Raw genomic sequence first — 54,709 nt, 5'->3', positions numbered from 1 at the left:
GATCGTGCGCACAGTGGCCCTGCCCGCGCCATCAGATCGCGAAAAAACCCAATGGTATTTTCAACGCTACGTGCCGCACTTGCCTGCTGCGGGCGAAATCGTTCTGTTTGACCGGTCTTGGTACAATCGTTCCGGCGTTGAGCGGGTGATGGGCTTTGCTGATGAAGATCAGGTTGAGCAGTTTTTCCAAGACGTTCCTGATTTCGAACGTATGTTAGTGCGTTCTGGCATCAAAGTGGTGAAATACTGGTTCTCGGTCTCTGACGAAGAACAGCAAATGCGGTTTTTGATGCGCATTCACGACCCGATGAAACAGTGGAAGCTCTCGCCGATGGATTTGCAATCGCGGGTGCGCTGGGAACAATACACCAAGGCCAAGGAAGAGGCGTTCGCGCGCACCAATATTCCTGAGGCCCCGTGGTATATTGTTGAGGGCAACGACAAAAAACGCGCGCGCTTGAATTGCATCGATCATTTGCTGTCGCTGTTCCCCTACGAGGACGTGCCCCACGAGGAAATCACCCTGCCCGAACGGGTGTACAACAAAGACTACGAGCGTGCTGTCTTGCCGCCCGAACTTTATGTGCCGTCAAAATATTGACGATCATGTGATGGGCTCCGGCTTTTCCTTTGGGCCTGTGGGGCTTATGGTGGTCTCATGTTTGCAGATTTTCTCAATCGGCTGATTCAGCCACAGCCACAGCGCCTGTCGGGCGCAGATTCCAATCTGGCCTTGGCGGCGCTTTTGGTGCGGGTCGCCCGTGCAGATGGCCATTATGATGCAGGTGAAGCGGCACGGATTTTGTCTGTGCTGCGTGACCGCTATAATCTGGACGAAGCGGCGGGATTGGCCTTGCGCGCAGAAGCCGAAGTGCTGGAGGCAGAGGCCCCCGACACCGTGCGCTTTACCCGTGCCATCAAAGATGCAGTGCCATATGAAGATCGTGCCGGCGTGATCGAGGGGCTTTGGTCCGTGGTTTTGACCGATGGGCACCGTGATCATGCTGAGGATACATTCTTGCGACTGGTGGCGAACCTGTTGGGGGTCAGCGATGTTGATAGCGCTTTGGCCCGTCAACGGGTTGCTCAAAATATAAGCTAAATCGCCAAAAGACACACTCAAGCTGCCCGCAAACGTATAGCATCCGCCGATTTCGGTCATTTTCGAAACATTCGCATGATTTTTAAGCGGTGACGCTGGGGAATTTCATCAAAGTCTGTTGCATCTGGCACAGAATCTCAGCTTACTCAGTTCCAATGTTGACCAAAGACTCAAAAACCTCGCCCGTGATCGAAATCCGTGATTTGCATAAATCCTACGGCGATCTTGATGTGCTCAAAGGCGTCTCGATGACGGCTGAACGCGGACAAGTGATTTCGCTGATCGGCTCATCGGGATCCGGAAAATCAACGCTTTTGCGGTGCGCCAATTTATTGGAAGACAGCCAAAGCGGCGAAATCCTGTTTGAGGGCGAACCGATCTCATGGAAAGGCAGCGGTCATATGCGCCGCCCACGTGATCGCAAACAGATCATGCGCATTCGCACCAATCTGTCGATGGTGTTTCAGCAATTCAATTTGTGGGCCCATATGACAATTCTTGAAAATGTCATGGAAGCCCCTGTTACGGTGTTGGGCCGCGATAAATCCGAGGTCGAAACCTCAGCCCGCGCCTATCTGGATCGCGTCGGCATCGGCGACAAATGTGATGTCTACCCAGCCCAAATGTCAGGCGGCCAACAGCAACGCGCAGCAATCGCTCGCGCGTTATGTATGGAACCCAAAGCCTTGTTGTTTGACGAACCCACCTCGGCGCTTGATCCTGAGTTGGAACAAGAAGTGGTCAAGGTGATCAAATCCTTAGCCACTGAGGGGCGCACGATGATGATCGTCACCCACGACATGCGCATGGCGGCCGACATTTCGGACCATGTTGTTTTTCTTCACCAAGGATTGATCGAAGAGCAAGGCCCGCCAGCCGCACTTTTCGGCAAACCAAAATCAAAACGTTTGCAGCAATTTCTAAGCTCAACTGTATCAGCCTAAAACAAGCACAATCAAAAAAAACCACCAGACTGGGAGACCAAAACTATGAAAAAACTCATTCTCTCCACCGCCCTAATGGCCCTCACTGCGACCGCGTCTTTTGCAGACACCGTACGCATGGGCACCGAGGGCGCCTACCCTCCCTACAACTTTATCAATGATGACGGCGAAGTTGCTGGTTTCGAACGTGAAGTCGGCGACAAACTTTGCGAAATCGCGGAACTGACCTGTGAATGGGTGACAAACGAATGGGACACCATCATCCCGAACCTGTTGTCCGGCAATTACGACACCATCATCGCGGGCATGTCCATCACAGAAGAACGTGAAGAAGTCATTGATTTCACACAAGACTACTACCCACCAACAGCATCGGCCTATGCCTCTGTGTCAGACAGCGTCGATTTGATGGGCGGTGTGATCGCAGCGCAAACATCCACAATCCAAGCGGGCCACGTGGCCGCGACAGGCGCCACCTTGGTTGAATTCGCCACATTGGACGACACGATTGCGGCCGTGAAAAATGGCGAAGTGGATGCCGTGTTTGCAGACAAAGATGCGCTTGTGCCCTTCGTGGAAGAACAAGACTTTATGTTCCTTGGCGATGACGTGCCACTGGGCAGCGGTATCGGCCTTGGCTTGCGTGAAAGCGATGCAGAGCTGAAAACAAAATTCAACGCGGCGATTGACGTGATGAAAGCTGACGGGTCTTTGAACGCTTTGCTGATCAAATACTTCGGCGAAGAAACAGCGACTTACTAAGCGTTTTTCGGGGCCGGTACGCTGGCCCCGATTTTCATTATGTTCGCATCTTGCACAGACCCATCCACGCTTGACGGCCTCAATTGGCTCGCCTGTTATTTGACAACGGGCAAGCATGTTTTGTTCTACAAAAGCTTTATCGTTGTGCTCACGCTTTTGGCCGTGACCGCCCCGATCGCACTTGGCGTGGGGTTTCTGGGGGCCATGGCTGCGCGGTCCAAAGTCGCGCCTCTGCGCTGGTTTGGGACGCTTTACACATCGATGGTGCGCGGTGTGCCGGATATCGTTTTCTTTCTTTTCGTCCCCTTGGCGATGGATCAAGGGTTTGAATGGACACGCCACAAAATTCTGTGCCCCGATTGGTCTGAACCGATCCGCCAAGGCAATGATTTTCTGGTCTGTTCTGCAGCCAAACTGCCCTTAGGGTCTGCCCCACAGGCTGTGCATGAGTTTTACGGGTTCATTTTGGCCGTGATCGCCTTTTCCATCGTCTTTGGGGCCTTTGCGGCCAATGTGCTATCAGGTGCAATGTCCGCCGTACCCCGCGCGCAAATGGAAACAGCCGAAGCCTATGGCATGTCTCCACGTCAAAGTTTCTGGCGCATTCTAGTGCCGCAAATGTGGATCTATGCCCTGCCCGGTCTGTCCAATCTTTGGATGATTCTGATCAAAGCCACGCCCTTGCTGTTCTTGCTTGGGGTCGAAGATATCGTCTATTGGGCCCGCGAACTTGGCGGCGCAAAAACCAGCCATTTCGACTATCCGCACCCTGACTGGCGCTTATGGTATTTTCTTGGGCTATTGGTGTTTTATCTCGCTTTTACAAAGGTTTCCGAAATCGTTTTGGACCGCCTCACCACCCGACTGTCGCGCGGCCAAGCCACCGTTGCGGGTGAGCAGATGAGGAAAGCCACATGAGCTGCCTGCAAACCATTTCAGATTATGCGTTTCGTTCCATCGGTTACGGCCCCCGCCTTTTGCCCAAATCCGACATCACCCTGTGCGAACAAGTGACGCTAATCGGCTCGGGCATGTTGTGGAACATCTATTTCGGCGTGCTGGCCTTGGGTTTTGGTTTTGTCTTTGCAACGCTGCTGGCCGTTGCGAAAAATACTCCAAACCCTTGGCTGCGCAAACCTGCGGAATGGTTTATGTTTTTGTTTCGCGGCTCTCCCTTGTTCATTCAATTTTTCTTGGCTTATGAGATGTTTGTTCAATTGCCAAAAGCAGGCATCGAGATCTTTGGCCTGACCTTGGAAACCGGCAATCTGACCCGCGCTTGGGCGGGGGCTTTGATCGTATTGTTCCTAAACACTTCGGCCTATTCCGCAGAAATTTTCTATGGTGCGCTGCGCTCTGTCCCCAAGGGCGATATGGAAGCAGCGGACGCCTATGGCATGGTTGGCTGGACGCGTTTCAGGCGGATCACTTGGCCGACGATGTTGCGTCTTGCTTGGCCGTCATACACCAACGAGGCGATTTTTCTGTTTCACGCCACCGCTTTGGTGTTTTTCTCAGGCTTTCCGGCGTGGCAGCAAAAGGGCGATGCCTTGTATTACGCGTCTTATTTTGCAGAAAAGACGTTCAACCCCTTTGTGCCCTATCCTATTGTCGCGGGATATTTTGTGGTGTTGATCGTGATTGTCATCGGCATCTTCAACATCATCAACACGCGGCTCAATCGTCATCTGCCCCTTGAAAGACGCCCGAAGCTTAGGTTCAAACCGCAGATCATTCGGTGATTTCGACACCATGCATGCGTGCTCTCTCGTGCTGCAGACGCGTCGTTTGTAATTGTTTTTTTTTGATATCTGGTCAGATCCAAAGCGCCGCCATATCACCGCCGGACCATCCCCATCCCACCTAAAACCTGTCTTCAACTGTAACGGTTATGCGAATTTTTTCTCCGACGCATTTACAGTGCTAGATTTTTACGCACCATACACATACAGTTATCGCGAAAAGACATTTTATAAATGGTGAAAGTCATGACTGCAGGTCCGAACGTATACGATTCAGAGCCCATTCCACAGGCTGCGCGCGCAGAAATAGAGCGTTTGCTCAGCTCAGGCGATCTCTTTCGCTACACGGCTTCTGAAAACGCACCCGTCACCCTGTTGGAACGCGAATTTGCCGAAATGCTCGGCGCAAAATATGCACTGGCCGTATCGTCGTGTTCAGCCGCATTGTTTTTGTCTTTGAAAGCACTTGACCTGCCCCGTGACGCGAAAGTTCTTATCCCTGCCTTTACCTTTGCGGCCGTGCCTTCAGCGGTTGTCCATGCAGATTGCATCCCTGTTTTGGTCGAATGCGGCGATAATTACCGGATCGATTTGGACGATTTGAAAGCGAAACTCGACGATGATATCAGCGCTGTTTTAATTTCTCATATGCGCGGTCACACCTCTGACATGGACGCGATTGTAACCCTGTGCGAAGCGCATAATGTGCCGCTGATTGAAGATGCTGCGCATTCTTTGGGCACGGTTTGGGATGGTCAAAACATTGGCACCATTGGCAAAATCGGCTGCTTCTCGTTCCAGTCTTACAAACTGTTGAACGCAGGTGAAGGTGGCATTTTGATCACGGATGACGACGATATTATCGCCCGTGCTGTGATCATGTCCGGCGCCTATGAGCACAATTGGAAAAAGCACAATGCCAGCCCAAGTGCTGAACTCGACGCGGCCTTTGATCGTGTGCAAAACCAGCTGCCGCTTTACAATCAGCGCTTGTCAAATTTGGCCGCTGCCGTTGTGCGTCCCCAATTGGCCGAAGTGCCACGCCGCGTACGAGATGGCCGTGCCAACCACGATTATGTCGCAGCTCAATTGCAATCCACGCCATTCCTGACGGTGCCAGACAAACTTGAAAAAGAAGTTCGCGCCCCTGACAGTCTACAATTTAACTTGGTCGATTTCTCGCCAGAAGAGGCTCTGAGCTTTCAATCTGCCGCCAAATCTCGCGGCGTGTCGGTTCAGGTGTTTGGCCTGTCCACGGATAACGCCCGCGCCTTTTGGAACTGGCAGTTCTTAGGCGACACGCCCGATTTGCCCAAGACCCGCGCGATGCTGTCCAAAGCCTGTGACACGCGATTGCCTGCGCGTCTGCAAAAAGAGGATTTGGACTTTATCGCGCAAGCTTTGATTGAGGCTGCATCAGACGCCAAGGGCATGGTGCAAGCGGCGGAATAATCCGTCGCTCAAACAATACACAGACGCCGTCCATACGCATGGGCGGCGTTTTAGTTGAGCACTTTAAAGTGTCCAGACAACCAAGAGTTTGCAGCCACGGCAGGTTGGACAAGCTGTGTTTCGATCAAGGGACGCAAACGTGCCGCGATATCGTCGGCCATGTCTTCCATCCCGTCTTTGCGCACGAAAACGGAAATACGGCGCGACATCGGGGCAAAGGGCAGCGGGTGAAGATCAATGCCTTCGGTATAGCGCCCTGCTTGTTGTGCGCCCATCGCGGTGAGAATTGTCCAGCCTGTCCCCCCCGCGACCATCGCCATCATCGCACGGTAACTGTCCAATTCAAATCGATGCACCAAATTGACGCCTTCGGCTGTCAAATGCTGGGCCAATTCGCGCCCCATAGCATGGCGGCGCGTGTATTCGATAAAGGAAACATCTTTTAGATCATCCAACGATGCCCCGCGCCCTTTGGCGGTGACAACAACAAAAGGATCATCCAGCAAGGGTAGGTTTTTCATCCAGTTCGACTTAGAAATATCGGCTGCAACAATGACATCCAGACTGCGGTGTTCCAAGTGATCCAGCAGCCGATGAGAGGGGCCCGTTTCCAACTCGAACCGCGTGTGCGTTAGAGCATCAGCCATACCAGAGAGCAAACTTGGCGTCACAGAGGCCTCAAAGTCTTCGATCATACCAAGGCGCAATGACCCCAATTGAGACAGATCAAGCCCTGCGATCTCTGAGCGTGCGTGGGAGGCTTCGCTAACAATTGTCAGCGCGCGCCGACGTAAAATGCGCCCCGCAGGCGTCAAGGTCATCGGGCGTTCGCGGCGATTCAACAGCTCGGTCCCCAAAGCCGTTTCCAAATTGGAAATCTGTTGAGACACCGACGAGGGCGAGGTTCCAAGTCGTTTGGCCGCGGCAGACACCGATCCATCTTCGGCGGCGGCCAAAAATACTTCGATCCCCCACAGACTGAACCGCCCAACCGTATCGTTCATCATGCCCCTCTTTACATTTCGAGTTAACGCTAGGGGGCAGACGCCAAAATGTCAGCCCTTTTTCAGTATAATATCACTATTGAACAACAGTATGATCATTCAGAAAGACAAAAGGCCCGCCAAGATGGCTAGGCCTTTTGTAATATATTCAGCAAAAACGACTAGAGCTTGGATAGTTTTTCTTGCAACTCGGCAAGCTGCCGTTTGATGTCACCTAGCTCTTCATTACCTTCTGTTTTGGACGACGATGATCTAGAGGGCCATGCGCCAGGCATGCCGCCCGTCATCGCTTTTAAAAAAGCTTCTTGCTGCGCTTGGATGGCTTCCAACCCAGGAATTGTTGGAATGCCTGTTCCCATATTTTCCATCATGCTCGCGGGTCCACCGCGTAGCATTTCGAAACTTTGCGCCAGAAACTGAGGCACCACGGAATTCACTTCGGTCGTGTAGCTGCGCACCAAATCTGTGAGCACACCCAAAGGCAAAACGCTTTCGCCGCGCCCCTCGTGTTCGGCAATGATTTGAAGAAGATACTGGCGGGTCAAATCATCACCGGATTTCAGGTCAATGATCTGAACGTCACGCCCAGCGCGGATAAATCCAGAGATGTCTTCAAGTGTCACATAGTCAGATGTCTCAGTGTTGTATAAACGCCGTGACGCATAGCGCTTGATCAAAAGCGTCCCGTTTTTTGAGTCAACCATGGGCGCCCCTCCCTAAATATTGCATTGCAGAAAGCCTATGCCCACGATTCGGGAAAAGCAAAAGAAAAGGCGGTTTTACGCGAAACAGATTGTTCATAGAAATATTGGCAGACAAAAACGGGCCCGCTCAAATGAGGGGCCCGTCTTGGTGCAATCTGTGCGAAGGGAGGAGGAGGAGCGCACAGTTTGCGAAAGAGTTTACTTAGCTGATGCAGTCGCTTTTTTTGCGGCTTTTGTAACTTCTTCAGTTGCTTTTTTAGCAGCTGCAGTCACGTCTTCGCCCATGTCTTTGCCAGCAGCAAGCATCAGTTCAACAGTTTCCATTTGAACTGATTTTGCAACTTCAGCAAAGGCAGCCATGTTTTCAGCGGCAAGCTCGGCTTGAGCAGATGCGAAATCTGTGAACGCTTTTGAGTAGTCAGCAGGCTCAGCTTTTGCGCCTGTGACGTCAGCCACTTTTGCGAGTGTTTCTTTTGTCCATTTGGAAGAAATCTCGGAAGATTTTTCAGCTGCAGCGATTGCAACTTTGGACATTTTATCGCTGAGCGATGCATTGGTTTTGAAACCATCTTGGAATGCAGTCATGTCAACGGGGAAAGCGCCCATCATGTCTTTCATGATTTTTGTGTAGTCTTCAGCCATGATCATATCTCCTGAACTTATGTTCTGTGCGGAGGTGCTAGCCTATGGCAGCAGATCCGCTTTGCTTCGTCTACAATCAATATGGATGCTGCACTGCAGCAAATCAAGTGAATTTTCTGCGACGCAGCACAAATTTTCAAAACCACGTGAAATCAGAGAGTTCCGCTCGCCTTAACATAAGCCCCCGGTGCTGGTGTCAACTCAACCGCACCCGAATCACCGATATTGCGCGCAGGGATCATGTCGCCGGAGCGCCCCTTGAGCCATGTTTCCCACCGCGGCCACCAACTGCCCTCGTTAAACTTGGCCCCATCTTTCCAATCTTGAGGGGGCAGACTCAGATCATCATTGGTGTAATGGCCATATTTCTTTTTGCAGGGCGGGTTCACGATGCCAGCGATATGGCCTGATTGGGACAGAATAAAGGTTTTGTCCTCAGCCCCCATCTGACGCACACCGTTATAGGAACTGGACCACGCCGCAATGTGATCGGTTTCGCAGCCAATCGCGCAAACAGGGACATCGACTTCGGACAGGTGCACGTGGGTGCCACAGATCGGAAAGCCCGTCGTCGCCAATTTATCGCCTTGGCAAAGGTGACGCAGGTATTCGACCGCCATCTTGCCCGGTAAATTGGTGCCATCCCCGTTCCAATATAGCAGGTCAAAGGCAGGTGGAGCCTCGCCCAACATATAGGATCGGATGGCAGGCTGATAAATCAGATCATTGGCCCGCAGGTACGAAAACGTGCGCGACATATAGAGAGAGCTCATAATGCCTGTGCGTTTGGCCTCGGCTTCGATCCCATCGACAAAGTCATCATCCAAGAACACGCCAACTTCACCTTGATCGGAAAAATCCGTCAATGTGGTAAAGAAAGTGGCTGAGTTGATAGAGGTATCTTTGCGCTGCTTGAGCAGACCCAGCGTGACCGACAGGGTGGTGCCAGCGATACAATACCCCGTGACGTTGATCTTTGGCGCGCCGGTGATCTCTTTGACCTTATCAATCGCGGTCAAGAACCCCTCTTCGACATATTGATCCATGCCAACATCTGCATAGCTTTCGTCAGGGTTCACCCAAGAGACCACAAACAAGGTATAGCCTTGATCCACGACCCATTTGATCAGTGAGTTTTTATCTTTGAGGTCGAGCACATAGAATTTGTTGATCCAAGGCGGGAACAACAACAACGGCACGTCATGCACTGTTTCGGTGCTTGGCGCATATTGGATCAGCTCGAACATCCGATTGCGAAAGACCACTGATCCTTTTGTGGTACCAAGATTGCGCCCCACTTCAAAGGCTTCTGTATCGGCCAAGCTGACAATCATTTGCCCGTCATGCGCTTCGATATCGCGCACGAGGTTTTCAAGACCCGTCACCAGACTTTCACCATTGGTGGCAACGGCTTGCTCAAGCGCATCAGGATTGGTGGCCAAGAAATTGGTGGGCGCCAGCATATCAACAATCTGGCGCGTGAAATAATCGATACGCTTGCGATCGCGCGCGTCCAAACCTTCGATGTCTTGCACTGCATCCGTCATCGCCTGTGCGTTGGCGACATATTGTTGTTTGATGAAATTGAAAAAGGGATGCGTGTCCCACAAGGGGTTCGCGAAGCGGCGGTCTTTTGGCGTGTCATCATTAGGAGGCGTCAGATCGCCCTTGGACAACCGGCTTTGCGCATCCGCGAAATGCGCCAGCGTTTTGCCCCAATAACCGATTTGATGCTCGATAATCTTTGCAGGATTGTTGATCATCTCGGCGGCATAGGCCGAAGCCGCCTTGACAAACAGGTCATCGCTTGGGCCTTGCAGCGCTTTGGGAATCGGTTTTGAGCGCGACATGGCGGCCGCAAGTCGTGTGGAAAGCTCTTCAATCTTGGCAATATTGGCGTTCATCACATCCAAATCACGGATTTCACTGTCTTCTTTCAGCGTCATCTCGTCACCTCCCTAAACACTTTGCACTTGCAGCATTTAAATATACTGTAAGACTATGAGATCACGATACCGCGACATTTCCAATAGGGAAGCACGGCAAGGCCGAAACTTCGGCAGAACGGAGACCAGATGCGATTCATGGCAAGCTATGACTTAATGGAAACCCTACGCACCACCAATCAGTGGTTCGGGGCGACTGCGCAGGCGCTCGGCTCTTACCCCGCAGCCTCAATGACGGTGAACCCTGCGTTGCAAATGATGGCAGCTTGGGGCGAAGTGACAGAACGATCTTTCGCGCGCATGGCGACCAAACCCGATTGGGGCATCGCCAGCGTTGTTGGTACGGACGGACGCGATCACATCGTTGATATCAATGTCGAGATGACCAAACCCTTTGGCGATTTGATCCACTTCAACGTGCAAGGTCGTGATGAAATGCCGCGCAAGGTGCTTATCGTTGCACCGATGTCGGGCCATTACGCCACTTTGCTGCGTTCCACCGTTGTATCCTTGCTCCCCGATTGCGAAGTCTACATCACCGATTGGCACAATGCCCGTGACATTCCAGTGTCCGAAGGCAAGTTTGACATCGAAGATTACACACTCTATCTCGTTGAATTCATGAAGTATATGGGGCCACAAACCCATGTGATTGCCGTGTGCCAACCCGCCCCATTGACCTTGGCGGCAACAGCCTATCTGGCCGAAGAAGATCCCGCCGCGCAACCCCGCACGCTGACATTGATCGGTGGCCCCATCGATCCAGATGCGACCCCCACAGACGTGACCGACTTTGGCAACCGCGTCACCATGGGTCAGCTTGAACAAAGCCTGATCCAGCGCGTTGGGTTCAAATACAAAGGCGTCGGGCGCAGGGTCTACCCCGGTCTTTTGCAGCTGTCATCGTTCATTTCCATGAACGTCGAGACCCACGCCAAAGCCTTTGCCGACCAAATCAGCCGCGTCGCCAAAGGCGAGGCCAGCGATCACGACAAGCATAACAAATTCTACGACGAATACCTGTCTGTCATGGATATGACGGCTGAGTTTTACCTCTCAACGGTGGACCGTATTTTCAAAGGGCTTGAAATCGCCAAGAATGAATTTGTGGTGAATGGCAAAAAAGTCGATATCGGCAAAATCACCGATGTTGCAGTCAAAACGGTTGAGGGCGAAAACGACGATATCTCTGCGCCCGGCCAATGCGTCGCGGCCTTGGACCTGTGTACAGGCCTGCCGGACAGCAAAAAAGCCTTTCACCTAGAACCAGGTGCAGGCCATTACGGCATTTTTGCAGGCAAAAGCTGGCGCAACAACATCCGGCCATTGGTCTTGGACTTTATTGATCAGAACTCTGGACCGCGCGTTGTCGCAGGCACCGAAACAGCCCCCAAAGCAAAGACCAAGGCCACTGCCAAAAAGGCGAGCTAGGTTTAACGTAAAACCAGCGGCGCTTCGATCTTAAGCCAAGATTGAAGCGCCCGAGACATCGCACGCGGTGCCTCAAGCATCGGCAAATGCCCAGCCCCCTCTATCTGCACATAGTCCGCGCGCGCCATCAATTCAGCCATGAATTGCTGACGGCGTGGCGGCACAAGCGTATTGGCAGCTCCCCCGATCACCATGCAGGGCAATCGCGCACGGCGCAGCACGTTTTGCATATCAGGACGACGTTGGATGATCTTGGATTGACGCAAATAAGTTTCCACTCCGATCTCCAGCGCCATATCGATCCAGTGATCTCGAATAGCATTGCGATACTCGGTGTCTGCCAAAGTCGTGCTTGGCATCTCTTCCATCAAAACCTCGCCCAGACGTCCCGCTTTTGCACGCACGATGCGCGGCTCGCGCGCAGCGGCCGCAGATGGAGTTTCCCCTTGGGCCGAGGCACAAATCAAAGCAAGCCGCGTCACGCGTTTTGGTGCACGGCGCAAAATTTCTGTGGCGACCGTTGCCCCAAGATCATGACCCGCAATTGCAAATGTTGGCGGGGCGGTGGCCAAGACAGACTCGGCCATTTCCTCAAGACTGTCACCAAGCAAAGGGGCCACCTGCACGGCATGCGCGCCGCTTAAATCGGCGACCTGATCAACGAACACACGTCCGTCGGACATAAACCCAGGCAGCAACACCACAGCTTCGTTCATTTTTCGCCCCGTTTTACAAACAACAACTCGCGCCCTCAGATTGCGAAGGAACGCCCCAGCGTCAAGCGCTCACCTGACATGAAAGCCGATATCCGCGCAGAATTGCAGTCACAAACGTGACAACACCTCTGAAATGGCCGTTTCAATGATGTCCATGCAGTCCGGCGTCGAAAAACTATGGTCCGCGCCTTTGACAAATTGCAGCCGCACATCATCACCATCAGCGTGATCCAGCAGATGAAGTGCAACAGAACGTTTCACCGAACCGTCATGCGTCCCTTGCAAAAAGCGCACCGGAAACGGCAGCGGCAATGGCTTACGTAGCACTAAGTTTTGCCGCCCATCTTCGATCAATTTGGCTGTGATCGGATAGGGTTCACCATAGCCAGAGGGCAAAAGCACAACACCGTTGTCACTCAGCTCGGCTTTTTGTGCAGGCGTAAACCCTGCCCACATACTGTCTTCAGTAAAATCAGGTGCTGCGGCGATGCCCACCAGCCCCGCGATCTTTTGCGGCATATTTTGCGTCAAGAGCAAGGCAATCCAACCGCCCATAGACGACCCGACCAAGACTTGCGGTCCAACTGTCAACGCCTCAATCGCAGCTTTCGCATCTTCGGCCCATTCACCAATAGAACCGTCGGTAATCGCCCCTTCGCTTTGGCCATGCCCCGAATAATCAAAGCGCAAAAACGGGCGACCTTGTGCTTTGGCCCAGGCTTCAAGCCCGACAGCTTTTGTGCCCTCCATGTCAGACATAAATCCGCCGAGGAAAACGATGCCGATTCCGTCGCCCGCGTTTTGATTATAGGCGATGCGTCGCCCCGAAGCTGTGTTCAAATACTCTGTCATAACGCCTCAAATCTGTTGTCCAGTCTGACCTATAGTCTGCGCCCCTATTCGGAAAGTCCAACCATGCGATTCCTCCACACTTTGTGCCAAAACGCGGTCGATCGAGATCAGGATTTGCTCCGACGGGTCTGGCGATGTGTTTGTCTGGCCATGTATTAAATGCGTCCCTGCACCGCGCATAAGGGTTTCCTCAATCGATCTATATCCTGCGTGTTTGCATCTGATGCTTCAAGCGGTTTTGCCACATCAATACCGCTTATGCCCCTCATCAAATTTATCCGCGTTGACAATGTCGCGACACAAAGCGAAAAAGCGCGCACATAAAACCCGCAACCGGGCGCTTAGTAGGCGCCAAAACGACGAGGAACGCCCAGATGGCCCCAGTCACAATCAAACTTACCCTCCCCGATGGCTCTGTTCGCGAATATGACGCAGGCATTACGCCTGGCGAAGTGGCGACAAGCATCGCGACCTCTTTGGGGAAAAAGGCGATCTCTGCCACTGTGAACGGCGCGCATTTCGACCTGCAATGGCCGATCCATGCTGACGCTGATATCGCGATCCACACCCTGCAAGACGACGATCAAGCGCTTGAGCTGATCCGCCACGATTTAGCGCATATCATGGCCCGCGCTGTGCAAAATATTTGGCCAGATGTTAAAGTCACCATCGGCCCTGTGCGTGACCACGGCTGGTTCTACGATTTCGATCGCAAAGAATCCTTCACCCCCGAAGATCTTGGCACGATTGAAGCCGAGATGAAAAAGATCATCAACGCGCGTGATGCGGTGAAAACCGAAACTTGGGACCGCGCCCGCGCGATCAAGTTCTATGAGGACGCAAATGAGCCCTTTAAAGTCGAGCTGATCAACAAAATTCCAGAGGGCGAAGACCTGCGCATGTACTGGCACGGCGACTGGCAAGATCTGTGCCGCGGCCCGCATTTGCAAAACACCGGTCAGGTGCCTGCGGATGGATTCAAATTGACCCATGTTGCTGGTGCTTACTGGCTGGGTGACAGCACGCGTCCGATGTTGCAGCGTATCTACGGCGTGGCGTTCAAAAACCGCAACGACCTAAAAGCCCACATGACTATGCTGGAAGAGGCCGCCAAACGCGACCACCGCAAACTGGGCCGCGAAATGGATCTGTTCCATATGCAAGAAGAAGCCCCTGGGCAAATCTTCTGGCACCCGAATGGTTGGAAAATCTACACACAATTGCAAGATTATATGCGCCGCATGCAAGACGCAGACGGCTATGTCGAGGTGAACACCCCGCAAGTGGTGAACCGCGTGCTGTGGGAAAAATCCGGCCATTGGGACAATTACCAAGAGAATATGTTCATCGTTGAAGTCGACGAAGATCATGCCCGCGAGAAAACAGTCAACGCGCTCAAACCAATGAACTGCCCCTGCCACGTGCAGGTCTATAACCAAGGCATGAAATCCTACCGCGATCTGCCTTTGCGCATGGCCGAGTTCGGATCGTGCAACCGCTATGAGCCTTCGGGCGCTTTGCACGGTATCATGCGTGTACGCGGGTTCACCCAAGATGACGCGCATATTTTCTGCACAGATGAACAAGTCGAAGAAGAGACCAAGAAATTCGTGATTTTCCTTGCGAAAGTTTACGCCGATCTTGGGTTTGATCAGTGGAAGGTGAAACTGTCCACGCGCCCTGAAAAGCGTGTCGGCACTGAGGAAAGCTGGGATGCGGCGGAGGAAGCCTTGGCCAACGGGATCAAGGCCGCAGGGTATGAGTATGAAATTCAAGAGGGCGAAGGTGCTTTCTATGGACCAAAGCTTGAATTCGTATTGACCGATGCGATTGGTCGCGACTGGCAATGTGGCACGCTGCAAATCGATCCGAACCTGCCTGAACGTCTTGACGCATCATATATCGGCGCTGACGGGAATAAACATCGCCCCTTGATGCTGCACCGCGCCGTTTTGGGATCGTTTGAGCGCTTCATTGGCATCTTGATCGAATCTCATGCTGGCAAGTTGCCATTCTGGTTGGCCCCCCGTCAGGTTGTTGTGGCGACGATTATTTCGGACGCCGACGACTATGTGCATGAGGTGGTCGCGCAACTGCGTGCCGCAGGTGTGCGTGCAGAGGCAGACACCCGTAATGAGAAGATCAACTACAAGGTTCGTGAGCACTCTTTAAGCAAAGTTCCTGTAATATTGGCCGTTGGTGCGCGTGAAGTCGAAGAACGCACTGTTTCAGTCAGACGCCTTGGTGAGAAACAAACCTCGGTCTCGCCACTGGATGAATTGGTAGCCAAATTGAAGGCCGAGGCCCTTGCGCCAGACCTTCAGTAAATAGTAACCCATTGAAAATAAAAGAAGGCGGTCAGGATTTGGCCGCCTTTTTTATGTCTAGATCACACGCAACTCACGTTTTCGTTTGTTACAATCCCTGACACACGCGTGGGACACAGGCCTGTGAATGGTGTGAAAGGGCCCTTTGCGCCAAAGTGTCTACACCGCCAAATACGGCGCGAACGCATATCACTTAGGGAGACTATCAATGTCCAAACACACAAAATCACTCGCTCTTGCTGGCGCACTTGCTGCTGCTCTTTCAGCTCACGCAACAACTGTGTCTGCTCAAGAAACTGAAAAATGTTACGGTGTTTCTCTCGCTGGCGAAAATGACTGTGCAGCGGGCCCAGGCACAACATGTGCAGGGACTTCTAAAGTTGACTACCAAGGCAACGCTTGGTCTTTGGTTCCAGCAGGCACATGTGCAACAATCGAACTTCCAGCAGACGCTGACGGCATGATGCGCCACGGTTCCATGGAAGCCCTTGATCGCGACATGGCGTCTTAAGCTCAAAATTTCGATCGCCGCGCCTATGTGCGGCGATCACATTCTAAAAGGGGAATCATCATGATGCGTCGCATAAATTCTTTGCCGAAAGGCGTTGGCGTCGGTTACAAACCCCAACATTTCTCTGACATTTTAAATGACCCCGCCCCAGTGACTTGGCTGGAAATTCATGCCGAAAACTACATGGGGGCTGGTGGACGTCCCTTGGCGCAATTGCGGGCATTGTCGGACAAATTCCCAATTTCCGTGCATGGTGTAGGCCTGTCGATCGGTTCCGAAGGGCGCCTTGATCCAGACCATCTTGCACGTCTCAAACACCTCAACACTTGGCTCGAACCAGCCTCATTTTCTGAACATCTGGCATGGTCGACCCATGACATGGGGTTCTACAACGACCTTTTGCCCCTGCCCTATACCGAGACAACATTGAAAACGGTCTGCGATCACATCGATGAGGTCCAAGACAGCTTGGGGCGGCAAATGTTGCTTGAAAACCCATCAAGCTATTTGGCCTTTTCCGAGAGCAGCATGGACGAAATTTCCTTTTTGCGCGAGGTCACCACGCGCACAGGCTGTGGGCTGTTGCTGGATGTGAACAATGTCTTTGTCTCTGCCACCAATTTGCAGATGGATGCGCGCGCTTATATCGATGCCTTTCCGCTTGATAAGGTTGGCGAAATTCATTTAGGCGGTCATGATGAGGACGAAGACGATCACGGCGCGCCTTTGTTGATCGACAGTCACGGACGCGAAGTGGCGGACCCCGTTTGGACGCTTTACGCACATACGATTGAAAAAGGTGGCGTCAAACCGACATTGATCGAATGGGATACGGACGTGCCTGACTGGTCAGTTTTGGTGGATGAGGCCAAGCGCGCAGTGGCACATCTTTCGCCGGTGCCAGCATGAAGCCTCAGGTCAGCCAATCCGCCTTTATCCAAGCCGCGATGAACCCTGATCTTGAAACGCCGCGCGGCATCGTTGGTCCCGATGGCATGCCTGCGCCAAAACGGTTTTCGGTCTATCGCAACAATATCATCGTCAGCCTGAAAGAGGCGATGAATGACGGGTTCCCTGCGGTGGCCTCTTTGGTTGGCGAGCCATTCTTTGCTGCCATGAGCGACATCTACATTCGCCAGAACCCGCCCAAATCACCCATTTTGGCCCTTTTTGGCGCAGATTTTCCTGAATTCATTACAAAATTCGAACCTGCTGCCTCCCTGCCCTATCTTGCGGATGTTGCACGTTTAGAATTCGCGTTGAGGCTTGCCTATCACTGTGCAGATACCACGCCCGTAGATCCCCAAGCCTTTGCAAATGCAAATGTTTTTTCTGCAACACTGTCCTTTGCACCGACTGTCAGCGCCTTGCGTTCTGATTACCCCGTCACTCAGATTCGCGTGGCCGCCTTGGGGGGGCCGCAGCCGACGGGGGGGGCGGAGGATGTTCTGATCACGCGGCCAGACTTAGACCCGATTGCGACCGCATTCCCAAACGGAACAGTGGCGATCATCGATGCATTGCAAGCGGGCTTGCCCTTTGGCGAGGCCATCGAGGCCGGACCAGACGCGCTTGATCTGCCCGCGTTTATCGGCACCCTGATTTCAGGCGGCGCCATTACCAAATTGGAGTACGACAATGTTTGAACGCTTTGAAACCGCCCTTAGCCGCCTCAACGCCTTTACTGCTGCGAATTTGCCGCTCTTGGCGCGCTTTGTTTTTGCCGCTGTCTTGGCACGGTATTTTTGGGCTTCGGCCATGACCAAACTTGATGGTCTTTTCACACCGTCCTTGGGCGCATATGCGCAAATTTTTCCACGTCAACTCGAAGCCGCAGGCTATGACACATCCGGATTTGGCGCATTGCATTGGCTGGTTATCATGGCCGGAACCTATGCGGAATTTGTCTTGCCTGCCTTGTTGATCATCGGTCTGGCCACGCGCCCCGCAGCTTTTGCCATGGCTGGATTTATCGTTGTGCAAAGTCTCACAGATATCGTTGGCCACCATGCAGATCCCGCCACAATCGGGCTGTGGTTCGACCGTGCCTCTGATGCATTGATCCTTGATCAACGCGCCTATTGGATGCTGGGGCTGCTCACCTTGATCGGGCTTGGCGCTGGACCTTTATCTGTCGATAGTCTGCTCAAGAAACGTCTATCTAAACAAAGCTAGACCCCGCAAGCCGCTTGGACATCTTTGCCCCAACCTAAGTACAACTTGCCATCTAAATCGATCACCGGACGCTTCATCAGCGTTGGGTGATCGGTGAGCAGCTCGATGGGATCACGGGCCCGTTCAACGTCATCAAGCCCGCGCCACGTCGTAGATTTTTTATTGACCAATGCCTCGCCAAATTCAGCTTGGAATCGCTGCAATTGCACGACTGAGAGCGGTTCAGCCCTAACATCATGCAGCGTTGCCTCAAGCGATTTGAGCGCCTTGCGGCACGTGTCACATGTTTTAATGCCGTAAATGATCGTCATCTGCATTCCCCGAACTGACGCCAAAATAAACTCTTTTACTTGGATTTACGCGAATTGAGACCATAAGGCAGCCCAAAATAACATCTTTTTCGTTTTTTTGGGCAATCGTTACAAACTTGTGGCTTGCGTTTATATGGACTTGAGGCAGAATTATTGTGTGACTGCTACCTTCTGGACGATCCGCTCGCACTCCGAGCAGCTACCCCCCTTGAAGACTTAGCTGCACCGAAGGCCGCACGTTGCGGTGACACTAGTGAGAGGAGACAACACATGCCAACAGGCACAGTTAAATGGTTTAACACGACAAAAGGATTTGGTTTCATTGCACCAGATGGAGGCGGCAGTGACGTCTTCGTCCATATTTCTGCAGTGGAACGCGCAGGTTTGACTGGCCTCGCTGACAATCAAAAGATTGGCTATGAGTTGATCGAAGGCCGCGACGGTCGACAGTCTGCGGGCGAGTTGCGCGCGATTTAATCGTAAAACAACAGCTTGAATTTAGACGGCTCCCATCGCATGAAGGGGGCCGTTTTATTATGCGCCAAGGAGGCCACCATGCCCACCATTTTGTGCTTCGGAGACAGCAATACATACGGTCTCGCGCCGATTGTTGATTTTGACAACCAAGACCCGCGGTATACGCGCCGCTGGCCAGTGGTTATGGCCGAAACGCTGGGCTGGGATCTTGTTGAAGAGGGTCTGCCCGGCCGGACGTTTCAGTTTCCATGTCCGATGATGGGGCCACATATGGACGGTCGGATCGGCTTGTTCATGGCGCTTGAAAGCCACGGACCGATTGATGCCATTGCCATTATGCTTGGAACGAACGATCAAAAGGCCCATTTTGACGCTTCCCCTGAGGATATCGTCGCAGGGGCCTCCTTCTTATTGGATGTCTGTCTGTCCGATGAAATGCAAGCGCGTCATGATGGGTTTGAGCCCATTTTGATAGCGCCCCCTGCCCCCGCGGAACGCGGTCTTTTGGCAGATGAGTTTACAGGTGCAAATGCAAAAGCTCGACTGGTGACAAACGGCTTGCATGACCTTGCACGCGCGCGCGATGTCACCTTTTTTGATGCAGGATCGATTATCGAGACATCACAGACAGACGGTATTCATTTCGATGAGACCGCCCATGGTGTTTTAGGAAACGCCATGGCACGTTTCATTCTTGAGGAAACTACACCTGAGTGAACCGGTCCGCGCGCTTTGGTTTATGTCACGGCGCGCGTGATCATCACGCCTAAAGCAGCGGATGTCCCCGTGAGAACGCCCCCCCAAATCACATCGACAGCGACCATCGTAGGATCCCATCGCGTGAGGGTCGCATAATTGGTAAACTCGTAAGTGCCATAAGCCATCATACCAAGCAGTGCTGCTTTGGCGAAGACAGTGAGAATTGATCCAGTTTCAAGAGCGGGCCAAGACACAAAGAACAATAGACCACCGATATAGGCCAAATAGAATACGGCGGCGGGGCCTATTCTAAAGTCTTGCAGCAACCAGTCATCTAGGCGCGCTTCAAAAATCGGGCGCATCACAGTTTTCAAGAAAACAACATCGATGCCCAAGAACACAATGACTGTTGAGATGTAAAGAATGATGAGCTGCATAACGCCTCCTGTTATAAAGAGTACGCATCACATCACCTTTTGGATCACGTCCCGTCGAAGGAATCTGGGCTTTTGCCCATCGGGATTTGTGACGACGTGTAATATGGCGCGGACCGTCGCACTGTACGGAGTACGGCAGGTGCGTCAGAATATCCCGTCGCGGTCGGTACGCCACAGCAAACAACGCCATTGTAACGGATCGGTTGCGTGCCCGCAGGACAGTAATTTTCGACGTTCTTTTCATAGCCAAATAGCGTGACATTTGGACTATAGGGTTGCGTTTCACCTGCAAATGCGGGGGCCGACACAGCGGCAAATGCAAGGGCAACCAAAGTGGATTTCAACATCATTTCTACACTCCAAACATAACCGAGCTTAGCTCAACCTGACATAAAGGTAGCCTACGAGGTCTGGTGGGTCAATTTTCGTCTGCCACAAAATGGAGCCTATTGGCCCGACTTTAGAAACCTTAACCGTCAAATGGCTTTATTGTTCTGAATTAATCAACAATCTACCGCTTGCGAACCAGTTCGACCAATTCACATTTGGGCCCAGTTTCCCGATGGACGCAACGACCGATTTCCACCCATTCGGCGGGGTCAAACTCAGGGAAAAACGTCTCGGCCCCGTCAACTTCCAAATCGACTTCGGTGATCAAAAGCCGATCCGCCATCGGCAGCATCGCGTCATAAATACCAAACCCGCCCATGCCGTAGATCCGCGCATAGATGCTTTGTTCGGCAAATGAGATGGCATCATCAAGCGTTGGGAACACATGCTCATGGTCGACACCTTGACTGGAAACCACCAAATTCAGTCTATTTTTGAGTGGCTTGAACGGAAGGCTGTCCCAAGTGTTGCGCCCCATAATGCAAGCCCCGCCCATGGTTTCGCGCTTGAAAAACCCAAGATCTTCAGGCGCATACCACGGAATTTCATTGTCCTTACCGATAGCCCCATTGCGATCACGGGCGACGATCAATGTAATCATGTCAAATGTCCTTTAAACGGCGACGGGCGCTTTGATCATCGGATCGGGGTCATAATTGAGCACCTCGAAATCCTCGTATTTAAAATCAAACAAGGATTTTACATCGGGGTTCAATCGCATCTGCGGCAAGGCTTTAGGACTACGCGACAGCTGTAGATCGACCTGTTCCAGATGGTTCGAATAAATATGCGCATCGCCGATGGAATGGACAAAATCACCCGGTTCATAGCCTGTGACTTGCGCGAGCATCAGCAACAACATCGAATAAGACGCGATGTTGAACGGCACGCCAAGAAACATATCGGCAGAGCGTTGGTAGAGCTGTAGATGCAGTTTGCCGCCCAAAATTTTAACCTGCCAAAGAGTATGACAGGGCGGCAAAGCCATGTTCGGCACATCAGCCGGATTCCATGCGGACACCATCAAACGGCGGCTGTCAGGCGATGTCTTGATCATATCCAACAGATTTTGAATTTGATCGACTGAGTTTGCAATGAACAAAGGTTCGCCGTTCAATGTCTCGTTGGTTTTCTCAAGCGCTGGAAAGCGACGCCATTGATGGCCGTAAACCGGACCTAGATCGCCGCGCTCATCCGCCCACTCATTCCAGATCGAGACGCCGTTGTCTTTGAGGTATTTGATGTTCGTATCGCCAGCCAGAAACCATAAAAGTTCGTGCATAATGGACCGCAGATGCAATTTCTTGGTGGTCACCAAGGGGAATCCATCTGCCATGGAATAACGGGCCTGCAGTCCGAAATATGAAATCGTGCCAGTGCCTGTGCGATCGGTCGTCCGTTCGCCTTTTTCCAAAATGGTTCTTAATTGATCGTGATACTGCTGCACCTGTTGCCCCCTATTTGGCGTTGCCCGACATTTGTAGGGACAATCGCGCGATGTGCAAAGGGGCTGTTCGATGTTTCCACTTAGATTCTGTTTGCCGCTGCGCTAAGGTTTGGCAAAGACGCAAAGGAAGTCAGTTATGAAATATCTACACACAATGGTGCGCGTGAAGGATTTGGAAAAATCCATGGCGTTTTTCGAACTTTTGGGCCTCAAGGAAATCAAACGCTCAGACCACGAAGGTGGACGATTCTCGCTTATATTCATGGCGGCTGAGGGCAACGAGGACTGCCCTGTTGAGCTAACCTATAACTGGGATGGCGATGACGCTTTGCCCGCGGATGGGCGGCACTTTGGTCATTTGGCCTATGAAGTCAAAAATATCTACGAGCTTTGCCAAACACTTATGGATAACGGCGTGACGATCAACCGCCCACCACGCGACGGGCACATGGCCTTTGTGCGCTCGCCCGACAATATTTCGATCGAATTGCTGCAAGAGGGTGAAGCCCTTGCCCCAGCAGAGCCTTGGGCATCGATGCAAAACACGGGTCATTGGTAGGCCCCTGACCGCGCCCAACGGAAAAAAGAACAAAAAAATGGCGCTCTCGCTCTTACCGGCGGGGGCGCTTGCATATGAATGATCGTATTTTAAGAGATGTGTGACGGAATGGACATTCTGTCCAAAATCACGTCGTTTAGTAGATATAGCGGATCTGATCGGTCCAATACCGCTCAACGCGGCGTAGGGATATATTGATCTCATCGATATCCGCTGGGGTCAAAACGGCTCTCTTTTCAAGACCTTCTGCATGGCGCTCGAAAAGATCTGTGACAGTATCGGACACGTGACGACCCTTTTCTGTCAGCTTTACGCGTACAGAGCGGCGATCAATTTCGCAGCGCTGGTGGTGCATATAGCCCATATCGACCAGTTTTTTCAGGTTATAACTGACATTCGATCCCTGATAGTATCCGCGGGATTTCAGTTCGCCTGCCGTCACTTCATTTTCGCCCACATTGAACAAAAGAAGTGCCTGAACGGCATTTATTTCGAGAACGCCAACACGTTCGAATTCATCCTTGATCACGTCAAGTAGAAGTCGGTGCAATCGTTCCACCAAAGAGAGGGCTTCTAGATATTGCCCCATAAACGTTTCGTTCGATTTTGAAATCGTTGAATGCATATTCATTCGTCACTCCGCCTTAGGCTTGTAGGCGTTCAACTTGACTGCAATTCCCCAAAATTCGGTTAAACGTCTTCGCTTTTTTTAGACAAAAGCGAGTTTACTTGATGATGGTTAATCAAAATCAACATTCATGAACAAATTCATACACTTATTTGGCGTCGAAATCAGTGTCATCCACCATGTGCAACGCCTGTTTTATCAGCAAAAGCCAAGAGTAAGTCCAGCGTCGGCTTCAGTTCAGCAGGGACGGCGTGTTGACCGGTAGCCCAAGCCAGTAAATCTTGATCATGCTCTGACATCAGCATTTCAAAATCATCGAGTTCCTGCGGCGTCATCAACGCCAAATGTGCATCAGCATAACCACCGATCAAAAGATCCATTTCTTTGATGCCACGACGCCAAGCGCGAATTTTCAGGCGTTTCAGGCGGTGTTCGTGAGTCTCAGTGGACGCTGGTGCTGACATGTCGGTCTCCATTTTGCACAGTTTTTGCACTTTGGCCCCCAGATGTGCAAGGGACGTCTTGGCGCGGCGTGATTGCAGGTCTATCAATGCTGCGAAATTCAATCCTAAAAGGTACCGTTATGTCATTTCTCTCCGAAACACTCGCCCGCGTCAAACCTTCCCCGACCATCGCGGTCACAACAAAGGCGCAGGAGTTGAAAGCGGCCGGATTGGACGTGATCGGATTGGGTGCCGGCGAGCCTGATTTTGATACACCTGAGAACATCAAAGCCGCAGCAGTACGCGCAATTGAAACGGGCAAAACCAAATACACAGCCGTCGATGGCATTATTGAGTTGAAACAGGCGATCTGTGCGAAACTCAAGCGTGACAATGGGTTGGACTATGACCCCAAACAGGTGTCTGTGTCTTCTGGCGGCAAACAAGTGCTATACAACGCCTTGAAAGCGACCTGTAACCCTGGCGACGAAGTGATCATCCCAGCACCCTATTGGGTGTCCTATCCCGATATGGTTTTGCTGGCAGGCGGCACGCCGGTGGCTGTTGAAGGCACATTGGCGAACAACTTTAAGATCACAGCAGACCAGTTAGAAGCGGCCATCACGCCGAAAACAAAATGGCTGATTTTCAATTCGCCATCGAATCCGACAGGCGCGGGATATAGCCACGACGAGCTGAAAGCGCTGACAGACGTCTTGCTGCGCCATCCGCATGTTTGGGTGATGACAGATGACATGTATGAACACCTTGCCTTTGACGGGTTCGAATTTTGTACCCCTGCACAAGTGGAACCAAAGCTGTACGACCGCACGCTGACCGTCAATGGCGTGTCCAAAGCCTATGCGATGACAGGCTGGCGGATCGGTTATGCGGCGGGGCCAGTGGAATTGATCAATGCAATGCGCAAGGTGCAATCACAATCCACATCGAACCCCTGCTCTATCTCGCAATATGCCGCTGTCGAGGCATTGAACGGCCCGCAAGATTACTTGGCTGTGAATAATGAAACGTTCGTGCGCCGCCGCAATTTGGTGGTATCGATGCTCAACGATATCGATGGCGTCACCTGTCCTACACCAGAGGGTGCGTTTTATGTCTATCCTGACATCGCGGGCTGCATCGGCAAAACATCGAAAGCGGGCACAGTGATCACCAATGACGAAGATTTCGCGACAGCGCTGTTGGAAGAAACCGGCGTGGCGGTGGTGTTTGGCGCGGCCTTTGGACTTAGCCCCAATTTCCGCGTGTCCTATGCAACGTCAGATGAGGCACTTTTGGAAGCCTGCACGCGCATTCAAACCTTCTGCGCGGCATTGACGTAAGCCACTCTGGCATCTGCGCTTTGGGACTGGTAGCATGTTCCCAAAGCGTAAAACACGCTAGAGAATATCGGTGAAACACGAGTAACAATCGAGATTTGGCATGAGCGCAGAGCTGCCCGACTACTATTTCCGCGTGCGTGAGAACGGCGCTTTTGTCTATCGTGTGGACACAGAAAACCGTCAACGTCGCATCGAGATGGATCAAATCGCCGTTGTGAACATCAAAAACGGCGATGTGAAACCCCATGGCGGGCGTGAACTATCTGAGCAAGATATGTTGGCGATCGACAATTGGATGGCGGATCGCGTGGCCCTTTTGGCGCAGCGTGACATCGACGATATTCATCGTGCCGTTGATTACCTAAACCTGACGACACATTGGGCACAATCGCGCGCCACGCCGGATCAGCTTGAAAACGTCACCGACGCGCTGTTGTTGGCGATGCATGATCTGCGCACTGTTTTGGTGCGCAAAAAAGCAGATCGCATCCTTAAAACAGACGACTGATCGTCCCTTAGGATGCTCCCTAAGACGACGAAGCGATCCGAGATTTATAGCGCCAAAACCGTATCCCCATCAGCACCCAAGCGACACTGAGACCGACCAAAAGGCCGACCCAGACGCCACTCGCGCCCCAATTGATCACAAATCCAAACAGATAGGCCACGGGCAAACCGATGGCCCAATAGGAAAACGTCGCTTGCCACATCGGCACAGCAGTGTCTTGCAGGCCGCGCAGCAATGACAGCGCTATGACTTGCCCGCCGTCTGAAAATTGAAACAGTGCAGAGAACAACAAAAGAACCACACCAATGCGCAGCACTTCGGCGCGTGCTGGCTCATCCGGAGCAATAAACAACCCGACTAAAGCTTCGCCAAAGGTCAGATAGACAAGACAGGTCACAGTTGCCATGACAAAGGACATGCACGTCACGACCAATGCACCACGGCGCAAATCAGCTTCATCGCCGCGACCAAAAGCATTGCCTGCGCGAATGGTTGCAGCCTGCGCCAATCCGAGCTGCATCATAAAGGCGATGGCTGACAATTGCAGCGCAATCCCGTGCGCCGCCAAGGTCGCCGTTCCAATCCAGCCCATCATAATGGCGGCAACGTTGAACAAGCTCACTTCGGCCAAAGATGTCAGACCAATTGGCAACCCCATTTTAAAGACAGTGCCGAAGATGTCCCAATCAGGTTTGAACAAATTGCGGAACAATTCATTTTCTGGCGTGGCAATCTGGGCATAAATGACCAAGCCGATCATCATCAATGTGCTGACAATGAAAGACGCCAAACCGGCGCCCAACATGCCCATTTCAGGAAAACCAAAGTTGCCAAAAATAAACAGGTAATTCAGGCCAAAATTCACCACAACAGCCGCCATGACAGCCATTAAAACTACCCGCGTACGTTCAAGCGCTGAGAAATAGGACCGAAACACTTGCACGATCAACGCCGGAGCCATCTCAAACCCTGTGATCATCAAATAGGGCTGTGCCAAGGCTGCGATATGCGGCTCTTGGCCCAGCGCGATCAATGCCGCTTCCGAGAACAAAAAGATCGGATAGACCAGCACTGCGAAAATCACCGACAGCCACATCGCCATACGCGTGGCACGGCGCACCAAAGTGGTATTTTGCGCCCCCAAAGCCTTGGCCACAATCGGCATGACGGCAAAAGCAAAACCGCAAAGCAAAATAAACGTCACGAACCAATAGCCCGACGCCAACACAAGTGCCGCCAGTTCATCCAGCCCGTACCACCCCATCATGATAACGTCTGTCATATGCACAGCAAACTGCGCCAATTGACTGCCAGCAAGCGGCAAGCCAAGCGTCAAGACGGAACGCAAATGCGTGCCGTAACTGCGTTGCGGAAACGTGCTTTGATCTAGAGCGGGTTGGTTCTGTATCTGTGTCATACCCAGCCTATACGTTCAAAAACTTGGACCGCCGAGTCAAAAATGCCCCCAGCGGCCCGACAAATTCAAATAGGTATCATCACATTTTGTGACGGCTGCGGGTTTTCAATGGCGCTTCACTGCGTATTATCTTGGTTTAACGCCGCCGCGCAGGGCGCAAACGCGTCACGTCAAAACCGTTCCATGTCAAAATATCCCGCGCCGCTTTGCGTTTGTCTGACGGAATATCAAGGCTGCGGCTGAGCACATGTGCCTTGCCTGTCGGCGTCGCGATCACGGCCACATCATAGGTCTGGTCAACCCAGAGCACCCATAATGCGTCACCTGCGAATTCAAAGCGCCCCGGCCCCACACGTTTGGCCACGCCGCGCCGCACATCGCCATCGGCACAAGGCCCTTCGGTGAGGATCATATCGCCGCTGGATTGTTGACTGAACGTCACCGCTCCCAGCACACAAGAGGCGCCCTCGGGCACATAGGCTTCGACCTCATACCAGCGCCCTGAAAACTTGGCGGGATCAAAATTTGCCATCGATGACATCGCAACTGATTGGTCGCGCGTGCCTTGCGTTTGATTTGGCGTAGCTTGCAAACAGCCTGACATCGCAAATGCAAACGCAGCAGAACTTGCCGCGCGCAAGATCAATCCACGCATAGCGTCACCTCGCGCCCTGAGCTGTCCAAAATAGCGTTGCAGCCGAACAATGGCGTCACGGGCGCGCAAGACTTGCTGCGCGCCAAGCACTGACTGTCGCAATCTGTTGACTTACTGCATGATTTGCCCGCGTCTTTCGGCCTTTCGAAACACACTTTCAAGCCTGCAATCCCGCCGACCGCGTATTGCCCGCCTCTGGCCAAACAGCTTTGCTCCGCTTGGGCCGCGGCAGCAGGATTGTAGCCCGCCAAACCGTAATCTTGTGTTTGCGAGGTATCATCTGATGGCACACATGCGGCGAGCGCCACAATGGCAGCCAGCGCCACCATATTTAAGCGCGCAAACACGCCCATCAAAACGGCAACGCATGGGCGCGATACGCCGCTGTGATGTCACCCAACACATCGTCCGACAATTCGAGTGTCGCGCCGTCTATCGATTTTTTCAACTGCTCAACAGAGGTGCCGCCGATGATGGGCATCACTTTGAAAGGCCGCGTCAATGTCCAAGCAATCGCCATAGCGGTTGGATCAAGACCATGCTTGGCCGCCACATCTACATAGGCCTGCGTCGCGGCCCATGTTTGCGGCGTGACGCGCCCGCCAAGATTGCCATTAATCGCCAAACGCGTGCCCTCGGCCACGGTGGTCCCGCCATTGTACTTGCCGGTCAAAAGACCGCAGCCCAAACACGAATAAGCCAGCAGCGTGACGGTCTCATGCACAGCCAACTCGCCAAGATCGTTGTCATATAGACGGCACAGCAAAGAATACTCGTTTTGAATGGTTTCCATGCGCGGCCCGCCAGTTTCTTCGGCCACACGCAGCCAATTGGCCATGCCCCAAGCGGATTCGTTTGACGTGCCATAAGCACGCACTTTGCCCGCCTTTTGTAGATCGGCCATTTTCTCGGTCACGGCACGCATATTGTCCAAGATTTGTTCTTTGGGCGGCTGCTGTGATGGATCAAAGGTCCAGTGTTGGCGGAAATGATAAGAGCCGCGATTGGGCCAGTGCAATTGATACAGATCGACGTAATCCGTCTGCAACCGCTTGAGCGAGGCCTCCAAATGGCTTTCAAGCGAGGCTGGCGTGATTTCCTCAGGCCCGAAGAAACCAGAACCCGCGATCTTGGTCGCCAGCACCCAGTCTTTGCGCTTACCAGAACGCGCGAAATAGTCACCGATGATGCTTTCAGTTCCCCCTGCGGTCTCAACCTTCAGCGGATTCACCGGATACATTTCTGCGGTATCCATGAAATTTATGCCCGCATCCAAGGCGTGATCGATTTGCGCGTGCCCCTCAGCCAATGTGTTTTGTGTGCCCCATGTCATAGACCCCAAACAGATTTCGGAAACTTTGATGTCAGTCTTGCCAAGTGTGCTGTAGCGCATGGATGCGTCCTCAAGTTCAGTCATAAATTGTCAGCGCCATCCTATTGGTAAGTTGCCAGAACTCAAGGCACCATTGGCGGATCAGCTGTAAAGAAACCGTGGGGCATAACTCCTCGGCGAAAATGGTCAATTCAGGCTGTGAAACACAAGCCTCTGGCCCTTTTGTCCAAGGACCGTTAGGACAGGGAAATCAATTCACATGACGCACCGCACGGGACTTATCATGGCACGCACGCTCATCACATCCGCCTTGCCCTACATCAATGGCATCAAACACCTTGGAAATCTTGTGGGCTCGCAATTGCCTGCCGATCTATACGCACGCTATTGTCGTGCGCGTGGGGATGAGGTCTTGTTTTTATGCGCGACAGATGAACATGGCACGCCTGCTGAAATCGCCGCCCAAAAAGCGGGAAAACCCGTGGCAGAGTATTGCGCCGAATTGCACGAGGTTCAGGCCGAGATCGCCGCAGGTTTTCGCCTGTCTTTTGATCACTTCGGGCGCTCTTCGTCAGATCAAAACCGCAAACTGACACAGCATTTCGCCAAGCGCCTGTTCGACGAGGGCCTTGTTGAGGAAGTGTCCGAGACCCAAGTCTATTCCGAAACAGATGGCCGCTTTTTGCCTGACCGCTATATCGAAGGCACCTGCCCCAACTGTGGCTACGATTCCGCGCGTGGCGATCAATGTGACGACTGCACCAAACAGCTTGATCCAACAGATTTGATCAATCCACGATCCACCATTTCCGGTGCCACGGATTTGGAAGAACGCGAGACCAAACACTTGTACTTGCGCCAGTCCAAAATGCGCGAGGCGCTCAACACTTGGATTGACGCGAAAAAAGACTGGCCGGTCCTGACCACCTCCATTGCAAAAAAATGGCTCAATGATGGGGACGGCTTGCAAGACCGCGGCATCACCCGTGATCTCAAATGGGGCGTGCCTGTGCAAAAAGGCGATGCACCATGGGAGGGCATGGAAGGCAAAGTGTTCTACGTTTGGTTCGATGCGCCAATTGAATACATCGCTTGTGCGAATGAATGGACCGATGCAAACGGCTTGACGGATGCTGATTGGGAACGCTGGTGGCGCACTGATAAAGGGGCCGATGATGTGCGCTATGTGCAATTCATGGGCAAAGACAATGTGCCGTTTCACACCCTATCCTTTCCTGTGACCATGCTTGGGTCCAACGAGCCATGGAAGATGGTCGATTACATCAAGTCGTTCAACTACCTGAACTACGATGGCGGGCAATTCTCGACCTCTCGTGGACGTGGGGTATTCATGGACCAAGCCCTGTCTTTGCTGCCGGCGGATTACTGGCGCTGGTGGCTCTTGTCTCATGCGCCTGAAAGCTCGGATTCTGAATTCACGTGGGAAAATTTCCAGCAATCGGTGAACAAAGACCTGTCTGACGTGCTGGGCAACTTTGTGTCACGCATCACCAAATTCTGTCGTTCTAAATACTCTGAAGCGGTCCCTGCTGGGGGAGCATTTGGCCCAATCGAAGCTGCACTTATCGCAGATTTGACAGAAAAATTAAAAACGTATGAGACTCATCTGTCTGATATGGAAGTGCGCAAATCCGCCAATGCTCTGCGCGCGATTTGGGTTGCTGGCAATGAATATCTGCAAAACACTGCCCCTTGGGCGACATTCAAAACCGACCCAGATCAAGCCGCAGCACAGGTGCGTTTGGGTCTGAACCTGATCGGGCTTTACGCGCGCCTGTCCGCGCCCTTCATCCCTGATACGGCCGAAAAAATCAAAACGGCATTGAACATGTCCGATCTCGATTGGCCCACAGACATAGCAGCCACATTAAGTGAATTCAAAGAAGGCCATGCGTTCACCGTGCCAGAAAACCTGTTTGTCAAAATTGACGACGATCAGCGTGTAGAATGGCAAGAAAAATTTGCAGGCAAACGCGAAGACTAATCCGCGCAAAAATGTAGAATTCAAAAAAGTTAAGCCCCTCGCCTTGGCGGGGGGCTTTTGCGTTTACGCGTCTGGATTGAATGCCATGATGCAAATCCCATCCGCATATCCGCGCATTATCCCTTAAGCCAGACAGCTCTAAGCAAATGGCCCTAAGGAGATATAGGAATACGAAGGGGGATACGAACACAACATACCAGCCTAAGCTTTTGTTATGCCACAATAATAATGTGTAAAATGGTGCTGCTAGGGAGAATTGAACTCCCGACCTCGTCATTACCAATGACGCGCTCTACCACTGAGCTACAGCAGCACTGTGGGGCGCTAATTAGCTTTGAACGGGGGGCTGTGCAAGAACCTTTTCGCTAAAATCGACTTTGCCGCGTGTTTTTATCTGGCGGCATCACAAACAGCACGGACCAGACGAAGCCCATAAGGCCACATCTTGAGCAGAATTCCCCTATAAAATGCGTTCTGCGGCACTGGACGCGATTGCACCCATTGGCTACACGTCATTCATGGAAAATAAATCTGTCCCCCAAAAGCCCGCCAAAAAACCTGTGTCAGCGCGCGACGCACGCTTGAAAGCAGCGCTCAAGGCCAATTTAGGACGGCGCAAGCAATTGAGCCGCGCCAAAGCAGCTTCGGATAAGACAGAGACACAGAGCGAATGAGGCACGAGTAATGGATTCTATTTTGGTAAGAGGCGGCGGGCCTTTGAGTGGCGACATCGAGATCGCGGGCGCAAAGAACGCCTGTTTGACATTGATGCCCGCGACATTGTTGTCAGACGAACCTTTGACGCTCACCAACGCGCCGCGTCTGTCAGATATCAAAACGATGACAGCCTTGCTGGAATCGCTGGGGGCCGAAATCAGCTCGATGCACGAGGGCAAAGTGCAAACTATGTCCTGCCACGGCGATCTAAACCCGATCGCAGACTACGAAATCGTACGCAAAATGCGGGCGTCCAACTTGGTGCTTGGGCCGCTTTTGGCGCGTCTTGGTCATGCGGTTGTGTCCCTGCCCGGCGGTTGCGCGATTGGCGCACGTCCAATGGATTTGCATGTTGATGCGCTGACCGCACTGGGCGCAGAGATTGAATTACGTGATGGATACCTGCATGCCAAAACGCAAGGCGGCCTTAAGGGCGCCGTGCACAAAATGCGCTTTGCTTCTGTGGGCGCGACCGAAAACTTTGTGATGGCCGCGACATTGGCCAAGGGCACATCCGTATTGGAAAACGCCGCACGCGAACCTGAGATCGTTGATCTTGTGTCCTGTTTGAAAAAGATGGGCGCGCAGATTGAAGGCGAAGGCACCTCGCGCATCGAAATCCAAGGTGTTGATCGCTTGCACGGCGCCACGCATCCCGTGGTTACAGATCGTATCGAACTTGGTACATTCATGCTGGCGCCTGCGATTTGCGGCGGCGAGGTCACCTGTTTGGGGGGCAAGATGTCTTTGGTCGAAAGCTTTGCTGAAAAACTGGACGCGGCTGGTATTTCCGTTGTGGAAAATGCGCGTGGCCTGACCGTGTCGCGCAAAGGCGACCGCGTGCAAGCCGTCGATGTTGTGACAGAACCTTTCCCCGGTTTTCCAACCGATTTGCAGGCGCAAATGATGGCGCTGCTTTGCACCGCTGAAGGCACCTCACATCTGGAAGAAACTATTTTTGAAAACCGCTTTATGCATGCACCGGAATTGACACGCATGGGGGCGAATATCGAAGTCCATGGCGGCAAGGCCATCGTACACGGTGTGGACCGCCTCAAGGGCGCGCAAGTCATGGCCACAGATTTGCGGGCTTCTGTATCGTTGATCCTTGCGGGACTGGCGGCTGAGGGCGAAACTCTGGTCAGCCGCGTCTATCACTTGGACCGTGGCTATGAATTTGTTGAGAAAAAGCTCTCAGGTATTGGGGCACATATTGAACGAGTACAGGCATAAACCATGACCGAAGATGCACGTTTCGAAGATGGCGGCGATCAACCTTTACGTCTTAAAGCGCTCGACGCCGAGGACTTAAAAATTCTATCCGCACTCTGCCAGGACGCTGTCGTGCCGATGGGAGAAATTTCCTATGACGCAGGGCAGCGCCGGTTCGCGATGTTGCTCAACCGGTTCCGCTGGGAAGATGTAGATCGTGCGGCCAAACGATCCCGACCAGTGGAGCGCGTGCAATCTGTGCTGTTGTTTGACGACGTTATGTCCGCTAAATCATCAGGCGTATCTGCCGCCGACAAAGACACCATTATTTCGGTGTTGGCCGTGACCTTTGCAGCGGGAGAAGACGGTGCAGGTGCGGTTCAGATCACTTTGGCTGGGGATGGCGATATTTTGCTTGATGTCGAGGCGTTGGACGTGACGTTGAAAGACGTGACGCGCCCCTATGTTGCCCCATCAAAGAAACAGCCGGATCATTCCGTGTAATCACTCCAAATCACCACGGCCTGTCTCTTTAAGTCTGCGCATAGCACTATTTCGCAACGGCACATATCGCATCGGCTCATAAATGTGCCCCCTGCCCAAGATGTATAGGTTTTGGATGATATAACACCACCAAGTGCAGCGAAAGACAGCCCGCGCTTGAGCCTCACGTCCTGCCACGCTATGTGAAGATCAAGGAGAACGTGATGCCACATTTTTTGAACACCCAAGACGCCGATTTTGAAGCCCGCTTTGTTGAGCTGCTCGCGATGAAACGCGAAGACAGCCCAGATGTGGATCATATCGTGGCGGGCATCATTGCCGATGTGCGCGCACGCGGTGACGAGGCGGTGCTTGAACTCACGGCCAAATTCGACCGGATGCCCCTGACGGCTGAGGGCCTGCGCTTCACTGACGACGAAATTAACGCCTATTGCGCTCAGGTATCGCCTATGGATCGCGCAGCCCTTGAGCTGGCCGCAACGCGCATCCGCGACTATCACATTCGCCAAATGCCCGACGACAAAATGTGGACGGATATGGACGGGGCCACGCTGGGCTGGCGCTGGACACCTGTCTCTGCGGCGGGACTTTACGTGCCCGGTGGCGTTGCGACTTACCCAAGTTCCGTCTTGATGAACGCCGTGCCAGCCAAGGTTGCGGGCGTCAAACGGCTGGCCATCACGGTGCCGACCCCTGATGGCGTGGTAAACCCGCTTGTATTGATGGCAGCACGGATTGCGGGCGTTGACGAAATTTACCGCATCGGCGGCGCGCAAGCGATTGCCGCCCTGGCTTATGGGACAGAAACCATTCCACCCGTCGATAAGATCACCGGACCGGGGAATGCTTTTGTTGCTGCCGCCAAGCGACGTGTCTTTGGCAAGGTTGGCATCGATATGATCGCTGGCCCGTCCGAGATTTTGGTGATCGCAGACGCAGATAACGACCCAGATTGGATCGCTGTCGATTTGCTGTCGCAGGCCGAACATGACGAGAGCGCCCAATCTGTTTTGATCACCACGGATGCCAGCTTTGGTGCGGCAGTCGCGGCGGCAGTGGACAAGCGCCTAGAGACGTTGGAGCGCCGCGTGATCGCTGGCAAGTCTTGGGCCGATTTCGGTGCCATTATTGTGGTGAAAGATCTTGAGGAGGCTGTGACCCTATCAGATCGCTTTGCGCCAGAGCACTTGGAACTTTGTGTTGCAGATCCTGATGAGTTGTCTTTGGACATCAACCACGCGGGCGCTATTTTCTTGGGAGCCTACACGCCTGAGGCCATCGGCGATTATGTCGGCGGTCCCAACCATGTTTTGCCAACAGCACGCTCGGCGCGGTTCTCGTCTGGCCTATCTGTTTTAGACTTCCTCAAACGGACAACTTTGGCCAAGATGTCTCCATCTGCGCTGAAAGCAATTGGTCCGGCGGCAGAACGTTTGGCCAAATCTGAAAGCCTAGAAGCGCATGGTCTGTCGATCCGCGCACGGCTGGACCGGTTGAATGGTGAGGGCGATGAGTAAACTTGTAGCGATCAAAATTGACGACCGCGGTCTCACTGCGCCCACACCAGAAATCGAACAAGAGCGCAAAGTTGCGATTTTCGACCTATTAGAAGACAACAGCTTTACCCTGCCTGAGCGGGATGATCGAGATGTCCCCAAAGGGCCGTTTAAACTGCTGTTGTGTATCAAAGAGCGCAGGCTTGTGTTTGATCTGTCCAATGAGGCGGATGTCACCCAAGCTGAATTTCACTTGTCACTTGGGCCATTTCGCCAAGTCGTCAAAGACTATTTCCAGATTTGCGAAAGCTACTTTGACGCTGTGAAACAAATGGCTCCGGGACAGATAGAGGCCATCGACATGGCGCGGCGTGGTATCCACAATGAAGGCGCACGCGTGCTGCAAGAACGGCTTGAAGGTAAAGCCGATGTTGATCTGGACACAGCGCGGCGATTGTTTACACTGATCTGTGTATTGCATTGGGGAGCGTAAGCTTTGGCGACAAAAATGCCCAGTTCGATCCTATTTTGCTGCGACCATAATGCATTGCGCTCGCCCATGGCCGAAGCCATGATGAAGCAGCTTTATGGCACCGAAGCCTACGTCCAATCCGCAGGTGTGATGAACGATTTGGATATTGATGGTTTTGCCGTCTACGTGTGCCAAGAGATCGGCGTGGAATTGTCGCGCCACAAAGCGCGCTCGTTTCAAGACCTGCAAGAGATCGGCGAACATATGTCGTCTTATGATTTGATCATCGCGCTCTCGCCCGCGTCACATCACAAAGCGTTAAACCTGACGAAACTGTTTCACATCGATGTCGAATACTGGCCCATCACGGACCCAACGGGATCCGGTGAAAATCGCGAAACCAAGCTTGACGCTTATCGCAGCACCCGTGATCAAATTAAAACGCGTATGATCGAACGCTTTGGCCTCCCCAAACATCCTACGCCCTAGATTCGACAGGGCTTGGTGCCTCTAATAGGGATCAAATTTCCATTTTCTGTTGCTCTAGCGACAGATTTGGTAAAAAACCATCCGAAAACGCCCGCCCTGCCCTAAATGGCGCTTGAAAAGCGTAAGCCAAAGGCGCATTTACTGCACGCCCACACTATGGTGGGTGAATTTTACAGGAGTGAACATGGCCAAGGAAGAAATGCTCGAATTTCCCGGTGTCGTTAAGGAACTCTTGCCGAACGCGACATTTCTGGTCGAGCTGGAAAACGGCCATACGATCATCGCTCACACGGCAGGCAAAATGCGTAAGAACCGTATCCGCGTTCTCGCAGGTGACAAAGTTCAAGTCGAAATGACACCATACGATCTGACCAAAGGTCGGATCAATTACCGCTTCCGTTAATCGGATCGCAGCGGTTCACATGAAACTGATCCTCGGTTCAGGCAGCCCGCGCCGGAAGGAACTTCTGGCGCAGCTCGGCCTTACCCCCGATGACATCCGGTCTCCTGACATTGATGAGACGCCCCTCAAAGGCGAATTGCCGCGCCCCTATTGCGCGCGCATGGCCCGCGAAAAGGCGCAAGCGGTGCCCCGCACGCAGGACGAAGTGGTCTTATGCGCGGATACCACTGTCGCGCTTGGGCGTCGCGTCATGGGAAAACCTCAAGACGAAAAAGAAGCCGCAGAATTTTTGCTGGCCATGTCAGGGCGTCGCCACAAAGTGATCACTGCCGTGGCCGTGGCCCGTGGCGATTTGGTCTATGAGGCCGATGTCGTCACAGTCGTGAAAATGAAGCGCCTGTCTGATGTTGAGCTCAACACCTATTTGGCCTCAAACGATTGGCAAGGCAAAGCGGGCGGATATGGCATCCAAGGGCTTGCGGGGGCTTTCATCCCGTGGATCCAAGGCAGCTATTCCGCTGTGATGGGCCTGCCCGTGGCTGAAACGGCCACCCTGCTGACCGCAGCTGGCTACCCCGTATACGGAGATCCCTCATGATCGGTACAGTCATCGCCCTAGGCATGATCAAAAACCAAAAAGCCGCCGCCTTTATCAAAGATGGCCGTTTGGAAGATCTCATCGTTGACGCCTCTGGCGACGACGCCCCGCCCGCAATTGGCTCGATTTATCGCGCTCGTGGAGGGCGGATGCTCAAAGGCATGGGCGGCGCGATGCTGGACATGCCGAATAATGAGAGCGCTTATTTGAAAGGCAACAAGGGCCTCAAACCCGGTGCCCCGATGCTAGTGCAGGTCACGCATATGTCCGAAGATGGCAAAGCCGTTCCTGTCACAACGCGTCTGATTTTCAAATCAAAATACGCCATCATCACGCCTGACGCGCCGGGTTTGAACATTTCGCGCGCGATTCGCGACGACGACGAGTTGCTGCGCCTGCATGATCTGGCCAATGCGGGTATGGAAGGCGCGGACGAGACCATGGGGCTTATTTTACGGTCTGCCTGTGAGGGTGCAAACAGCGCAGAGATCGCCGACGACATCGCAAATATGCGTGGTCTGGCCGAAGCTGTCACAGCGGATATCGCGGGCGCGCCTGAATTGTTGCTGGATGGTCCCGATGCTTGGGATGCGGCATGGCGTGATTGGGACAAACCTGATGTGTTTGACGACTCTGAAGACGCCTTTGACAATTACGGCGTTTACGAGCTGATCGATGATGTGATTTCCACGCGCGTGTCGCTGAAAACCGGTGGCCATGCCTATATCGAACCGACCCGCGCTTTGGTCTCGGTCGATGTGAACACAGGCGGCGAATTTTCTGCCGCCGCCGGCCTGAAAGCCAATATGGCACTGGCCCGTGATTTGCCGCGCCAACTGCGCCTGCGCGGTCTTGCCGGTCAAATCACCATCGACCTGGCCCCTATGCCGAAAAAAGAACACCGGGCCTTTGAACAATCCCTGCGTGCGGCCTTCAAAGCCGATGGGTCTGAAGTTGTTTTGGCGGGTTTCACACCCTTGGGTCACTACGAGATTCAAAAGAAACGCGAGCGTGTTCCTCTTCAGGACATCCTGAAATGAGTTGTCCGATCTGTCAAAAAGAGGGCGATGTCAAATATCGCCCTTTCTGCTCGAAACGTTGCGCTGATGTTGATCTTTCGCGTTGGCTGAGCGGGACTTACGCCGTGCCAAGTATGCGTGAAGAAGACCCAGAAGAAGTCATGCGCGCCTATGAAGAAGGCCAACGCATCGCACAAAATGACCTATTGGATGGGCTGATAAAAAAACCCCACTAAATGTGCACTTTACCTCTGGACACCACCCGTAACGAAGACTAAACAACGCGAACCCAGAACGCGCAAGTGTTCATCCGGTGCCCGGGTAGCTCAGGGGTAGAGCAGTGGATTGAAAATCCTCGTGTCGGTGGTTCGATTCCGCCCCTGGGCACCATTTTTAAACTCTTTCATTACAGTATCTTACTATGCATTCAGCTTCGGCTGGAGTTGCTGCTATTTTGGTATATTTTAGCTCAGTGGCACATGAGTGGCACAGAGAAGCTAGGCTATAACATTACTGTGTCGATATCTGAGTTATCCGGCCCTCCCTATTCTTTTGAAAACCTAAATCTAACTATTTTGTCTAGTCTACCTGGTTCTGTTCCACCTTTGAAATATAAGATTTTACCTCAGAAACACTGAAGCGCGTGCTGCAATTCTCATTGAACGGATTGCCAAATTTGTGTTTGCTGGGAAAGCTTTCATTTTCGCGGCACCAGCGGTCAATGGTTGCGCGTGAAACGCCAAAAAGACGCATCAGATCTTTAATCGTGCAATAACGGCGACCCTCAAGCCATTTTGGAAGTGTTGTATGAAGTGGTCCCACTTATTCGGACAGGTTTGCGGCTCAGCTAAGATGTAATCAGTTCAGTTTCATGCCGCCTTCTGGGATCGTTCTGTGCCAAAAAATGCGTCGTCAGAGGGCCGCTTGTCGAGGGCCGTGTGAAGCCGCTCGGTATTGTAGAAGCTGATCCATTCTTTAATCACGCGTTTGGCTTGGAACCCGTCCTGCAATTCATGCAGATAAACAGCCTCCTGTTTGAGTGACCGCCATAGCCGTTCGATGAAGATATTGTCGAGATATTGCCCCTACCCATCTATTACCGGCAGTGCATTGGTAAAGCCAATGTCACGAGAGGCATTGATATTTTGACTTCGGCCTCGTTGTCTTCCGCTCTCCGGACCTTGTCAGAAAACACACCCGTCAGCCCATCAATGGCCTGCCGTTTCCATGTCGTCACCTGCGTGGGATGCAGCTGGCGCTTCGCTGCAATCTCCTGAACCGTCTTGTCACCGCGCAATGCTTCAAGGGCCACAGTCGCTTTAAACTTGTCGGAACAGTTCCGTCGTTTCGTCATTCTCGTATCCATTCATTTGTGTTGGATACACCTTAGCACGCTGTCCAAATTTGCCGGACCACTTCAACCGTCAAGCGTTGGCCGGCGTGGCACGTCTGAGCGCCTATACCCTGGTGGCCGTTCATGGCGCAGCATCTTCGCGATCATCATACGATCCTTGTTGAAATAACGCGCCGCTTCTCGAGCAGACATACCGTCCTTCAAGCAAGCACGGCGCACACGATTATAAATATCCACAGAATACATCTCCCGCCCTCCGACTAAACGAAGGGCACAAACTGGCGGATTTTTACTCCGCTACAACTGCGATGCGCAGCCGCTTCTGTGGCCCATTATTGCTCCGCGTTTTACATGGCGCACGTGTCGTCCAACGGTTTAAAGCAGTCCTCTGATCGGAGACACGTCGCTGAACTCCAATAGGCGCGCCGCTCATCGCTTTTTACGTAGCAACGTCCAGAATACTGGCGAGGGCAGTAGCTGACCCTCGGCGCGCGCTGAAGTCTACATCGTTTTCAAGATGACTGAGGTGATGGTCGAGAAGCGCGGCAGCAAGATCCGCATCGCCCCCCTCGATGGCCTCGACGATTTTCTCATGCTCGCCGGTTGCACAAAGACTTGAGCGTTGTGTGCCGTAACAACCGAGAATGAGCGAACTGCGCAGTGTCAGTTCTTCGAGATATTGCCCGAGAACGTCGTTTTGTCCGATTTCCGCGAGAATCATGTGGAAACGCCGCGATAGACGGAGCACTTCCGCGCGGCTCGTCTGTGCGGTGACAGCATTTTCCTCTACCAGATGGGCCCGCAGGCGCGCGATTTCGGGACTTTTTGCATTCTGCACAGTATTTTTGCAGATGGTCGCCTCAATGGCGCGTCTGGCCTCAAAAACATGGCGAGATTCCCGTTCGCTGGGCGTGGAAACGAAAGCCCCCTTGTTGGGGATCAGATCGATGACACCATACCCTGTCAGCATCGCGAGCGCGCGCCGAATTTGTGCACGAGAGCACGAGAAAACGCCGACAAGCTCCTGCTCACCGAGCTTCGTGCCGGCATGTAATTTCTGATCCGCGATCGCGTCCAGAACGTGGTGAATGATTTTTTGCTCGATCGAATTTGTCATTGTGCAGAATTTAATCGTTACCAACGTCGGGCGCAATCAAATTACGCGTAACATTGGCTCAAAGCATAAGTTGCAAGTTTTGTGTACATAGATTGTGAACAATTTTTGTATGATCGAACCAACAACTTGAGAGGCACCCGTGAAGTTAACCATCATTAATCCGAATTCGACCACGGCCATGACCACGAAAATCGCCGCCGCAGCCCGAGCCGTCGCAGCAGATGGAGTCGAAATTGAAAGCAGGACCGCCAGTGGCGCGCCCGCCAGCATCGAGGGTCACTACGACGAGATCATGTGCGCGCCGCACCTTCTTCGAGAGGTCGCGGAAGCCGAGGCGGGCGGTGCCGACGCCATCATCGTCGCCTGTTTCGATGATCCTGCGATCGGCGCCTGCCGCGAGATTGCGACCGGTCCGGTCATCGGTCTGTGCGAAGCGGGCATCAAAGCCGCGAGCATGATCGCCACCTCGTTTTCGATCGTCACAACGCTGCCGCGGTCGGTTCCTCTCATCGAACATCTTGTGCGCGGCTACGGGCTTTCGCACCAATGCCGCAGAGTCCGCTGCGCTTCGATACCGGTGCTGGCTCTCGAGGAGCCGGGCAGCAACGCTCGCAGTCTCATCCGGGACGAGATCCTGAAAGCTGCAAAAGAAGACGGTGCCGAAGCTGTTGTTCTCGGATGCGCTGGCATGGCGGACCTCGCCCGCGAGCTGAGCGTCGAGACCGGCATACCAGTGATCGATGGTGTCGCCGCCGCAACCAAGTTCGCAGAGGCGCTGGTCGGCGCGCGAATTCTCACGAGTAAAATCGGAGCCTACGCGACGCCGCGCAGAAAATAATCGAAACAATCCCCCCCACAGGAGACCAAAAAATGACAGAGGCCAATCTAGAAGCCCCCCTCGCGCCGTCCAAAGAAAGAATCATGGACCCCGTATCCTATCTGTTCGCATGGCTAGGCGGCTGCGTGTCGATAGGTACATTCACGGTAGGCTCAGGTCTCGTCGGCACCTTGAATCTCGCTCAGGTGATCGTGGCCATCGCAATTGGCTGCACCGTGATTGGCGTCGCTCTGGCGATAAACGGTCAGGCGGGACACAAATACGGCATCCCGATGATGGTGCAGGCGCGCTCCTCCTTCGGGTTTGCGGGCAACAAACTGCCGGCTCTTGTCCGGTCGGTCCCCGCCATCGTCTGGTTCGGTTTTCAAAGCTGGGTCGGCGCGGGCGCCCTGAACCTCGTCTCCGCCCAGATGTTCGGTTTCGACAACATCGTCTTTTACTTCGTCGCGTTTCAGTTTCTGCAGATCGGATTGTCGATCTTCGGTTTCCATGGCATCAAATGGGTCGAGAACATTGGCTCTGTCTTTATCATTGGCGCATTGATCTACATGTTCATATCGGTTCTGAACCGTTATGGCGACGCGATCGGGACCAATCTCATTGACGCCGAGGGCACTTGGGGTGCGCCGTTCTGGGGGGCTACGATGCTCTTCATGGGCATCTACGCGACCATGATGCTGAACGTGTCGGATTATTCGCGTGAACTCCGCAAAACCGTCGGGCCCTTTAAACAAGTGGCCATTTACGCCAACTCTATCCTTCCCGCGACGCTGTTCATGGGCATGATCGGCATCATGGTGTCCTCTGCGACTGGCGTGGTCGACCCGATCGAGGTCTTCGCATCTGCCGTGGACAACCCCGTGCTTCTGGTGGTCACGCTCCTGTTCATCGCCTTCGCACAGCTTACCACCAACATCCTGAACAACGTCGTTCCGCCCGCCTATGCCTTGATGGATACCTTCGGGCTCTCGTTTAGAAAGTCGGCAATTCTCGTCGGGCTTCTCGCCTTTTGCACCTTTCCCTGGAAGCTGGTGCAGGACCAGAGCGCGGACGGTCTGAACCTCTTCATCCAGACCTATTCGGCCTTCCTCGGTCCGATCTTCGCGGTCATGGTGGTGGATTACTACGTGATCCGTAAACAGAAGCTCGATATTTCCACGCATTACGACGCGACCGGGCCCTACGCTGGCGTGAACTGGGCCGGATTCATCGCATCAGCCATCGGCGTGGTCTTCGCGTTAATGTTTTCTGGTATCTCTTGGTATGCCAGCCTCATCCCTGCTGGCCTGAGCTATTATCTGCTGATGCAGTACCTGCCAGCCGCACAACGGTTCCGACCACAGGAGGACCTCAAAAGCGGTGCAGCCGCGCCAGCCGAGTAACGCGTAGAAAAGATCGGCACTTAAAAATAGACGAACGGCTTTCTGTCGTTCGTCTATCGTTCTCAGGCACTATGCGACGTAGGAGTAGTTTTGGATGAGGCCTGCAGAACCGTTCAGCAATGACCGCATCAACGACCTGTGCCGTTACGCAGCAATAATCTCGGCGCGCGTGCAAAGCGATGCTGCGTCAGCGAAGATCAATCAACAGAGGTCCGCTCTGTCCCGCGATGCCGCCATCCAGAACGTCAAAATGCTGCGCTAACGGGTCAATGTCTGCTTTGGGTAAGCTGCAATGCAGCGGCGATAGGAACGACCAATGTCAGCTCAGGGCCGTTCTCGTCGATCGACACTTCGCGCGGGTTTCGGACCTTAGCTGCAGGCGCAATGTAGGGATGCCATACTAGGAAAAGTAAATTTGACATTCCAAATTAATAAAACTTCATCGATCTACGCAGGATCGCTGCCTCGTTTAGAAAACGCCGCAGCCATATTCTTAATCAAGGCTCGCTTCCTAATTCCAATCTGTGTCGCTCTTCAGTGTTTGTGCGCAAATACCTGCCGGAAACAGGTGCACTTCGTATTTTGCAGATAACTCAGTTTCGGTCATTTTTTACGGACCGTTTCAAGCGGAACCCTAGCCTTAAAATCAGGGGTATAGTTCTTTCGTTTCGGCATTTTTAGGTCATTTTTCTCACAAGTTGATCCACCTCAATTACTTGTCTGAACTCCCGTGCCCCCATCTCAAAGATAGGGGGAAAATTGAGGAAAAAATCTGGACTATGCAACAGCTAAGATTTCTGAAGTCTCAGTCAAAGGACAGGTGAACCAGAAAACGGTCTCTTGGTCTGGCTCACTCTCAAATCCGATCGTGCCGCCCATCAATTCAATCAAGGTGCGCGAGATACTTAAGCCCAAGCCGGTACCACCACGCTGACGTGCGTTGGAGTTGTCCGCTTGAGAGAAGGGTTGAAATATTTTGTTGCGAAACTCTTCAGGTATGCCCGGCCCCAAATTGCGCACTGAAATTTTTATATGGGTTGGCAGAACTTCGGCCGTAAGCCTAACTGTTGTCTCGGAATGCGCAAACTTACATGCGTTCGATAGCAGGTTTGTCAAAACCTGTATTACACGCTTTTTATCTGTTGAGATCATCTGTTCAACTTCAGGCTTCAGCATTTCCACCCCGACGTTCCACTGCGAGGCATAAGTTTCGATCTGTTGGGATGCGTCACTTAAAATCTCGTTAAGACTAAACGAACTCACTTCAACGTTCAAATTGCCAGAATTCATTTTTTCCATGTCCAGAATGTCGTCAACAAGACTGGCAAGGCGATCAGAGTTTGACAGGGCAATCTCGATCAATCGGTCAGTAATCTGGTTTTTTTCAATCTGTGACTGACCTTGCAAAAGTCCGAGCGCGCCTTTGATCGACGTTAAAGGCGTACGAAGTTCATGACTGACAGTGGCGACGAAATCACGTTTCATCCGTTCCAGTTTGAAGGTTTCTGTCACATCCGTCTGTATTCCGAGCATCCTGAGGGCGGTCCCATCTGGGGCGCGCTCGACCACGACGGCATCGGATTTGATCCAGCGCCATTCATCATTTGCGACATTTATGCGAAAACGAACTTCAGCGCGTTCTGTACGGCCTTCGATACAGTCCCTTTCGGCTTTTTTGAAAAGGGCAAGATCATCCATATGCATGCGAACCATCTGTTCTTGATAGGGGTTTTTGCAGTTTGGAAGAGCTACAGTATGCATGTTATCGAACCAAGTATCGGAGACGACTGAGGTTCCACGCTGTAAATCAATATCAAAAACGCCGATTTGAACGCTTCTCAAAGCGAGGTTCCATCGTTGCTCAGCCTCGGCAATTTCCTTTGCATGTCGTTCGGTGACGGTGATATCGCGCATGAGCAACGTCGTCCGCTCTTCGCCTTCTGCAGTGAACCACGTTTTCTTTTCGACTTCGATAATCAATGGCTCTGCGGTCTTGATCGACGATGTCACATGTAGTTTTGACCACCCATCAACACCTTGCAGATCCAAGTTCGGTAGCAAGTCACCAAGAGACTTTCCAACCAGCCTCATGTGTTTCGTGAGCGGCAACAGAAGCTTCAGCGCAGCCTCGTTCGCTTGGAGAATTTCGCCTGATTTATTGACCGAGAGGATCGCAAGCATCGCATTCTCAAGAATGGAGCGCTTCTCTTTGTCTTGCGTTTCAAGGTCTCGGGTTTTTTGCGCTATGGTGATAGCGATTGTATGGCTTTTCTTGATCAATACACGCAAGATTGTGCTGACCAGTGTCGTAATTAAAAGCCCTAGTGCCAGAACAATCCACCTTGCTCGGAATGGCTGAATAGCGTCGAACTGCGGCGTACTTTTAAATGCAATAGAAAAGGTTTGTCCGAATTTTTCAATTGACTGGCGACGACTGTAGTCTGATGTGTCAATGGGCGTCGCGGGTAACGTTTTGATCCTATCAATTGCTGTCAGTGCATTAAATTCGGCTTGTATTTCTATCATTTTGCCTTGCGCAGATGTGAGGCCGTTGAAGAAATCTTCGACATTCAAAACCGCGAATGCAAAGCCAATAAAGTCACCTTTTTGTGGCTTGTAGATCGGCTTAAGCATAAACATCCGGGTGCCGCCGATTTGAGGAACGAGATCTGGGGAGTGACCAGTTACAAAAGTTTGACCTGTATCACGTGCTTTTTTTGCGATCGCAAGGAGATCAGGGTTGCTTGCAAAATCCAGCTCCAGAAACTTTTGAAGGTTGGTGGGTGGCTCAATAAATTGCACGATAAAATGATCAGCCTGAAGCATAGATGGCATACTTTCCAATTGTCCAACGCCAGCAGAAAATGCGACCGAATGACCGTGCAGGCCACTTTCTTGTGGGGCCATCGAGGCAAGACCGATGGCATCAAGCATCAACATACTATCGCTCAGGTTTAGAGCTTTAGCATAGTTTGACATTTCCAACGCGGTTATCCCATCAGATGCTATGACTAGGCCATTCAGGCCATCAAGGAGCCGACTATAGTCTTCGAAACGTCGATCCAGTGAAGTGAGGCTTTGATCCACCAAAACCTGAAAGGATTCTTGCGATCTACCGTGTGCAACTTTGTGCACCAAGAAAAATGAAGAAAAGGATAGTCCAAGAAAAAAAACCAGACTGATCCCTTGGATCCATCGCGCCTTGTGATCTGAAGACATTTCTCACCTATTGAATGTATGGCTTTTGCAGGCGACTGAAAACACGTAGTAAATAGAAAAGGTGCCATTGTAATTTGAGTGATTGTTACCCTGCAAAAAGGGCAACAATATGGCGACAATCCGAACTTGAAGATATGTTTGTTTCGAATTTTGCAATATCTGGCATCAGCGCTGATGGGGCTAACTGCTGCGACAGGGAAGTTGCAATACAGCGATTGGATCCCCAGTCAACGGCGGTTTAGGGCCGTTCGGGTAGATCGTCACGAGGGGCTAATTCTGTTGAAAAACTCTTCCTTGATCTGGTGCCCATTCACTGATTCAATTCCTTTATTGATTGGAGGATTTTGCGATGATGGGACCGAAGCAGGAAGCACAGGCCGCGCTGTTTTATGAGTTCTCACTTGAAGGTCACGTGCCGCAAAATCACCTTTTGCGGTCAATTGATCGGTTCGTTGATCTAAGTGATATCCGCCAGTATTTAGCCGAGTTTTACAGCCACACAGGCCGCCCATCGATTGATCCTGAATTGTTGATCCGCATGCTGTTGGTAGGCTATTGCTTTGGCATCCGATCTGAACGTCGGCTGTGCGAAGAAGTCCATTTGAACCTCGCGTATCGCTGGTTTTGTCGCCTTGATCTGTCTGATCCTGTGCCCAATCATTCGACATTTTCCAAGAACCGGCATGGCCGCTTTCGGGAAAGCGCTTTGCTCAGGCACCTGTTCGAGAAGACTGTTGCCCGGTGCATCGCAGATGGCCTGGTCAGCGGGCAGCGTCTTGCCGCAGACGCCAGCTTGATTGAGGGTGAGACCGAAAATAAATTGATCTGGGGGATCAACTTATGGTCGAACGCGAACAAACAGAACTCAACGCCGAAGGACGATTGGGATCGCAGCGCCATTGATCCCGCTGATGCGCCCCGCGCTGTGAAGGAGTATTTGGACGTTCTGGACGATGCTGTTTTCGGTGCCGCATCTGAGGTTGAACCCAAGTTCACGTCTCATTCTGATCCAGCAAGCCAGTGCCTTTCGTGACATTGTTGCGCAACGCACTGCCGGTAATAGACAGCGGCACGCAAAGGCCCTGCGTTCTTTAGCTATTCCACCAATTATCTCATCGATACCGACCACAGTATCATCGTGGACGTTGAAGGCACGCGCTCGATCCGACAAGCTGAGGTCGGCTCGGTGCGCACCATGTTGGATCGGATCAAAAACCGACACGACATTGATCCAGAACGGCTGATCGCAGACACCGCCTATGGAACAGGTCCAATGCTCGGCTGGTTGGTCAAGCGTGGCATCGCACCCCATATCCCAGTCATCGACCAGGCCAAAAAGGTAGAAGGCGTTTGGTCGCGCATTCGCCATTGTCGCTCGGACCAATAGCGCGACAAGGCTCATCTTCGAACGGGACCCCGAAAATAACCAATACATCTGCCCTGAAGGGGAGCCGCTCAAACAGTTCCGCCGGAACTATTCCGATCCAAATCTTGGCCCATCAGGCAAAGGTACAATGCGATATCGTGCTCTAAAGCTGACATGCCAAGATTGCCCTTCAAAAGCAAAATGCTGTCCGGATCAGAGCATTCGAACGATCAACCGTGAACCTACGATGACGAGAGCCCAAAAGCCCGAAATCATCAGTAGCACTGCCTCATCGACGACAAGATCGCTATTGGCTGCTTTGCCCGCAAAAAACAAAAATGGAGGCCGCATCAGCCATAGGCCGGATGCAGCAAAGACCCATGTGAACACTGCACGATACTGCATAGGACTTACTCTGAAATCCGGCATCATATGTCGATGTCCGGATCGACGAGCATGCCAAGTTCATTTGCGACGGCCATCTCATCGTCGTCGATAAAACCATCACCATCTGTGTCCATTTCGCGGAATAGATCTTCCGTGAGTTCTGGGTGAGAAACCAACATCTCCGAAAGCGACGCTATCCCATCTCCATCTGTATCGATCTCGGTTGTCATAGCATTTGCAGAGAAAGCAACAGAAGCCGCAAGCGCGGCAACAAGAGTTACGTTTTTCATGGGTTCTCTAAATGAAACAGTGCCGTCCATTTTGGACAGCATCTATTAAGTTATATATGCACGCAGACGAGACAGCCCGCAGACACATGCCTGCGGGCCTTGTTTGCGGTTGGTTTACATCATGCCGTCCATTCCGGACATCGCATTCTCGCCAGCTCTTGCTGGTTTGTCAGCAACCATCGCCTCGGTGGTGATCAACAGCCCCGCAACAGAGGCGGCATATTGCAATGCAATCCGAACGACCTTGGTCGGGTCGATGACGCCAGCTTTGAACATATCGCCGTACTGTTCTGACTGCGCATCATAGCCAAACGTCTTGCTGGTGTTCTCGACGATCTTTCCAGCAACGACTGATCCATCAACACCCGCATTTTCAGCAATTTGACGCAGAGGTGCCTGAAGTGCTTTGCGAATGATCGCTATACCAGCCGACTGATCAGCATTATCGCCTTTCATGCCTTCGAGAACTTTACCAGCATGCACCAATGCGACACCACCACCGGGTACGACGCCTTCTTCGACAGCCGCGCGTGTTGCGTTTAATGCGTCGTCAACACGGTCTTTACGCTCCTTCACCTCGATCTCGGTCGCACCGCCTACCTTGATCACCGCAACACCACCAGAAAGTTTGGCGAGGCGCTCTTGCAATTTTTCTTTGTCGTAATTGGAATCCGTGTCTTCAAGCTGTGCGCGGATCTGCGTGACCCGTGCTGAGATTTCCGACTTTTTACCAGCCCCATCAATGATGGTCGTCGTATCTTTGGTAATGTTGATCTTCTTGGCGTCGCCCAGCATGTCCATCTTGACATTCTCAAGCTTGATACCCAATTCGTCCGAGATCACCGTTCCGCCTGTAAGGACTGCGAGGTCTTGCATCATCGCCTTGCGACGATCTCCGAAGCCGGGTGCTTTGACACCCGCGACTTTCAATCCACCACGCAGTTTGTTCACAACGAGCGTTGCAAGCGCTTCGCCGTCGATGTCCTCGGCGATGACCAAGAGCTGCTTGTCCGCCTGCATGACGGCTTCAAGCAAAGGCACCATTGGCGCCAGCGATGTCAGCTTTTTCTCGTGAAGCAGGATGACACAGTCTTCGAGGTGTGCCATCATTTTGGCAGGTTCCGTGACAAAGTAAGGGCTGAGGTAGCCGCGATCAAATTGCATGCCCTCAACAACTTCGGTTTCTGTCTCAAGACCTTTGTTCTCTTCGACGGTAATGACGCCTTCGTTACCGACCTTTGCCATCGCGTCAGCGATTTGTTGACCGATTGCTTCTTCGCCATTGGCAGAGATGGTGCCGACTTTGGCAATCTCAGCCGTATCACCCACTGGACGTGACATGGTTTTGATCTCGGCAACAACAGCGGTAACAGCTTTGTCGATACCGCGTTTCAGGTCCATTGGGTTCATGCCCGCTGCAACTGATTTCATGCCTTCTTTGACGATGGCCTGCGCCAGAACTGTCGCTGTGGTTGTGCCGTCACCAGCCTCATCATTAGTGCGGGATGCGACGTCCTTAACGAGCTGCGCACCCATGTTCTCAAAGGGATCCAACAGTTCGATTTCCTTGGCGACTGTAACGCCGTCCTTGGTGATACGGGGCGCACCGTAGGACTTGTCGATGACCACATTGCGGCCCTTTGGCCCCAGCGTTACCTTTACAGCGTTGGCAAGTGTATTGATTCCCTTGAGCATGCGGTCACGGGCGTCCGTGCCGAATTTGACGTCTTTTGCAGACATGTCGGTATTCCTATTTGAAAATTATGTGAAAGAGACAGTGTCGTTCAGGCCATAATGCCGAAGATGTCACTCTCCTTCATGATGATCAGCTCTTCGCCGTCGATCTTAATTTCAGTTCCAGACCACTTGCCAAACAAAATTTGGTCGCCCGCTTTGACATCCATCGAAATAGGTGCGCCAGTTTCATCTTTGGCACCTGCACCGACGGACACAACTTCACCGCGTTGCGGTTTCTCTTTGGCAGTTTCGGGGATAATCAAGCCGCCGGATGTCTTTTCGCCTTCTTCGATGCGGCGCACCAAGACACGGTCATGTAGGGGGATAAACAGCATGGAAATACTCCTTTTGAAGATTTCCGGATAGGAGTGGCATGCTAAAAGACGTATTGGCACTCGCCACACTTGAGTGCCAATACTGTTGAGTTGGCTATGATGAGAGGCGACTACAATAGGGCCAAGAAGTATATTTCATCGGTACTGCTTTTTCCGAGGATGAGCCTCGTTGCAATCGACCTCAAAGCGTTACTTCACCTTTTTACCAGCAATAGAAAGATCAGCTTTTCCCGCGTTGGAATTCGATGTCGCCAACACTTTCGGCTTTTCTTGCTTTGGCTTCTTTGCTTCTTTGTTACTGTTTTTACCTTTGGCCATGGAATGTCCTTCCAAATAGCAGCGATCCGGTGCCGGAATGGCAGCGGCTTGACTGCGGTCGTCCACCCATTGCCCATACATGGCGCAGGATGGTGTTGACTGGTGAGAGCTACGCAGACGTGCCTGCCTTTTCGGCGGCCTCGTCTATCGCTTTTTGTTGCCCTCGTGAAATGGTCGTGATCGGCGTTCCAAACATCGCGTTTGCCGCAGCATAATCTTCTTCAATATCAATCTCGGTCCAGTTCAGTCCGGTGATATCAAGTGCATGAAAGACCGTCCCTTGCACCACAAGCCGCGCATAGGCGGCCTCGTAATAGTCCTGAAAATGCTCTCTGTTTTCCATCATCTCGTCGAGTTCAGCAAAAAGCAGGGGACCCGTCTTAGCGCTGATTTTTTCGATCCCAATGGACTCGCCGAGTGCCTGCTTGGGATCAACGGACTTGCCAACGTCAAGCACCTGCATCTGATCATCGGTGATGACCTTAACCTCTTCCTCGTCAAGGGCGATATTTTGGTCAATGCACAAGACATTTGCATGGTCGCTATCAACAAGCTGGCGCAGAATTTTCACGTCAAACACGACGTCAGCATCGAACTTGATGAATTCGGACGTGCCAATCGCAGGTGCGGCCAGCATCAGGGAATAACCCGTGTTTGTATCGCGGTAACGGTCGTTGATCACATAGGTCACGCGGATGCCGCGAAAGTTTTTGTCAACGAATCGCTTGATCTCGTCTGCCCTATGACCCAACACCAACACGAACTGGGACATACCGCAGCTCAGGCAATTGCGGATCATCCTTTCCAGAATGACAGATCCGCCTACAGACAGCAGGCTCTTTGGGCAATTGTCGGTCAGCGGCGCGAGCCGCGAGCCGATACCTGCGGCCAGAATAACGGCCATGGGGGGGCGATTGATTTCGTTTTTCATATTGTTGTTTCCTATCTGAGGCAGAATGAGAGGTGCTATTTTGGGAGGGCTCGTTTTTGCTTCTCGCCAATATTCTTGCCTCTGAGCCAAGACTTGTAGGTGCCCCAGAACAGTTGGCTGGCCGCAAAAATCCATAGCATCGGGATGAGTTGGTCAAAGACAAAGGCGGCAGAAAGCATGAAAATGAACACACCTTCATCGAAGGCGAAAACTTTGCGCTGCTCCCTGAGAAACCACGTCCAGTTGGCGCGCAGGCCAAACCCCAAGCCCGCTGCTGTTTCCACCTGTTTCAGACACGCCATATCCTTGGGATAATCTGGATCACGGGTCGTTTCGATCTCAAAGGCCACGTATTTAGCGTATCCGCGCAACCCGTAGAACGCGATGCCGACCATTGCGAGGAAGACGGGAACCACACTGGCTGTTTGAACATGCGCAGCGTAACCCGCGGCCCCGAACCAAAGCGTGACCTGCACCTGATCGGTCAGGCGATCGTAGTAGCTGCCTTCGGGTGAGGAAACGCGGCGATACCGCGCCATTTGTCCGTCCATACAATCAAGGATGTGGCTGAGGTGGATCAGAAGTGCCGCTGCAATGAAACATGCAGTGCCGCCAAACAAAATCCCGAAAGTTGCCACCACAGCCACCACAAACGACGCCGCCGTGATCCGGTTCGGCGTGATCCACTGCACCTCTACGGCAGCGTAATTGGCAAGGATGCCCAACGGTGCCGTGACAAACGACGACCACCATTCATCGTCTTTGGTTTTGGTAGTCCAAAGCTGTGTCAGCTTACCTGTCATGAGACCACCTTCGCTTGCAGACGATCTGGTGTAGGCAGCATGATCAATGTTGCACCTTTTGACGTCACAGGGGCAACAAGTTCAGCCGCATCAGCTTGCAACGTCAGCAAAACGTCTTTGAGCGACGCAAGAAAAAACCGGATGTCGTAGTCGGACAATTCCCCGATATTGCCGACTTGAAAAACCTTGTCTGCAAAGCAGCCTTTACCTTCGTAGATGATAATCGATTTCTCACGCAGCTGATCGCGTAGGTCACGCACGGAAATTGACGGAGGCACTCGCACGGTAGTCAGGATCGAACACATGTCCGCCTCGTCAATCAAGAAGTCGAGGTTCAGCCGGCGCATGCCTTCCCGCAACAGATCTGCACGGGCTTTGATACGTGCATAGCGTTTCGTCACACCGACCCGCAGGATATCTGTCAGCGCCTGATCAAGAGCAAAGAACAGCGGCACAGCGGGTGTATTCGGTGTCTGGCTGTGGTGTTTCAGAAAAGCGTAAAATGTAGCGAGGTTCAGGTATGTCGTCTTCGCCGCATGGCGCTTCAGCCGTTTGAAGTGCTTTTTCCGTCCAACTACAAAAGACAGGCCTGGATAAGAACCGATAGCCTTGGAACTGGAACTGGACACAAACGCGATATGGCACGCCTCCATGTCGATCACCTCCGCGCCCACAGAACTGACACCATCGACCACAAACAACGCCCCAGTCGCCTTGGCCATTGCCCCAATCTCTGCAAGCGGGTTCAGCATTCCCGAACAGGTCTCGTGATGGACCATCGCCACGACGTCAATCTTATGGGCCGTCAGATACGCGGCAATTTGGATTGGATCGAACGGTGTACCCCAAGGCTGCTCAATCAGATGGGTATGCTTGTTGTGGATGCACGATGCCTTATGCAGCCGTCCGCCAAATTCGCCATTCGATAGTATCAGGATCGCGCCTTTGCCAACTACAGAAGACAAGATCGCCTCGTTGGCAGCCGTGCCGGAACCGGTGATCACTACAGCACGATATCGAGCACGGCTTCTGATCTGAAATAGCGAGATCAGTTTGTGTTCGATGCTGCCCAGTAGCGCATCAAAATCAGGTTCGCGGTGGCAGATATCTTCCTTGCAGATCGCCGTGCGCAGTGTCTCGGCCACATTCACAGGGCCGGGGGTGAACAGCAGGTATTTGTTTAACATTTGGTCATGCTCCAACCGCCACATGACGGGAGCCATGAGGCAGTCACGCCCATGATACGTCCGCGTCCGAGGGTCGGTCGGAGACATCGAGAGGGCACAAATCGAGTTCGAAAGCGCAGCACCTACGTGGGGCTGTTGATACATCGTCCGGAAATTGAACGTTTGCAGAAATAATTCACAAAATGGGCAAAAAGACACCTGATCCCAGCAATACGTGCGGATCAGGCGGGTCTCATGTGCTGTAAACAGCCCCAGAACAGTAGTAGAGCAAAATCGAAGGTCGCAATGGGTGGCCAACGCGCAACTTCTTGGGTGGCGTTGGGTTTTGACCGGAAACATCCAGCTGCAGTTTCAGACATCCTGATCTGCTACGATTAACCTTAGAAGAACGTGTCGGCGGTTTGATAGAGCGCCTGAGGATCAAGCCCTATGGACAAACGGGTAAGATAGCAAGGAATAGATGCACTATACCCGATGATATGAATACCGAGGACTTCCCAACTCCAAGGTTCCACTTGACCAGAGACCTGCTGAAACCTACCCCATCTTATCCATGGATCACATCAACCCCCTATTGTGCCCGTCTGCCCGAATTGCTCCGTTGAGTGAACTCATTGATGACTATGATGGCCTACTCCATGACGTATAGGGAGTGCTTCACAACGGGGATACCGCGTTCAGCGATGCCGTCGATGCCTGGTGCAGGGCCCGTGCCTCTGGTCGGTTTGCCGCTCTGATCACCAATGCGCCACGACTGTCCAAAGATATCACCCCTCAATTGGGGCGTTTTGGCGTTCCGAGAGACGCATTCGATACCGTCAGTACATCTGGTGACGTCACCGCGCAGTTGATTGCGAAACAACCCGACGTGCCATTGTTCCACTTCGGTCCAGAGCGGGATAAATCCATTCTGGAGGGTCTGACGAATCCGATTGTAGATCACCCAGACGCCAAGATTTGCCTGCTGACCGGTCCGCAGGGCGATGCGATTGAAATTACCGATATTTACCTCAGCGTTCTTAAGAACATGCACGAAAACGCCGTCGAGATGATTTGCGCAAATCCCGACTTGGTCTCAATCTCGTCGGGGTCAGCGATCGGTTAAGCTGGAGTTGAACTTTTCTGAGTATGGGCGGTACACGCAATCAAGCAGGTTTTGAGGTGGTATTTCCTTTCAGCTGGAAAAATGCCCAACAGTCAGGCTTGAACTGCCATGGGTCTGGTTAAAGTTACTTAAATTTTTGGCAGCTACCGGTTCTTGTGTTGCCAATATCGGATGCCATTTCTCTCCGGCTAGAATTCTATAAAGATAACCTCTATTTCCAAATGCGGTCATTGGCGCAAGTGCAGCGAAAGCCCTGTGTGGATGGCTCCTGCATAGCAAGACATTTTTGATCAGATTTGTGCATTTGTCAGAAGCGGTCATGTGTCCGGCCTGTTTACGCGGCTTTGACCGCTGGCCCTGATGGGTTCCGCAAACCAAGTCCCTTACAGCTTTGCGGGCAATTGGGCCCGGGACTTTCGACGGGGTGTCTTGGTTTTGGCGGCAGACTTATGCACCATCATCTCGCAG

63 protein-coding genes, 2 tRNA genes and 1 pseudogene (1 of these 66 cut by a window edge) are annotated in these 54,709 nt (G+C 52.5%); 35 read left to right on the top strand and 31 right to left on the bottom strand.

Going from position 1 to position 54,709, the window contains the following annotated elements; translation table 11 throughout:
* The 7 genes from ppk2 to KO497_RS16195 all read left to right on the top strand — a co-directional run.
* Window positions 1-601 carry the 3' portion of a polyphosphate kinase 2 gene (gene ppk2, locus KO497_RS16225; protein ID WP_215945001.1) on the top strand. Its footprint begins 311 nt before the window's first position, so the window shows 601 of its 912 coding nt (coding positions 312-912); its start codon lies beyond the left edge, outside the window; the stop codon is at window positions 599-601.
* Between the two features lie 57 nt (window positions 602-658).
* Complete coding sequence (locus tag KO497_RS16220) at window positions 659-1,102, top strand: TerB family tellurite resistance protein (RefSeq protein WP_215945000.1); 444 nt, start codon at window positions 659-661, stop codon at window positions 1,100-1,102.
* 155 nt (window positions 1,103-1,257) lie between these two features.
* Complete coding sequence (locus KO497_RS16215) at window positions 1,258-2,046, top strand: ABC transporter ATP-binding protein (RefSeq protein ID WP_215944999.1); 789 nt, start codon at window positions 1,258-1,260, stop codon at window positions 2,044-2,046.
* Between the two features lie 45 nt (window positions 2,047-2,091).
* Entirely contained in the window at window positions 2,092-2,808 is a 717-nt protein-coding gene (locus tag KO497_RS16210) for a transporter substrate-binding domain-containing protein (protein WP_215944998.1), read from the top strand.
* Window positions 2,809-2,847: 39 nt separating this feature from the next.
* Window positions 2,848-3,726: an ABC transporter permease gene (locus KO497_RS16205; RefSeq protein ID WP_215944997.1), complete on the top strand. Its 879-nt coding sequence runs from the start codon at window positions 2,848-2,850 to the stop codon at window positions 3,724-3,726.
* Window positions 3,723-4,550, top strand: a complete 828-nt coding sequence (locus KO497_RS16200; protein WP_215944996.1) for an ABC transporter permease — start codon at window positions 3,723-3,725, stop codon at window positions 4,548-4,550. The genes KO497_RS16205 and KO497_RS16200 overlap by 4 nt, the downstream gene beginning before the upstream one ends.
* Before the next feature lie 246 nt (window positions 4,551-4,796).
* Entirely contained in the window at window positions 4,797-6,002 is a 1,206-nt protein-coding gene (locus tag KO497_RS16195) for a DegT/DnrJ/EryC1/StrS family aminotransferase (RefSeq protein ID WP_215944995.1), read from the top strand.
* 50 nt (window positions 6,003-6,052) lie between these two features.
* On the opposite strand, the gene KO497_RS16190 is transcribed toward KO497_RS16195, so the two are convergent.
* From KO497_RS16190 to phaC, 4 genes are all read right to left on the bottom strand, one after another.
* The gene (locus KO497_RS16190; protein ID WP_252729741.1) at window positions 6,053-7,009 is read right to left on the bottom strand and encodes a LysR family transcriptional regulator; all 957 of its coding nucleotides are present in this window, start codon (window positions 7,007-7,009) and stop codon (window positions 6,053-6,055) included.
* 158 nt (window positions 7,010-7,167) lie between these two features.
* Entirely contained in the window at window positions 7,168-7,710 is a 543-nt protein-coding gene (phaR, locus tag KO497_RS16185; RefSeq protein WP_215944994.1) for a polyhydroxyalkanoate synthesis repressor PhaR, read from the bottom strand.
* A gap of 198 nt (window positions 7,711-7,908) precedes the next feature.
* Window positions 7,909-8,358 (bottom strand): Phasin, encoded by a 450-nt coding sequence (locus tag KO497_RS16180; protein ID WP_215944993.1) that lies wholly within the window; start codon window positions 8,356-8,358, stop codon window positions 7,909-7,911.
* 146 nt (window positions 8,359-8,504) lie between these two features.
* On the bottom strand, window positions 8,505-10,298 hold the full coding sequence (gene phaC, locus KO497_RS16175) for a class I poly(R)-hydroxyalkanoic acid synthase (RefSeq protein ID WP_215944992.1): 1,794 nt from the start codon (window positions 10,296-10,298) through the stop codon (window positions 8,505-8,507).
* 129 nt (window positions 10,299-10,427) lie between these two features.
* Between phaC and phaZ the strand changes: the two genes are divergently transcribed.
* Window positions 10,428-11,729: a polyhydroxyalkanoate depolymerase gene (gene phaZ / locus KO497_RS16170; RefSeq protein WP_215944991.1), complete on the top strand. Its 1,302-nt coding sequence runs from the start codon at window positions 10,428-10,430 to the stop codon at window positions 11,727-11,729.
* Window positions 11,730-11,731: 2 nt separating this feature from the next.
* Here the strand turns inward: phaZ and KO497_RS16165 are convergent, their stop codons facing one another.
* Both KO497_RS16165 and KO497_RS16160 read right to left on the bottom strand, forming a co-directional pair.
* Window positions 11,732-12,445, bottom strand: coding sequence for an alpha/beta fold hydrolase (locus KO497_RS16165; protein WP_215944990.1), 714 nt, complete (start codon window positions 12,443-12,445; stop codon window positions 11,732-11,734).
* 108 nt (window positions 12,446-12,553) lie between these two features.
* The gene (locus tag KO497_RS16160; protein ID WP_215944989.1) at window positions 12,554-13,297 is read right to left on the bottom strand and encodes an alpha/beta hydrolase; all 744 of its coding nucleotides are present in this window, start codon (window positions 13,295-13,297) and stop codon (window positions 12,554-12,556) included.
* Window positions 13,298-13,671: 374 nt separating this feature from the next.
* On the opposite strand from KO497_RS16160, the gene thrS reads away from it, so the two are divergent.
* The 5 genes from thrS to KO497_RS16135 all read left to right on the top strand — a co-directional run bounded on the left by thrS (window position 13,672) and on the right by KO497_RS16135 (window position 18,310).
* Complete coding sequence (gene thrS / locus KO497_RS16155) at window positions 13,672-15,624, top strand: threonine--tRNA ligase (RefSeq protein ID WP_215944988.1); 1,953 nt, start codon at window positions 13,672-13,674, stop codon at window positions 15,622-15,624.
* Between the two features lie 208 nt (window positions 15,625-15,832).
* Complete coding sequence (locus tag KO497_RS16150; protein ID WP_215944987.1) at window positions 15,833-16,135, top strand: BufA1 family periplasmic bufferin-type metallophore; 303 nt, start codon at window positions 15,833-15,835, stop codon at window positions 16,133-16,135.
* Window positions 16,136-16,195: 60 nt separating this feature from the next.
* A complete protein-coding gene (gene bufB, locus KO497_RS16145; RefSeq protein ID WP_215944986.1) occupies window positions 16,196-17,044 on the top strand; it encodes an MNIO family bufferin maturase in 849 nt (282 codons plus the stop codon).
* Window positions 17,041-17,781, top strand: a complete 741-nt coding sequence (locus KO497_RS16140) for an HvfC/BufC N-terminal domain-containing protein (RefSeq protein ID WP_215944985.1) — start codon at window positions 17,041-17,043, stop codon at window positions 17,779-17,781. The genes bufB and KO497_RS16140 overlap by 4 nt, the downstream gene beginning before the upstream one ends.
* A complete protein-coding gene (locus KO497_RS16135; protein WP_215944984.1) occupies window positions 17,774-18,310 on the top strand; it encodes a DoxX family protein in 537 nt (178 codons plus the stop codon). The genes KO497_RS16140 and KO497_RS16135 overlap by 8 nt, the downstream gene beginning before the upstream one ends.
* Here the strand turns inward: KO497_RS16135 and KO497_RS16130 are convergent.
* Window positions 18,307-18,621 (bottom strand): ArsC/Spx/MgsR family protein, encoded by a 315-nt coding sequence (locus tag KO497_RS16130; RefSeq protein ID WP_436799298.1) that lies wholly within the window; start codon window positions 18,619-18,621, stop codon window positions 18,307-18,309. The two genes, KO497_RS16135 and KO497_RS16130, sit on opposite strands and share 4 nt — an antisense overlap.
* A 270-nt stretch (window positions 18,622-18,891) precedes the next feature.
* Between KO497_RS16130 and KO497_RS16125 the strand changes: the two genes are divergently transcribed.
* Together KO497_RS16125 and KO497_RS16120 are read left to right on the top strand one after the other, a co-directional pair.
* Window positions 18,892-19,098, top strand: a complete 207-nt coding sequence (locus KO497_RS16125) for a cold-shock protein (RefSeq protein ID WP_215944983.1) — start codon at window positions 18,892-18,894, stop codon at window positions 19,096-19,098.
* A gap of 78 nt (window positions 19,099-19,176) precedes the next feature.
* Entirely contained in the window at window positions 19,177-19,815 is a 639-nt protein-coding gene (locus KO497_RS16120) for a GDSL-type esterase/lipase family protein (protein WP_215944982.1), read from the top strand.
* A gap of 20 nt (window positions 19,816-19,835) precedes the next feature.
* Here the strand turns inward: KO497_RS16120 and KO497_RS16115 are convergent, their stop codons facing one another.
* From KO497_RS16115 to KO497_RS16100, 4 genes are all read right to left on the bottom strand, one after another.
* A complete protein-coding gene (locus tag KO497_RS16115; protein ID WP_215944981.1) occupies window positions 19,836-20,234 on the bottom strand; it encodes a DUF2177 family protein in 399 nt (132 codons plus the stop codon).
* A 44-nt stretch (window positions 20,235-20,278) separates the two neighbouring features.
* A complete protein-coding gene (locus KO497_RS16110; RefSeq protein WP_215944980.1) occupies window positions 20,279-20,584 on the bottom strand; it encodes a hypothetical protein in 306 nt (101 codons plus the stop codon).
* A gap of 161 nt (window positions 20,585-20,745) precedes the next feature.
* On the bottom strand, window positions 20,746-21,225 hold the full coding sequence (locus tag KO497_RS16105) for a dihydrofolate reductase (protein WP_215944979.1): 480 nt from the start codon (window positions 21,223-21,225) through the stop codon (window positions 20,746-20,748).
* A 12-nt stretch (window positions 21,226-21,237) separates the two neighbouring features.
* On the bottom strand, window positions 21,238-22,071 hold the full coding sequence (locus KO497_RS16100; protein WP_215944978.1) for a thymidylate synthase: 834 nt from the start codon (window positions 22,069-22,071) through the stop codon (window positions 21,238-21,240).
* Between the two features lie 136 nt (window positions 22,072-22,207).
* Between KO497_RS16100 and KO497_RS16095 the strand changes: the two genes are divergently transcribed.
* A complete protein-coding gene (locus KO497_RS16095; protein ID WP_215944977.1) occupies window positions 22,208-22,630 on the top strand; it encodes a VOC family protein in 423 nt (140 codons plus the stop codon).
* A 136-nt stretch (window positions 22,631-22,766) separates the two neighbouring features.
* Here KO497_RS16095 and KO497_RS16090 read toward each other — a convergent pair whose 3' ends face one another.
* Together KO497_RS16090 and KO497_RS16085 are read right to left on the bottom strand one after the other, a co-directional pair.
* On the bottom strand, window positions 22,767-23,261 hold the full coding sequence (locus KO497_RS16090; protein ID WP_215944976.1) for a MarR family winged helix-turn-helix transcriptional regulator: 495 nt from the start codon (window positions 23,259-23,261) through the stop codon (window positions 22,767-22,769).
* A 167-nt stretch (window positions 23,262-23,428) separates the two neighbouring features.
* Window positions 23,429-23,722 carry a succinate dehydrogenase assembly factor 2 gene (locus tag KO497_RS16085; RefSeq protein WP_252729740.1) on the bottom strand — a complete coding sequence of 98 codons (294 nt, stop codon included), beginning with the start codon at window positions 23,720-23,722 and terminating at the stop codon, window positions 23,429-23,431.
* Between the two features lie 119 nt (window positions 23,723-23,841).
* Between KO497_RS16085 and KO497_RS16080 the strand changes: the two genes are divergently transcribed.
* Both KO497_RS16080 and KO497_RS16075 read left to right on the top strand, forming a co-directional pair.
* Window positions 23,842-25,044: a pyridoxal phosphate-dependent aminotransferase gene (locus tag KO497_RS16080; protein ID WP_215944975.1), complete on the top strand. Its 1,203-nt coding sequence runs from the start codon at window positions 23,842-23,844 to the stop codon at window positions 25,042-25,044.
* 100 nt (window positions 25,045-25,144) lie between these two features.
* Window positions 25,145-25,552 carry a hypothetical protein gene (locus KO497_RS16075; RefSeq protein ID WP_215944974.1) on the top strand — a complete coding sequence of 136 codons (408 nt, stop codon included), beginning with the start codon at window positions 25,145-25,147 and terminating at the stop codon, window positions 25,550-25,552.
* Between the two features lie 19 nt (window positions 25,553-25,571).
* On the opposite strand, the gene KO497_RS16070 is transcribed toward KO497_RS16075, so the two are convergent.
* From KO497_RS16070 to KO497_RS16055, 4 genes are all read right to left on the bottom strand, one after another.
* On the bottom strand, window positions 25,572-26,969 hold the full coding sequence (locus tag KO497_RS16070; protein ID WP_215944973.1) for an MATE family efflux transporter: 1,398 nt from the start codon (window positions 26,967-26,969) through the stop codon (window positions 25,572-25,574).
* A gap of 136 nt (window positions 26,970-27,105) precedes the next feature.
* Window positions 27,106-27,624, bottom strand: a complete 519-nt coding sequence (locus tag KO497_RS16065; RefSeq protein ID WP_215944972.1) for a lipocalin family protein — start codon at window positions 27,622-27,624, stop codon at window positions 27,106-27,108.
* A complete protein-coding gene (locus KO497_RS16060; protein WP_215944971.1) occupies window positions 27,612-27,977 on the bottom strand; it encodes a hypothetical protein in 366 nt (121 codons plus the stop codon). The genes KO497_RS16065 and KO497_RS16060 overlap by 13 nt, the downstream gene beginning before the upstream one ends.
* Window positions 27,977-29,017, bottom strand: a complete 1,041-nt coding sequence (locus KO497_RS16055; RefSeq protein WP_215944970.1) for an aldo/keto reductase — start codon at window positions 29,015-29,017, stop codon at window positions 27,977-27,979. The genes KO497_RS16060 and KO497_RS16055 overlap by 1 nt, the downstream gene beginning before the upstream one ends.
* Before the next feature lie 223 nt (window positions 29,018-29,240).
* On the opposite strand from KO497_RS16055, the gene metG reads away from it, so the two are divergent.
* Complete coding sequence (gene metG / locus KO497_RS16050; protein WP_215944969.1) at window positions 29,241-30,962, top strand: methionine--tRNA ligase; 1,722 nt, start codon at window positions 29,241-29,243, stop codon at window positions 30,960-30,962.
* A gap of 238 nt (window positions 30,963-31,200) precedes the next feature.
* Here the strand turns inward: metG and KO497_RS16045 are convergent.
* A tRNA-Thr gene (locus KO497_RS16045) sits at window positions 31,201-31,275 on the bottom strand.
* 154 nt (window positions 31,276-31,429) lie between these two features.
* Between KO497_RS16045 and KO497_RS16040 the strand changes: the two genes are divergently transcribed.
* The 11 genes from KO497_RS16040 to KO497_RS15990 all read left to right on the top strand — a co-directional run bounded on the left by KO497_RS16040 (window position 31,430) and on the right by KO497_RS15990 (window position 38,262).
* Window positions 31,430-31,636: a hypothetical protein gene (locus KO497_RS16040; protein WP_215945156.1), complete on the top strand. Its 207-nt coding sequence runs from the start codon at window positions 31,430-31,432 to the stop codon at window positions 31,634-31,636.
* A 10-nt stretch (window positions 31,637-31,646) separates the two neighbouring features.
* Window positions 31,647-32,912, top strand: coding sequence for a UDP-N-acetylglucosamine 1-carboxyvinyltransferase (murA, locus tag KO497_RS16035; RefSeq protein ID WP_215944968.1), 1,266 nt, complete (start codon window positions 31,647-31,649; stop codon window positions 32,910-32,912).
* Window positions 32,913-32,915: 3 nt separating this feature from the next.
* Window positions 32,916-33,395: a DUF2948 family protein gene (locus KO497_RS16030; protein WP_215944967.1), complete on the top strand. Its 480-nt coding sequence runs from the start codon at window positions 32,916-32,918 to the stop codon at window positions 33,393-33,395.
* Between the two features lie 203 nt (window positions 33,396-33,598).
* A complete protein-coding gene (hisD, locus tag KO497_RS16025; protein WP_215944966.1) occupies window positions 33,599-34,912 on the top strand; it encodes a histidinol dehydrogenase in 1,314 nt (437 codons plus the stop codon).
* Complete coding sequence (locus tag KO497_RS16020; protein ID WP_215944965.1) at window positions 34,905-35,384, top strand: UPF0262 family protein; 480 nt, start codon at window positions 34,905-34,907, stop codon at window positions 35,382-35,384. Before hisD ends, KO497_RS16020 begins: the two co-directional genes overlap by 8 nt.
* 15 nt (window positions 35,385-35,399) lie before the next feature.
* Window positions 35,400-35,852 carry a low molecular weight phosphatase family protein gene (locus tag KO497_RS16015; RefSeq protein WP_215944964.1) on the top strand — a complete coding sequence of 151 codons (453 nt, stop codon included), beginning with the start codon at window positions 35,400-35,402 and terminating at the stop codon, window positions 35,850-35,852.
* Between the two features lie 184 nt (window positions 35,853-36,036).
* A complete protein-coding gene (gene infA, locus KO497_RS16010; protein ID WP_009573923.1) occupies window positions 36,037-36,255 on the top strand; it encodes a translation initiation factor IF-1 in 219 nt (72 codons plus the stop codon).
* 19 nt (window positions 36,256-36,274) lie between these two features.
* The gene (locus KO497_RS16005) at window positions 36,275-36,853 is read left to right on the top strand and encodes a Maf family protein (protein WP_215944963.1); all 579 of its coding nucleotides are present in this window, start codon (window positions 36,275-36,277) and stop codon (window positions 36,851-36,853) included.
* On the top strand, window positions 36,850-37,893 hold the full coding sequence (locus KO497_RS16000) for a ribonuclease E/G (RefSeq protein WP_215944962.1): 1,044 nt from the start codon (window positions 36,850-36,852) through the stop codon (window positions 37,891-37,893). Before KO497_RS16005 ends, KO497_RS16000 begins: the two co-directional genes overlap by 4 nt.
* Window positions 37,890-38,108 carry a DNA gyrase inhibitor YacG gene (locus KO497_RS15995; protein WP_215944961.1) on the top strand — a complete coding sequence of 73 codons (219 nt, stop codon included), beginning with the start codon at window positions 37,890-37,892 and terminating at the stop codon, window positions 38,106-38,108. The genes KO497_RS16000 and KO497_RS15995 overlap by 4 nt, the downstream gene beginning before the upstream one ends.
* A gap of 79 nt (window positions 38,109-38,187) precedes the next feature.
* Window positions 38,188-38,262 (top strand) — tRNA-Phe (locus KO497_RS15990).
* A gap of 479 nt (window positions 38,263-38,741) precedes the next feature.
* Here the strand turns inward: KO497_RS15990 and KO497_RS19505 are convergent.
* The 3 genes from KO497_RS19505 to KO497_RS15970 all read right to left on the bottom strand — a co-directional run bounded on the left by KO497_RS19505 (window position 38,742) and on the right by KO497_RS15970 (window position 40,343).
* On the bottom strand, window positions 38,742-38,939 hold the full coding sequence (locus KO497_RS19505) for an integrase core domain-containing protein (protein WP_215945143.1): 198 nt from the start codon (window positions 38,937-38,939) through the stop codon (window positions 38,742-38,744).
* Window positions 38,940-38,968: 29 nt separating this feature from the next.
* A complete protein-coding gene (locus tag KO497_RS15975) occupies window positions 38,969-39,226 on the bottom strand; it encodes a transposase (RefSeq protein ID WP_215944959.1) in 258 nt (85 codons plus the stop codon).
* Between the two features lie 439 nt (window positions 39,227-39,665).
* Entirely contained in the window at window positions 39,666-40,343 is a 678-nt protein-coding gene (locus tag KO497_RS15970) for a GntR family transcriptional regulator (protein ID WP_215944958.1), read from the bottom strand.
* Window positions 40,344-40,482: 139 nt separating this feature from the next.
* Between KO497_RS15970 and KO497_RS15965 the strand changes: the two genes are divergently transcribed.
* From KO497_RS15965 to KO497_RS15955, 3 genes are all read left to right on the top strand, one after another.
* Window positions 40,483-41,181, top strand: a complete 699-nt coding sequence (locus tag KO497_RS15965) for an aspartate/glutamate racemase family protein (protein WP_215944957.1) — start codon at window positions 40,483-40,485, stop codon at window positions 41,179-41,181.
* Window positions 41,182-41,213: 32 nt separating this feature from the next.
* The gene (locus KO497_RS15960; RefSeq protein WP_215944956.1) at window positions 41,214-42,563 is read left to right on the top strand and encodes an NCS1 family transporter; all 1,350 of its coding nucleotides are present in this window, start codon (window positions 41,214-41,216) and stop codon (window positions 42,561-42,563) included.
* A 94-nt stretch (window positions 42,564-42,657) separates the two neighbouring features.
* Window positions 42,658-42,825, top strand: coding sequence for a hypothetical protein (locus KO497_RS15955; protein ID WP_215944955.1), 168 nt, complete (start codon window positions 42,658-42,660; stop codon window positions 42,823-42,825).
* A 515-nt stretch (window positions 42,826-43,340) separates the two neighbouring features.
* On the opposite strand, the gene KO497_RS15950 is transcribed toward KO497_RS15955, so the two are convergent.
* Window positions 43,341-45,782, bottom strand: coding sequence for an ATP-binding protein (locus KO497_RS15950; protein WP_215944954.1), 2,442 nt, complete (start codon window positions 45,780-45,782; stop codon window positions 43,341-43,343).
* Between the two features lie 349 nt (window positions 45,783-46,131).
* Here KO497_RS15950 and KO497_RS15945 point away from each other — a divergent pair.
* Window positions 46,132-47,389 (top strand): annotated as a pseudogene (locus KO497_RS15945) (IS1182 family transposase); the annotation flags it as partial.
* On the opposite strand, the gene KO497_RS15940 reads toward KO497_RS15945, so the two are convergent.
* From KO497_RS15940 to KO497_RS15910, 8 genes are all read right to left on the bottom strand, one after another.
* Window positions 47,362-47,553: a hypothetical protein gene (locus KO497_RS15940; RefSeq protein WP_215945155.1), complete on the bottom strand. Its 192-nt coding sequence runs from the start codon at window positions 47,551-47,553 to the stop codon at window positions 47,362-47,364. The pseudogene KO497_RS15945 and the gene KO497_RS15940 sit on opposite strands and share 28 nt — an antisense overlap.
* 23 nt (window positions 47,554-47,576) lie before the next feature.
* Window positions 47,577-47,825: a hypothetical protein gene (locus KO497_RS15935; protein ID WP_215944953.1), complete on the bottom strand. Its 249-nt coding sequence runs from the start codon at window positions 47,823-47,825 to the stop codon at window positions 47,577-47,579.
* Window positions 47,826-47,939: 114 nt separating this feature from the next.
* Window positions 47,940-49,565, bottom strand: a complete 1,626-nt coding sequence (gene groL / locus KO497_RS15930; RefSeq protein ID WP_215944952.1) for a chaperonin GroEL — start codon at window positions 49,563-49,565, stop codon at window positions 47,940-47,942.
* A 44-nt stretch (window positions 49,566-49,609) separates the two neighbouring features.
* On the bottom strand, window positions 49,610-49,897 hold the full coding sequence (locus KO497_RS15925; RefSeq protein WP_215944951.1) for a co-chaperone GroES: 288 nt from the start codon (window positions 49,895-49,897) through the stop codon (window positions 49,610-49,612).
* Between the two features lie 189 nt (window positions 49,898-50,086).
* A complete protein-coding gene (locus tag KO497_RS19315) occupies window positions 50,087-50,215 on the bottom strand; it encodes a hypothetical protein (RefSeq protein ID WP_289846696.1) in 129 nt (42 codons plus the stop codon).
* Window positions 50,216-50,324: 109 nt separating this feature from the next.
* Complete coding sequence (locus tag KO497_RS15920) at window positions 50,325-51,146, bottom strand: NTP transferase domain-containing protein (protein WP_215944950.1); 822 nt, start codon at window positions 51,144-51,146, stop codon at window positions 50,325-50,327.
* A 35-nt stretch (window positions 51,147-51,181) separates the two neighbouring features.
* Window positions 51,182-51,949 (bottom strand): CDP-alcohol phosphatidyltransferase family protein, encoded by a 768-nt coding sequence (locus tag KO497_RS15915; RefSeq protein ID WP_215944949.1) that lies wholly within the window; start codon window positions 51,947-51,949, stop codon window positions 51,182-51,184.
* The gene (locus KO497_RS15910; RefSeq protein WP_215944948.1) at window positions 51,946-53,136 is read right to left on the bottom strand and encodes a pyridoxal-phosphate-dependent aminotransferase family protein; all 1,191 of its coding nucleotides are present in this window, start codon (window positions 53,134-53,136) and stop codon (window positions 51,946-51,948) included. The genes KO497_RS15915 and KO497_RS15910 overlap by 4 nt, the downstream gene beginning before the upstream one ends.
* Before the next feature lie 652 nt (window positions 53,137-53,788).
* Here KO497_RS15910 and KO497_RS15905 point away from each other — a divergent pair.
* On the top strand, window positions 53,789-54,241 hold the full coding sequence (locus tag KO497_RS15905) for a hypothetical protein (protein WP_215944947.1): 453 nt from the start codon (window positions 53,789-53,791) through the stop codon (window positions 54,239-54,241).
* Window positions 54,242-54,310: 69 nt separating this feature from the next.
* Here the strand turns inward: KO497_RS15905 and KO497_RS19205 are convergent, their stop codons facing one another.
* A complete protein-coding gene (locus KO497_RS19205) occupies window positions 54,311-54,562 on the bottom strand; it encodes a hypothetical protein (protein WP_252729739.1) in 252 nt (83 codons plus the stop codon).
* Window positions 54,563-54,709: the final 147 nt, after the last annotated feature.

Origin of the sequence: Pacificibacter marinus (genome assembly GCF_018860665.1) — a bacterium.
GTDB classification, from domain to species: domain Bacteria; phylum Pseudomonadota; class Alphaproteobacteria; order Rhodobacterales; family Rhodobacteraceae; genus Celeribacter; species Celeribacter marinus_A.
This window is presented reverse-complemented; position numbering and strand designations above follow the sequence as displayed.

What these genes read in the sequence shown, in the direction of transcription:
- KO497_RS16220 (WP_215945000.1), top strand. Translation starts at nt 659, where the DNA reads ATGTTTGCAGATTTTCTCAATCGGCTGATTCAGCCACAGCCACAGCGC.
- KO497_RS16215 (WP_215944999.1), top strand. Translation starts at nt 1,258, where the DNA reads ATGTTGACCAAAGACTCAAAAACCTCGCCCGTGATCGAAATCCGTGAT.
- KO497_RS16210 (WP_215944998.1), top strand. Translation starts at nt 2,092, where the DNA reads ATGAAAAAACTCATTCTCTCCACCGCCCTAATGGCCCTCACTGCGACC.
- KO497_RS16205 (WP_215944997.1), top strand. Translation starts at nt 2,848, where the DNA reads ATGTTCGCATCTTGCACAGACCCATCCACGCTTGACGGCCTCAATTGG.
- KO497_RS16200 (WP_215944996.1), top strand. Translation starts at nt 3,723, where the DNA reads ATGAGCTGCCTGCAAACCATTTCAGATTATGCGTTTCGTTCCATCGGT.
- KO497_RS16195 (WP_215944995.1), top strand. Translation starts at nt 4,797, where the DNA reads ATGACTGCAGGTCCGAACGTATACGATTCAGAGCCCATTCCACAGGCT.
- KO497_RS16190 (WP_252729741.1), bottom strand. Translation starts at nt 7,009, where the DNA reads ATGATGAACGATACGGTTGGGCGGTTCAGTCTGTGGGGGATCGAAGTA.
- phaR (WP_215944994.1), bottom strand. Translation starts at nt 7,710, where the DNA reads ATGGTTGACTCAAAAAACGGGACGCTTTTGATCAAGCGCTATGCGTCA.
- KO497_RS16180 (WP_215944993.1), bottom strand. Translation starts at nt 8,358, where the DNA reads ATGATCATGGCTGAAGACTACACAAAAATCATGAAAGACATGATGGGC.
- phaC (WP_215944992.1), bottom strand. Translation starts at nt 10,298, where the DNA reads ATGACGCTGAAAGAAGACAGTGAAATCCGTGATTTGGATGTGATGAAC.
- phaZ (WP_215944991.1), top strand. Translation starts at nt 10,428, where the DNA reads ATGCGATTCATGGCAAGCTATGACTTAATGGAAACCCTACGCACCACC.
- KO497_RS16165 (WP_215944990.1), bottom strand. Translation starts at nt 12,445, where the DNA reads ATGAACGAAGCTGTGGTGTTGCTGCCTGGGTTTATGTCCGACGGACGT.
- KO497_RS16160 (WP_215944989.1), bottom strand. Translation starts at nt 13,297, where the DNA reads ATGACAGAGTATTTGAACACAGCTTCGGGGCGACGCATCGCCTATAAT.
- thrS (WP_215944988.1), top strand. Translation starts at nt 13,672, where the DNA reads ATGGCCCCAGTCACAATCAAACTTACCCTCCCCGATGGCTCTGTTCGC.
- KO497_RS16150 (WP_215944987.1), top strand. Translation starts at nt 15,833, where the DNA reads ATGTCCAAACACACAAAATCACTCGCTCTTGCTGGCGCACTTGCTGCT.
- bufB (WP_215944986.1), top strand. Translation starts at nt 16,196, where the DNA reads ATGATGCGTCGCATAAATTCTTTGCCGAAAGGCGTTGGCGTCGGTTAC.
- KO497_RS16140 (WP_215944985.1), top strand. Translation starts at nt 17,041, where the DNA reads ATGAAGCCTCAGGTCAGCCAATCCGCCTTTATCCAAGCCGCGATGAAC.
- KO497_RS16135 (WP_215944984.1), top strand. Translation starts at nt 17,774, where the DNA reads ATGTTTGAACGCTTTGAAACCGCCCTTAGCCGCCTCAACGCCTTTACT.
- KO497_RS16130 (WP_436799298.1), bottom strand. Translation starts at nt 18,621, where the DNA reads ATGACGATCATTTACGGCATTAAAACATGTGACACGTGCCGCAAGGCG.
- KO497_RS16125 (WP_215944983.1), top strand. Translation starts at nt 18,892, where the DNA reads ATGCCAACAGGCACAGTTAAATGGTTTAACACGACAAAAGGATTTGGT.
- KO497_RS16120 (WP_215944982.1), top strand. Translation starts at nt 19,177, where the DNA reads ATGCCCACCATTTTGTGCTTCGGAGACAGCAATACATACGGTCTCGCG.
- KO497_RS16115 (WP_215944981.1), bottom strand. Translation starts at nt 20,234, where the DNA reads ATGCAGCTCATCATTCTTTACATCTCAACAGTCATTGTGTTCTTGGGC.
- KO497_RS16110 (WP_215944980.1), bottom strand. Translation starts at nt 20,584, where the DNA reads ATGATGTTGAAATCCACTTTGGTTGCCCTTGCATTTGCCGCTGTGTCG.
- KO497_RS16105 (WP_215944979.1), bottom strand. Translation starts at nt 21,225, where the DNA reads ATGATTACATTGATCGTCGCCCGTGATCGCAATGGGGCTATCGGTAAG.
- KO497_RS16095 (WP_215944977.1), top strand. Translation starts at nt 22,208, where the DNA reads ATGAAATATCTACACACAATGGTGCGCGTGAAGGATTTGGAAAAATCC.
- KO497_RS16090 (WP_215944976.1), bottom strand. Translation starts at nt 23,261, where the DNA reads ATGAATATGCATTCAACGATTTCAAAATCGAACGAAACGTTTATGGGG.
- KO497_RS16085 (WP_252729740.1), bottom strand. Translation starts at nt 23,722, where the DNA reads ATGTCAGCACCAGCGTCCACTGAGACTCACGAACACCGCCTGAAACGC.
- KO497_RS16080 (WP_215944975.1), top strand. Translation starts at nt 23,842, where the DNA reads ATGTCATTTCTCTCCGAAACACTCGCCCGCGTCAAACCTTCCCCGACC.
- KO497_RS16075 (WP_215944974.1), top strand. Translation starts at nt 25,145, where the DNA reads ATGAGCGCAGAGCTGCCCGACTACTATTTCCGCGTGCGTGAGAACGGC.
- KO497_RS16070 (WP_215944973.1), bottom strand. Translation starts at nt 26,969, where the DNA reads ATGACACAGATACAGAACCAACCCGCTCTAGATCAAAGCACGTTTCCG.
- KO497_RS16065 (WP_215944972.1), bottom strand. Translation starts at nt 27,624, where the DNA reads ATGCGTGGATTGATCTTGCGCGCGGCAAGTTCTGCTGCGTTTGCATTT.
- KO497_RS16060 (WP_215944971.1), bottom strand. Translation starts at nt 27,977, where the DNA reads ATGGGCGTGTTTGCGCGCTTAAATATGGTGGCGCTGGCTGCCATTGTG.
- KO497_RS16055 (WP_215944970.1), bottom strand. Translation starts at nt 29,017, where the DNA reads ATGCGCTACAGCACACTTGGCAAGACTGACATCAAAGTTTCCGAAATC.
- metG (WP_215944969.1), top strand. Translation starts at nt 29,241, where the DNA reads ATGGCACGCACGCTCATCACATCCGCCTTGCCCTACATCAATGGCATC.
- KO497_RS16040 (WP_215945156.1), top strand. Translation starts at nt 31,430, where the DNA reads ATGCGTTCTGCGGCACTGGACGCGATTGCACCCATTGGCTACACGTCA.
- murA (WP_215944968.1), top strand. Translation starts at nt 31,647, where the DNA reads ATGGATTCTATTTTGGTAAGAGGCGGCGGGCCTTTGAGTGGCGACATC.
- KO497_RS16030 (WP_215944967.1), top strand. Translation starts at nt 32,916, where the DNA reads ATGACCGAAGATGCACGTTTCGAAGATGGCGGCGATCAACCTTTACGT.
- hisD (WP_215944966.1), top strand. Translation starts at nt 33,599, where the DNA reads ATGCCACATTTTTTGAACACCCAAGACGCCGATTTTGAAGCCCGCTTT.
- KO497_RS16020 (WP_215944965.1), top strand. Translation starts at nt 34,905, where the DNA reads ATGAGTAAACTTGTAGCGATCAAAATTGACGACCGCGGTCTCACTGCG.
- KO497_RS16015 (WP_215944964.1), top strand. Translation starts at nt 35,400, where the DNA reads ATGCCCAGTTCGATCCTATTTTGCTGCGACCATAATGCATTGCGCTCG.
- infA (WP_009573923.1), top strand. Translation starts at nt 36,037, where the DNA reads ATGGCCAAGGAAGAAATGCTCGAATTTCCCGGTGTCGTTAAGGAACTC.
- KO497_RS16005 (WP_215944963.1), top strand. Translation starts at nt 36,275, where the DNA reads ATGAAACTGATCCTCGGTTCAGGCAGCCCGCGCCGGAAGGAACTTCTG.
- KO497_RS16000 (WP_215944962.1), top strand. Translation starts at nt 36,850, where the DNA reads ATGATCGGTACAGTCATCGCCCTAGGCATGATCAAAAACCAAAAAGCC.
- KO497_RS15995 (WP_215944961.1), top strand. Translation starts at nt 37,890, where the DNA reads ATGAGTTGTCCGATCTGTCAAAAAGAGGGCGATGTCAAATATCGCCCT.
- KO497_RS15975 (WP_215944959.1), bottom strand. Translation starts at nt 39,226, where the DNA reads ATGACGAAACGACGGAACTGTTCCGACAAGTTTAAAGCGACTGTGGCC.
- KO497_RS15970 (WP_215944958.1), bottom strand. Translation starts at nt 40,343, where the DNA reads ATGACAAATTCGATCGAGCAAAAAATCATTCACCACGTTCTGGACGCG.
- KO497_RS15960 (WP_215944956.1), top strand. Translation starts at nt 41,214, where the DNA reads ATGACAGAGGCCAATCTAGAAGCCCCCCTCGCGCCGTCCAAAGAAAGA.
- KO497_RS15955 (WP_215944955.1), top strand. Translation starts at nt 42,658, where the DNA reads ATGAGGCCTGCAGAACCGTTCAGCAATGACCGCATCAACGACCTGTGC.
- KO497_RS15950 (WP_215944954.1), bottom strand. Translation starts at nt 45,782, where the DNA reads ATGTCTTCAGATCACAAGGCGCGATGGATCCAAGGGATCAGTCTGGTT.
- KO497_RS15940 (WP_215945155.1), bottom strand. Translation starts at nt 47,553, where the DNA reads ATGCAGTATCGTGCAGTGTTCACATGGGTCTTTGCTGCATCCGGCCTA.
- KO497_RS15935 (WP_215944953.1), bottom strand. Translation starts at nt 47,825, where the DNA reads ATGAAAAACGTAACTCTTGTTGCCGCGCTTGCGGCTTCTGTTGCTTTC.
- groL (WP_215944952.1), bottom strand. Translation starts at nt 49,565, where the DNA reads ATGTCTGCAAAAGACGTCAAATTCGGCACGGACGCCCGTGACCGCATG.
- KO497_RS15925 (WP_215944951.1), bottom strand. Translation starts at nt 49,897, where the DNA reads ATGCTGTTTATCCCCCTACATGACCGTGTCTTGGTGCGCCGCATCGAA.
- KO497_RS19315 (WP_289846696.1), bottom strand. Translation starts at nt 50,215, where the DNA reads ATGGCCAAAGGTAAAAACAGTAACAAAGAAGCAAAGAAGCCAAAGCAA.
- KO497_RS15920 (WP_215944950.1), bottom strand. Translation starts at nt 51,146, where the DNA reads ATGAAAAACGAAATCAATCGCCCCCCCATGGCCGTTATTCTGGCCGCA.
- KO497_RS15915 (WP_215944949.1), bottom strand. Translation starts at nt 51,949, where the DNA reads ATGACAGGTAAGCTGACACAGCTTTGGACTACCAAAACCAAAGACGAT.
- KO497_RS15910 (WP_215944948.1), bottom strand. Translation starts at nt 53,136, where the DNA reads ATGTTAAACAAATACCTGCTGTTCACCCCCGGCCCTGTGAATGTGGCC.
- KO497_RS19205 (WP_252729739.1), bottom strand. Translation starts at nt 54,562, where the DNA reads ATGACCGCTTCTGACAAATGCACAAATCTGATCAAAAATGTCTTGCTA.